This window comes from Glutamicibacter sp. BW80 (assembly GCF_002332385.1).
Lineage (GTDB): Bacteria > Actinomycetota > Actinomycetes > Actinomycetales > Micrococcaceae > Glutamicibacter.
In genome coordinates, this window is record NZ_NRGV01000060.1 from 1 (window position 1) to 56,589 (window position 56,589).

Consider the following 56,589-nt stretch of genomic DNA (forward strand, 5'->3'; position numbering starts at 1 on the left):
ACCAGGCTTTTTCCTGAGGAAAGCACCAGTTCCACCGCTTCTGCACGGAATTCCGGGGTGAATTTCTGACGTTTGGACATGAACTCATTCTCCTACATACGCGTGTCTCACAACATCATGACAGCTCAGTGCGCTTTGCGGTAAGTGAAGAGTCGGACGCAGGTTGATCGTACTTGCGTGAGATCTAGTTGCTCTTGGGTGCCCAGCAGCTGAAGGTCTACGAGGTCCCGGGCTCGGTCACTTCCAGGAGCGGTAGATGCATGGATTTTCTGGGCGATTTGATGATCTGCTGGCATTACCGGCACAGGAGCTGGGGATGGTAAGCCGAGAGAAGTGAACATGTCGATAAGGTTCTCAGCAAGAACCAGTACGGGGTGTTCCGCGTCGCCGATTTCATTGTGGCCCAGTTCAAAGGGGACGGTGCACCATGCTTTTCCCTTGTAGTCGAGCTTGACGTCGAAGCGTTTCATTACGTAGGAAGCCGGGACTCCTGCGGGTTTCAGTTGCTTCTTTTCAACAAGACGTCCGGTGAAGCCCTCCCATCCTTCTAGGAGGCGATCTGCGAAATCATCGCGGAACTTTGCCAGTCCACTGGCCCGTGCGGCGTCGAGGTCACGCGTGAATCGTGTTCCAGTGCCATATCGCAATGCCATAGCACTTCCACCTTTTACGGATCCTCCGGGGAGCATTTGCCCGACAATGACCAGTGCCATGGAGGTGCGTCGCCGGGTGACTAAGCTTTCCTCGCCTTCTAAGTTTCTAATGCGCTGGTTGAGCGCTGTGAGATTTGCGGGTGGGGTTGGATACTTCATACGGAAAGTTCCTTACGTACCTGGCGCCATTCTGCAGAGGTGAGAAGTCCTTCGGCGCGGGCCCTGATCGCGGCGTCTCGTAGTCGTGATGCGGGTACTTGTCCGCGGCATTCAATGAGGGCTTCGGCAACCCGTTGCGCCGGAATCCCCTGATAGTGAGTCACTTTTGTGTCTACTGAAGCTCGAACGAGATTTATATAGCTAGGCATAGCTCGACGTACGCGATGGGTTGTACCAACTGTGATTTTTCGAGGGTTCACATCCGCCAGCCCTAGGAGGGCAAGGACAGTTTCTCCTCGCAGGTGGGAATCGGCGCCCGCTCGTAAGGTAGCTTCCGCGAACTGATCGTGGTCAGTTGGTGGAATGTCGGTGACCCGGTAAAGGCGGTACCCGGTGTGTTCCAAACCGCCTCGGGCGGCAAGTTTTGGCAGCTCCACCGCCGGCACGCCAGCGTCGGTGGCGCCGGTGACAGTGACGTAGCCATAGTTGTCGTAGGCGATCTCTCGCAAGATGTCTCTATAGCTTTGCTTCATGTCAATATTATACCGTCAACAGTATAAAATTGACACCACTATAAGCGGGCAACGTCCCTGTGCTGAATTGCCGAAGGCCATGACGAAAGGACTCCTCAACCCAGCGAATCCTGCCGTATGCGCTCAATGATGCTCGCGGTAGGTCTATTCGCGACTGGAATGTTCAGTTAATTGCATTGTTCCGTAACTACCGGAATGCATCTATTTACTGAACATCGGACGGGTGCGGTAGTTCATCACACAGGATGCCAACGACGAAGCCCGGTCTTGAGGAACCCCGGGTAGTTCCACTGCTGATCAAACGACGCGGAAACCAGAACGCAGCGCGCGTCTCGTACCTATATATGCGTATATACGGCAAAAGGCCGGGCAGCTGTTCATTATGAACAGCTACCCGGCCTCCCGGTGGCTGGATGTTGCTAGCTGGCCGAGGTGGCCAGCGAAACCCCGCGCAACCGGTCCATCTGCGGATCGTACAGCGGATCATCGACCACGGTGGCGGCGATCGGCTTGCCGAAGTACTCGATCGCCACCGCGTCTCCGGTCTGCACCGTCTTCGGCAGCCAGGCGTAGGCGATGGGCTTGCGCACCGTGTAGCCAAAGGTGGCGCTGGTGACATAGCCGGCCGGTTCCCCGTTCACGTACACCGGTTCCTTGCCCAGGACCACGGACACGCCATCATCGATGGTCAGGCAGCGCAGCCGCTTGGTGGCCGCGGCGGCGCGGTCCGCCAGGGCGGCCTTGCCCACGAAGTCCACGGTCTTGGTGGCCTTGACCGCGAAGCCCAGCCCTGCCTGTTCCGGCTCGTGCTCGCTGGTCATGTCGGTGCCGAAGGAGCGGAAGCCCTTCTCCAGCCGCATGGAGTTGAACGCTTCGCGTCCACCGGCGATGATGCCGTGCTCCTGGCCGGCCTCGAAAAGCACATCCCAGAGCTTGGCGCTGACATCCGCCGAGGCGTAGAGCTCCCAGCCGAATTCGCCCACATAGGACAGGCGCATTGCGGTCACCGGAATGCCGGCGATGGAGATCTGCTTGGTGCGGAAGTACTTGAGCCCCTCATTGCTCATATCGTCTTCGCTGACCTTGGCCATCACCTCTGGGGCCAGCGGGCCCCAGAGCCCGATGCAGGAAGTTCCGGCGGTAATATCGCGGACGGACACCCACTGGCCCGGGTTCGCCTCGTTGAACTTGCGGGCCTCGCGGTCCAGATAGGCGACATCCACATTCGAGTTGATGCCGGCCTGGTAGAGCTCGTCGGAGATGCGGGCCACGGTGATATCGCTGGTGATGCCGCCGGCGGCGTCCAGCAGCAGGGTGTAGCTGACCATGCCAGGTGCGCGCAGCATATTCGCTGTGGTCAGGCCCTGGAGCATCTGCCCGGCGCCCGGGCCGGCGACTTCCACGCGCTTGAGCGGGGTCATGTCGAACATCGCCACGGCGGTGCGGGTCTTCCAGGCTTCCACCGCGGCAATCGGCGAGTGGAACATGTCCGACCAGTCATCGCGCGCCGGGGCGGCCCATTCGGCGGGCAGCTGCTCGAGCAGGGAGGCATTGGCCTCGTACCAATGCGGGCGCTCCCAGCCGGTGCCTTCCAGGAAGAAGGCTCCCAGTTCCTGCTGCCGGGAGAAGAACGGGCTGGTGCGCACATTGCGCGGCTTCAGCCGCGGCTCCAGCGGGTGGCGGATATCGTAGATCTCCACGAAGTTCTGCTGCGAGGTTTCGCTGACGTACTCCTTGGTGGTTTGCATGTCCTCGAAGCGGTTCAGGTCGCAGTCGCTCAGATCGGTCTTCGAGGTGCCGGTGGTGATCAGTTCGGCTACGGCCTTGGCGATGCCCGGCGCGTGGGTGACCCACACGGCCTCGGCCACGAAGAAGCCGTCGACCTCCTTGGACTGGCCCACCAGCGAACCGCCGTCCGGGGTGAAGGAGAAGATCCCGTTGAAGCCGCGCTGGATCTGGGTATTGCGCAGATCCGGCAGCAGTTCCTTGGTCGCTTCCCATTCGGCGGCGAAGTCCTCGGGGGTGAAGTCCAGCGAGGATGGCATCCGCTCGGAGGTGATTTCCTCGGGCTTGTAGGTCCGCAGGGTGTCCAGGTCCACGGGCATCGGGCGGTGCGCGTAGGAGCCGATGCCGATGCTCTCTCCCCACTCACGGTAATAGAGGTCGCGATCCTGGTAGCGCAGGATCGGCCGGCTGGCGCCGGCCGGCAGTTCGTTGATGCCCGCGAGGCTCGGTGCAGGGGTGGTCCAGGCGAACTGGTGTCCCAAAGGCAGCAGCGGGATCTCGGTGCCCACCATCTTTCCGATATTCGGGCCCCAGAAACCCGCGCAGGAAACCACGATATCTGCCTCGAAGCGGTCCTCGCCGCAGATGACCGCGGTGACCTTGCCGCCGGATTGCTCGATATCGGTGACCACGGTGCGGTCGCGGAATTCCACGCCCGCGGCCTTGGCGCGTTCCATCACCAGTTGGGTTCCCTTGGCGGCCAGAGCCAATCCATCGTTCGGCGTGTAGAGGCCGCCGAGGACCAGCTCGGGGTTGAGCATCGGGAACTTCTTCAGGCAATCCTCCGCGTCGACCACGTGGGCCTCCACCTCATAGGAGCGGTTCCACCCGGCGCGGCGATGCAGATCTGCCAAGCGCGCCTCGGTGGTGGCGATCTCCAGTCCGCCCACGCGCAGGTAGGATCCACGGCCGTCGGCGCCCACCAGCGAGTCGAGCTTCTCGATGGTGTACTGCGCGAATTCGGTCATGGATTTCGAGCCGTTGGACGAGAAGACCAGGCCCGGGGCGTGGGAGGTGGAGCCGCCGGGGATATCCAGCGGGCCCTGTTCGATAACCAGGGTATTGGTGTGGCCCAGTTGGACAAGTTCGTCCGCCAGGTTAGCGCCGACGATTCCGGCTCCGATGATGACGACCCGAGGTGAAGTTTGAGACATGGGGGACTCCTTATGTACTGATGGTGTGGTGGAGCAACTGCTGGCGGTACTGGGGGATCGGGCCGCGACGGCTAGGCATCGATGACCAGATCGGTTTGCGCGGTGGAGCAGCAGGGCAAGAACTTGCCGGCGGTGATCTCCCGGGCGCGAATTCCGCCCTGGTGGTTCATGTCCACGTCCCCTTCGAGCTTGACGACCTTGCAGGAGCCGCACATGCCTTCCTGGCAGTTGGCCCCGATGCGCACTCCGGCGCGTTGGGCTACCCCCAGGATGCGCTCATCCGAGTTGATCTTGACGTTGATCGCGGTCCGCAGGAAGGTCATGGTCAGCTCGCCTTCGCCCACGGTGGGGAAGGAGGAGGCGGCAGGCGGCTCTTCTTCGGTGACCAGCGGTTCGGCCGGCGGCAGCGGAACATCGGAGTCGACCACGACCAGCTTTTGGCCGACGGCCTCGAGGGTGCCCGTTTCGTCATAGTCCGGCTCGTACATGCTCAGCTCCGGCGGCTGGCTCTCGTAGAACTCCTCCACCGATTCGGCGACTTCTTCCGCGATGCCCTCTGCCAGTGCGATTTCTGCCTGGTATTCGAGCAGCGTCTTGCGGTCTCCGGAGAAGAATTCCATGAACACCGAGGTGTCATCCACGCCGACTTCGCGCAGCAGCTTGGTGGCCGAGTTCAGGTAGCCTTCCGGACCGCAGGCGAACACCTTGCGCCCGTTGGCATCCGGGGCCACCGCCTCGATCATTTCAGCGGTGAGCCGTCCGGAGTATCCGTCCCAATCTGCGGGTTTTTCGCGATTTCCGAGCGAGTAGGAGACCCTGATGCGCGGATCGACCTGCTTGATGTATTCCAGCTCGCGCCAGAAGGGGAAGTCTCCGGGCACGGTGCCGTGGCAGAGCACCACCACATCGGCCTGGCCGGGCAGCGAGTGGATGGTGCGCACCATGGAGATGATCGGAGTGACTCCGGCCCCGGCGCCCAGGAACAGGAAGCGGGCGCGGCGGTCGGAATCGCCCAGGTGGAAGGCCCCGACCGGGCCGAGCATGTCCAGCACCATGCCCGGACGCAGGTTCTCATGCGCCCAGGTGGATACCAGTCCCTTGGGGTCGCGCTTGATGCTGACATTGAAGGTCCAGGGCACGGTGGGCGCGCTGGAAATCGAATAGCTGCGGTCCACCGTCTCCTGGTCTTCGCCATGCACCGGGAAAGCGATGTTCAGGTACTGCCCGGCGCGGAACGCCAGCGGTGCGCCATCGAGGCGGCGGAAGACGAAGGTCATCAGCCCGCCGGCTTCCTCGATGGTCTGCACGCATTCGGCCAGGAATTCCTGGGGATGCCAGGGGCCCAGTGCGCGGGCTGCGCTCGCCGGGCCTTCTTGGCTGCTGAGCACCCTGTTCCAGGGCATTTCCAGCCCGCGCAGGCGCTGGGCGCTGCTCAGGAGCTTGGCGGTACCGGTCATGCCAGGTGCTCCAAAACGCGCTGTGTGTACCAGTTGATGAATGCTTCGACCTGGTATTCGCTCTTCATGTACGGGCCGGGTTCGTAGGCGGGGCTGCTGGCTCCGGACTGGCAGAGCTCGACAAAGGCCTTGTCCTGCAGATTCGTCTGCTTCCAGGTGTGGGTGAGCGTCTCCAGATCGTAGTCGTCGCCCTCCACCGCATCGTCGGCCACGAGCCAGGTGGTGCGCACCAGGGTCTGATGCTCGTTAATAGGGAACGCGGCGAAGGTGATCACGTGGTCGGACTGGAAGTGGAACCAGCTATTGGGCTGCAGGTGCATGGAGCAGCGGCCCAAGCGGAAGTCGCGCAGCTCGCCGAGCAGCTTCTTCGAGAGCCGGTGCCCGTCGGCGGAGAAGGACTCTCCGTCGCCATCCAGGGATTCACGGGAAATGCGGATCCCCGCGACGCGGGTGTCCAGCTCCTCGACGACTTCGTACGGGATCCCGTAGCGGCGGCAGCGTTCTTCCAACCCTGCCTGGGCTTTCTGGTTGCGTTCCCAGACTTCTTCGAGATGCGTAGGGACGGTCTCGTCGGTCAGGCCCCAGGTGGGGAACAGCGAGCAGGCTAGTTCCGGGTGGCCATCGCAGTGGTAGCACTCGCGGTTGTTCTCCATCACCAGCTTCCAGTTGCCCTCTTCGATGATGTTCTGCTGGTAGGCGACCTTGGCGCGGGAAATATCATGCGGGGCCAGGTAGGGTTCGAAAATTTCGGCGACCTGGTCGAAATCCTCAGGTGGCTCCTTGGCCAAGGACACAAAGATCAGCCCGGCGTGGATCCGGCCGTGGGCGCGCTTGAGCGCAAAGCAATTCTTGTCAAAGGTTCCCTCGCCCGGAGCCGAGGCGTGGATCAGGTTGCCCTCGGGGGAGTAGGTCCATGAGTGATAGCCGCACACCAGGTTGCCGGTGCTGCCCGAGGCTTCGGTCAGCACGCGGGCACCGCGGTGGCGGCACACATTGTGCAGCACGTTGACGCCTCCGTCATCGGTGCGCAAGACGATCAGCGAATGCGGCCCGTAGTCGAGGGTGACGTAGTCTCCGGCCTCCGGGATTTCGGCAACGCTGGCGGCAAAGAGCCAGTGGGTTCCGAAGATTGCCTGCATTTCGACCTTGAATACCGCAGGATCCGTATACAACGGTGCCTCAAGCGAGTAGCCCTTGCGCCGATTCTGAAAGAGTTCGGTAATCTCGGCGAGCTGTTCATCGCTTACCGTTGAGGCGAGCTTGCCACGCGTAGAGTGCGGAGTGCTTACCGAAGCGGTCATATTTTACTCCTAGAAGCCGGACGCCTGCAGGCGCCCATGAATGTGAAAATGGGGAAGATTCATTGTGAGTCGAATCACCATATGAGTCGAGACTAGAAACAATCGGCCAACAAGAAAAGCGCAAGAAAGTGAATGAAATCGTGCAGAATGGGTGCATGATTGATCCTCGACTCATTACCCTTCGAGTCTTCTCCTCGGCGGGCACCATTGCACGGACCGCCGAACTCACCGGATACTCGCCATCGGCGGTCTCCGCACAGCTTCGTGAGCTGCAGCGCTCCCTGGGAATCAAGCTGATGATCAAGGATGGGCGCGGGGTGCGGTTGACCGTCGCGGGCCGGCACTTTGTGGCGGGACTCGACGACATTGTGACGCAATGGGAGCTGCTGCGGTCCTCGGCGCTGTCGGCCGAAGGGCAGGTTCAGGGCGATTTCGGGCTGGGCGGTTTTTCGACGGCGGCAGCGCAGCTGCTGGCCCCGCTGGCATCGACCCTGCGCAGAACGCGGCCGCATGTCGAGGTGCGGCTCATGGAGGCCCAGCCGCAGCGCTGCCTGGATCTATTGCTGGCCGAGCGGATCGACCTCGCCGTGATCGTGGCCTCGCAAACACCTGGATCAAGTGGCGGCAACGCCAAGTTCGAGCAGACGGTGCTGCTCGATGACCCGCTCGATGTGGTGCTGCCCGCGGAGCATCGGCTGGCGATGAATAAATCGGTGTCGCTCTCAGAGCTCGCCGAGGATCCTTGGATCTCGGACTCGGAGCAATCGGTCTATCGAGCCCTGTTCGTTGCCGCCTTCACCTCGCTGGGGGTCACCCCGCATATTGCCCACGAGGCGGTCGAGTGGGAAACGATGATCGCCTTCATCGGGGCGGGACTGGGAGTGGGATTGATGCCGCGCTTGGCGGCCTTGGGCAGTGCGGAGAATGTGGTGCGCCGCCGAATCTCCGGAGCAATCAAGCCATCGCGGCGAATCGTCGCGGTGACGCGCAAGGGCAGTAAGGGGGCGCCGCTCATCGAGGAATCTTTGACGGTTCTGCAGAGCACCGCAAAGAGCATTATTTCCCAGCGATTGACCGAGGAATTGGACGGGTAGCCCCTCCCTCTGGCATCGGCGGGAGCGCGAGTCAAGTTTCGGTTTCCTATTGACATAGATCACACTCATGAGCAGACTTGGCCTAATTCCAATTAGTATCCAACTGATATTTCAAGGGAAAGGTCCACCATGGGCAACTTGGCAGTAAGCTACGCCGGCGCAGGCAAGGTCGAACTCATCGATTCGCCGTATCCGGAATTTGAATTGAAGGACGGCCCGGGAGCCCACCCGGCAAACATTGGCCGCCAGGTCCACCACGGCGTCATCCTGCGTACCATCGCCACCAATATCTGCGGCTCCGACCAGCATATGGTCCGTGGCCGCACCACTGCCCCGGAGGGTCTTGTGCTGGGCCACGAGATCACCGGAGAAGTGATCGAAGTCGGTCGCGACGTGGAGTTCCTCAAGGTGGGGGACGTCGTTTCGGTGCCCTTCAACATCTCCTGCGGCCGCTGCCGCAACTGCAAGGTCGGACAGACCGGCATCTGCTTGAACGTCAACCCGGACCGTCCGGGTTCCGCCTACGGCTACGTGGACATGGGCGGATGGGTCGGCGGGCAAGCCGAATACGTGCTGGTTCCGTACGCAGACTGGAACGCGCTGAAATTCCCGGACCGCGACCAGGCCATGGAGAAGATCCTTGACCTGACAATGCTTTCGGACATCTTCCCCACCGGGTACCACGGCGCCATTGGCGCCGGAGTGACGGTCGGATCGACCGTGTATGTCGCCGGCGCCGGCCCCGTGGGCCTGGCGGCGGCCACCTCGGCGCAATTGCTCGGCGCGGCAACCGTCATCGTTGCGGATCTCAACGCCGACCGGCTAGCCCAAGCGCGCAGCTTCGGATGCGAGACGGTGGACGTCTCGCTCGGCGATCCGGGCGAGCAGATCGCACAGATCCTGGGCACGCCCGAGGTCGACTGCGGCATCGACGCCGTCGGCTTCGAGGCGCGCGGCCACGGGCACGACGCCGGGAAGGAGCAGCCGGCCACCGTGCTGAACTCGCTCATGGAGATCACCCGGGCCGGCGGCAGCCTCGGCATCCCCGGGTTGTATGTCACCGGAGATCCCGGAGCCAGCGACGAGGCGGCCAAGCAGGGTTCGCTATCCATGCGCTTCGGGCTAGGTTTTGCCAAGTCCCATACCTTCGTCACCGGCCAGTGCCCGGCGATGAAGTACAACCGAGGGCTGATGCAGGCGATTCTTTCGGACAAGGTCTCGATCGCCAAAAACGTCAACGCAACCGCCATTCCGTTGACCGACGCACCCAAGGGATATGCGGCCTTCGACGAGGGCGCGGCGCAGAAGTTCGTGCTCGACCCGCACGGCCTGATCGGCGCCTAGCTCGCGGAGCGCAGCGCGGGGACGCAAGGTTTACTCCTTCGGCCCCGCGTTTGTGCCGTAGCCGGTGCATTATTCGGCGACCGCCGTGCCCCTGCCAGTTCATCGAGCACGGCGGTCGCCGCCTTTAACCTGACCGAGCAACGACTTTGTTGCGCCCGTTTTCCGGTTGCGGGCAGGCCAAGCCGCGGAGCCATTGCGGAAGGCCGTCATGTTCCACCATCAAAGGAAAATCTATGAATCGCAGTGATCAACCAGTTCAAGATCTAGTCAGCGAGCTGCATTCGGCTCGCCGGCGCAGGCCGAGAAAATACCCGTCAGGCGGGACCGACTATTGGGTTTTCGGAATTGCCGGCGCCCTGGCGCTGGCGTTCATCGCTTGGGGGTTCGCCTCGCCGACCGGTCTGGGAAACACCGCGGGCAAGGCCTTGGACTGGGTGATCACGAATACCGGTTGGATGTTCGTGATTGCGGCTACCGTCTTCACCATATTCGTGCTGGTCGTGGCGGCCAAGAACTTCGGCCGCATCCCGCTGGGTAAAGATGGCGAGAAGCCGCAATTCAGCACCATCTCCTGGATTTCCATGATGTTTGCCACCGGAATGGGCATCGGACTGGTGTTCTACGGTGTGGGTGAACCGTTGTTCTTCTACATGTCCCCTCCGCCGGGAACGGTTGAGGGGCAGAGCGCCGCGGCCGTCGGCACCGCCATGGGCACCACGCTGTTCCACTGGACGCTCTTCCCCTGGGCCATGTATGCGATTGTCGGCTTGGGCATGGCCTACGGAAGCTTCCGCTTGGGGCGGCCGCAGCTGTTCTCCGCGATGTTCAGCTCAATTTTTGGTGAGCGGGTGGTCAACGGCTGGGGCGGCAAGACGATTAACATCTTGGCCATCCTGGCGACGCTTTTCGGGTCGGCTTGCTCATTGGGACTCGGTGCGCTGCAAATCGGCGGCGGAATACAGTCTGCCGGGCTCCTGCCCACCGTGGGCTCCGGAGTTCTGGTCCTGATCATCGCGGTTCTCACCGCCTTGTTCGTCGGTTCGGCGGTTTCCGGCATTGAGCGCGGAATTCAATGGCTTTCGAATATCAACATGATTCTTGCGGTCATCCTCGCGGCTATCGTGTTCATCGGTGGGCCAACGTTGTTCATCTTGAACGTGATTCCAAACGCGGTGGGATCCTTTATCAGCGATCTGCCTGAAATGGCTTCGCGAACGGCTTCTTCCGGCGACGGAACCATGGCCACCTGGTTGTCATCCTGGACTATCTTCTACTGGGCCTGGTGGGTTTCATGGACCCCGTTTGTCGGTCTTTTCATTGCCCGCATCTCGCGTGGCCGCAGCATCCGCCAATTTGTCACCGGAGTGCTGCTGGTGCCGTCTACGGTGACGTTGATCTGGTTCGCCATCTTCGGCGGCGGTGCGATCGGCCTGCAGGAGCGGGCGGAACGTTCCGGAGACATGGGCCAAGCAATGGCGCAGATGGTGGATGGGGTGCCGAATATCAACTTCAATTCGGTGCTTTTCGATCTGCTTGGAAGTTTGCCCTTCCCCGCATGGTTTGGAACAGTGCTCATCGCGTTGACGGTGGTATTGATCGCGATCTTCTTCGTCACCGGAGCCGACTCGGCCTCCATCGTCATGGGCGCGCTGAGCGAACGCGGTGCCGAGGAGCCGTCCAAGAAGTCGGTGATTTTCTGGGGTGTTTCGGTTGGTGCGGTGGCCGCGGTCATGCTGCTGGCCGGAGGAGACCACCCGGCTGCGGCATTGAACGGATTGAAGAACATCACCATCGTCTCGGCGCTGCCGTTCGTGCTGGTGATGCTGCTGCTCTGCGTGGCGATTTGGAGAGATCTGAGCAAGGATCCCCTGGTGCTCCGGGGCAGAGTTGCGCTTGAAGTCCTCGAACAAGCCGTGGACGATGGGATAGATCGGCACGACGGAGAGCAGTTCTGCCTGATGACCACCGAGCAGACGATCGTCACGGTCCAGAATGCGCCCCTGAACGGTGAAGCGAAGGACGTTTTTGCAGATTTGGACGAGGAATACGTTGCGGAGTTGGGCTCCCCGAATGGCCTGCCCGATTCCCTGGGCCCCGACGGGGATCTGGAAACCGAAAAGGCAGCCAAATAAGCCAAGCGCCTTGTGCACTAGGCCTGGCGGGCCGAGCAATCCGTCGCCTAGCTCGGTCCGTCAGGGTGCGCGACGCAAGGCCTGCTCAAAGTGCGTGACATGCGCCGAGACCAACCGCGCCGCCAGCTCGTCTTCGCCCTCGAGGATTGCACGCAGCAAGGCCGAATGCTCGGTGATGTGCTCGGCGATCGGCGGCATTTGGTCAATCACCAGGCACCAGATCCGCGTCACCAGATTATCCAAGCGGACGAGGGTCTCCTCAAGATGCTTGTTGGCGCTGGCCTTGTAGATGAGCCGGTGGATTTGCACATCGAGCAGCAACAGCGAACGCTGATCGACGCTCCCGTCCAGGGCATCGATCGTGTCCAGGTAGTTGGTGATCTCGGCCCTGATTCCGGCATCTTTATTGGCCGCCGCATTTCGGGCAGCCAGGGGTTCGAGACTCTGGCGGATTTCGGAAATATGGTTCAGCTCGTGGAAGTCAACGGCCGTGGCAAAGGTGCCGCGGCGCGGGTAGGAAACCACCAGGTGATCCGTTTCCAGCCGTTTCAGGGCTTCCCGGATCGGAGTGCGCCCCACGCCGAGTTCTTCGGCTAGTTGCGGCTCATGAATTGGGTGGGTGGGAGCAATTTCGAGCAGTACCAGGCGATCGCGAAGTACGCCATAGGCATGATCGGCCATCGATTGGGTACCTGTATCGGTGCCTGCGGTCTTAGGGGGCATCAAATTGTCGCTCTCTTCACTGGTCATATATCAGTTGCCAATAATCAAAGGGTATCGCTCGAGTGCCAATCGGTCACTTCCTCAGAGCTGCGAAAGAGTCGTTGCGGACCAAGCGCCAGCGGTTCACTCACCGGCGCGGCTCCAGTACGAAGTTCAGGCCTTGGCGCACTTGCGCGGCAGGCGGCCCTGAAAGCCAAGAAGGTGCGCCCGTTTGCCTGGGGGGAACGTGGATCCGTAGGGTTGCGAAATCGCTTGATGCAGCGGTTTTCCGGGCAATGAAAAATCCCCTAAGAAACTTATTGACGCTGTGACGCAGCGAACATAGACTTGTGATCAGTTATTGATATATCAGAGATTGGAATCAGGGTTTGATCTGTCGATTGCCGAAGTTGAGATGCAGAAATCAACTTCCGATTTCGGAACGGACTTTGGGCCCGTGCGGGATACTGGCATTGGATTCACCCCTAATCTAAAATCATTGCTCACAGCAGCGATACCCTGCTAGGGAGGGGTGCGGATCTTCTGGCATTGGTGAGCCAATGCAAGAAGGAGGGCGTGGTTGGTCAACAACGACAGATCGCAGGCGTAGACCACATCGATTCCCCACGAAATGTACGAGGCGTGACGGGACACTGTCATCTCGGTGAACCTAAGGAGCGGCAAAATGACCGAACTGAACAATAAATATGTCTTGACCCTCACCTGCGCAGAGCGCCCGGGGATTGTCCATGCCGTGACCGGTCTGCTGCTGAAGCACCATGGGGACATCCGGGAGCTGAAGCAGCATGATGACCAGCGTTCTGGGACGTTGTTCATGCGCATTGAGTTCGAAGTGTCCCAAACTTCCAATGTCGCTGCCGAAATCGCCGAATTGGAGTCGAGCTTGACCGAACTGGCAACAGAGCACGAAGCCACCTGGGGCCTGCGGGCCTCGGGCAAGAAGAAGCGCGTGGTGATCATGGTGTCAAAGTTCGGGCACTGCCTGCATGACCTGCTGTTCCGCGCGCGCATGGGGGAACTGCCGGTCGAGATCGCAGCGGTCGTCTCAAACCACCCGGATCACCGCCAGCAGGTGGAGTGGAATGGCATACCGTTCTTCCACGTTCCGGTCACCGCCGAGACCAAGCCGGAGGCAGAGGCCCGGCTCATGGAGCTCGTTGACCGTTTTGATGTGGACTTGGTGGTGCTCGCCAGGTACATGCAGGTCCTCTCCGATGATCTCACCCGGCAGCTCACCGGACGCGCGATCAACATCCACCATTCATTCCTCCCGTCCTTCAAGGGTGCCAAGCCTTATCACCAGGCCTTTGAGCGCGGCGTAAAGACCGTGGGTGCGACGGCGCACTACGTGAACAGCGAATTGGATGAGGGGCCGATCATCGCCCAGCAGGTCCAGAACGTTGACCACAGCTACGGGCCGGAAGATCTTGTCGCGGCCGGTCGGGATACCGAATGCAAGGCGCTGTCGGACGCGGTGCGCTGGCACTGCGAAGACCGGATTTTCCTCAACGGCTCACGCACCGTGGTGCTGCGCTAGGTTTTTCCCGCAAGCTGGCCTGCAGGTGCGCAGAGTTCCGCGTGGCGAGCCCAAGGCCGCATGGCGTTGAAGGGTGCTCGTGGATCGTTCGTGATGAATGGTCTGCGAGCATTCTGCTTTGTCTCGGGTCCCGTCAGCGGCGTTGGGTCTGCCGGTAGACGCTCAGGCTCAGCGACAAAATCGTCAGCGTGCGCGCATCATTCAGATCCGTTTCAAGCAGTGATTCCAGCAGTGCCAGGCGCTGGTAGAACACCGAACGCGACAGCCGGCAGCGAGTTGCTGCCTGTGAGCGGTTGGTCGGCGAGGATAGGTAGGCTTCCAGCACGCGAAGGCACTCATCGCGCCGGTTGGTTTCCAAGGCCAAAATGGGTGCCAGCACTTGCTGCGGCAGACGTTGCACTGCCGGTTCGTAGCGCAATTCATGGGTGAGCAGAGCCAGCGGGTAGCCGGCGGCCAGGACCACCGAAGAGCTTGGAGCCAGGCGCAGTTCACAGCCCTCGGTAGCCTGCTCGATCGAGGTCCTGATCTGCGCGAGCTCTGCAACTATTTCTCCCAGATAAATGGGGCCTTCGAAGGCAGGGGATTGCACTGCTTGCACCATCGCTCGCTGGAAGTCGTCTTGGAAGTGGTTGGTTGCGGTCGAAACGATGCCAAATAGTTTGGGCGTTGGTGAATGAAGCGCTCCAATGACTAGATTCATCCCGTTTCCGGCATGCTGCTCAATTTCCTTCACCGCGCTTTTCGGGTCTTGTCCCGAGGCGAGCCGAACGGCGAAGCCGCGCAGGGCCCGTTGCCGGACCGGGAATCCGGCAGCCTCAAATTTTCCGGTCAACAGCTTCAAATTGATTTCCCGGCTATTGAGCAGATCATCGAGCAGCTCGCAGGCCGTATCGAACTTCCACAGCGCCGGACCTCGTGTGCGCAATAGTTCGGTCCCCAAAGCGATGGCAGCCATGGTGAGCACATGCAGCGAGCCGGCCAGGTGCGACGCGGAGCCCGGTGTGATCAAGGAGCCAAAATTCTTACCGTGGATTTGCACCGGAATCACCTGGCGCTCGGTATTTCCCATGAACTGGCAAATACTTCAACGGCAAGGACGCCTTCATGCTCATCAGCAACGCCCGCCTCTGGGCTGGGTCGTCCCGCAACACCCTTGTAGAAGTCGGCAAGTGCGTCGCGCTCTGCTGGTAGAGGACTAGGCCCAGTGCTGCGATCGACGGCTTGAACCGCAGTGACTGCTGTGTCGGCCATTGAAGTGTGCAACCACCGTATTTGAAGAGCGGGAAAGCTCTTCTGGCAATCTGCAATGCGGAGTAGGATTGAATCCTACTGAAAGTGAGGCTGCGATGCGTACTACCAAGCAATTGAGCATCACCTTGCCTGGAACAATGGCCCAAGCGCTCAAGGCTCGAGTAGCTTCGGGCGCATATGCCAGCGAGAGCGAAGTAATCCGTGATGGGCTGCGTGCCCTTTTTGCACGAGAAAGTGCCATCGAGGCATGGTTGCAAGATGAGGTAGCCGCTTCGTACGACGAGTTGCGGGCAGACCCCTCCAAGGCAGTCAGCGCTGCTGACTTGCGTGCCCACCTGGCGCAAGTTCACGGGGAACGCGGACGCGAAAACGACTCTTGAGCTACGAAGTGGTCTATTCGCCGCGCGCAAGGAAACAGCTAATGGACCTCTACTCCTGGATTGCCGAGCAGTCGGGAATTCCCGAGCGGGCTGAAGGATTTGTTTCCTCGATTATCGCGTTCTGCGATGGGCTGGCGCAGTTCCCGTTGATTGGTGTGGCTCGCGATGACCTGAGGCCGGGTCTGCGGACCATAGGTTTTCGCCGCCGCGTGGTAATAGCGTTTGCGATCCTCGGAGAGTCAGTCGAAATCCACGGAGTCTACTATGGCGGGCGCAACTACGAAGGCAGCATGATTAGCGAAGCCTAAAACCGTCCGGCGAACAGCGTGGGGCCCTTCCCTGACTGCGGAGAGGGTGCCAATCTTGTACGTCGTTGTGGCGCTCTCGCGGTACTGTCGAGCTAGCAGGCACTTGTCGAAGTTAAAGGAAAGCTCCATGCTCATCAGCAACGCCCGCCCCTGGGCAGGTTCGCCCAGCGATATCCTCATCGAAATGGGCAAGATCGCTTCGATCACCGCCCACGACCCGCAACGGATACTGCAAGCGGCGGACGTCGATGGCCGCGGGCGCATCCTGATCCCGTCCTTCTCCGACGTGCATGTGCACCTGGATTCAACGCGCATCGGTCTGCCCTTCCGCGAGCACACCGGCCGCCCGGGAGTGTGGGGCATGATGAGCAACGACCGCGAGAACTGGCGGGATGCCGAAATCAACTTGCCCGAGCGCGTCGCGGGAACCCTGGAACGGATGATCGCCCGCGGCACCACCCGGGTGCGTTCCTTCGCCCAGGTGGACGTGGATACCAAGCTGGAGAAGTACGAGGCCGTGGTGGCCGCGAAAGAGAAGTTCTCCAACGAGGCCGAGGTACAGATCATGGTCTTCCCGCAGGCCGGGATCCTGCGCGAGCCGGGCACCGAAAACTACCTTGAGGACGCGCTGCGGGCCGGCGCGGATGCCATGGGCGGCATCGATCCCTGCGCACTGGATCGCGACCCCGTCCGCCACCTTGATGTGGTTTTCGGGCTGGCCGAAAAATACCAGGTCGATATCGATGTGCACCTGCACGAGCCCGGGGCGCTCGCTGTCTTCTCGGCCGAGCTGATTGCCGAACGGACGCGGGCGCTGGGGATGGAAGGCAAGGTGAATATTTCCCACGCCTACGAGCTGGGCGGGGTCAGCCCGGCAACCAGCCGCCGACTCATCGAGACCTTCGCGGAACTGGATATCTCGCTGACCTCCGTCGCGCCGAGCACGTCCAACCACCTGCCTCTGGTGGATCTGGTTGACGCCGGAGTGCGTTTCGGCTTGGGAGAAGATGGGCAGCGCGATTACTGGAGCCCCTACGGCGACTGCGATCTGCTGGAGCGGACCTGGCAGTTGGCCTTCGTCAACGGATATCGCCAAGATGAGCTGATTGGCCATGCGCTCGCCGTGGCCACCATGGGCGGGGCCTCGATCATGGACCGCTCCGTGTCCCGCTTGGCCTCGGTGGCGGACCGGCCAGGCCTAGCCGTCGGCGACCGGGCAGATTTGGTGCTGGTGGATGGCGAAACCATAACTTCCACCGTGATGGACCGCGGTATTGACCGCACCGTCATCCATGGCGGGACCGTGGTGGCCGAGAGCTTGAAGGTGCTGTCGGTGGAGCAAAGCTTTTAGCGGATCATCGCCTGCCGGAAATAGCCGATGGTGAATAGATTGGCCCTCAGCTTAAATTGTTGATGTATCAACTAAAGTGATATTGCATTGAAGGACCAGGCCAGGTAACTGGCCCGAATCGTCGCTGGAAATGGAGTGCAACATGCAAAGGTTTGAAGGAAAATCAGTAATCGTCACCGGTGCCGGCTCTGGACTGGGTCGCGCAACTGCATTGCAATTGGCCAACGAAGGCGCCAAACTGACCCTCGTTGACCTGAACGAAAAGGGCCTGCAGGGAACCGAAGCCGAGATCCGCGCGGCGGCCCCGCAAGCAGAAGTCCAGCTGGCCATCGCAAATGTGGCCAATGAAGATGAAGTCATTGCCTACGTTTCCCAGGCCAAGGCAGCTTATGGAAGCATCGACGGGTTCTTCAACAACGCCGGAATCGAAGGCAAACAGAATCTGACCGAGGAATTCGGTGCAGAAGAATTCAACAAGGTCGTCGCGATCAACCTCAACGGCGTGTTCTTCGGCATGCAGCACGTGCTGAAAGTGATGCGCGAGCAGGGTTCTGGCGCCATCGTGAACACCGCCTCCGTTGGTGGCATCCGCGGCGTAGGCAACCAGTCCGGCTACGCAGCCTCCAAGCACGGCGTGGTGGGCCTGACTCGCAATTCGGCCATCGAGTACGGCCAGTACGGAGTGCAGATCAACGCGATTGCGCCGGGCGCCATCATGACCCCCATGGTCGAGGGCTCGCTGAAGCAGATCGATCCGGAGAACTGGGAAGCGGTGGGCCAGGCCTTCGTCGATCCCAACCCGATGAAGCGCTTCGGCAAGCCTGAAGAGGTCGCCAAGCTGGTCGCGTTCCTGCTTTCCGGGGACTCGGGCTTCATTAACGCTGCGGTCATCCCAATTGATGGCGGACAGTCCTACAAGTACTAGGAATTTTCCGGTAGCACGCCAACGGCAGCGGCGGGGAAACCTTCGGATTCCCCGCCGCTGCCGTGGTTTTGTCCTGTGCTGGGGTGGCTTACTTCGCAACCAGCGCGGCAAAGGTTGTCGCGGCAACCTCGGTAACCGCACGCTCCCAGTCACCGATCAGGCCCAACATGTTCTGCCCGTCGCCACGACGTGCATCCACCTGAGCAGACAGGGTGGCGAGTACCGCGGTGCGCAGCTCGGTATTCAGATTGACCTTGCCCACCCCAAAGGCGATGGACCGCGAGAGGTCCTCCGCGGCGATTCCCGACGCACCGTGCAGGACCAGCGGAACCGTGGATTCGGCATGGATGGCCTTCAGCACGTCCCAGTGGATCTTCGGCTCGCCCTTGTAGCGTCCGTGGACATTGCCGATGGCCACCGCAAGCAGGTCCGCGCCGCTGGCTTCCAGGAACTGAGCTACCTGCTCTGGATCGGTCAGCTGCGAGGCGCTCTGCTCGAAGGCCTTGTCCTCGTTGCCGGGCAGCGCGCCGAGTTCTGCTTCCAGCACGATGCCCGGGCCGATCAGCGAGCGCACCTGCTGCACGAAGGCGATATTCTCCTCCAGCGTGCCGGCCGAACCGTCGGCGAGCACCGCGGTGGCGCCGGCGCGCACCGCGCGGGCAATCAGCTGCGCGTCGTTGGCGTGATCCAGCTGCACCGCCACCGGCACCGCGGCCTGTTCGCCCAGGGTGCGCAGCGCGCAGATCAGGCGCAGCCCGGAGGTGCTGGACGCGGTTTTCGGCGCGACATTCAGGATGACCGCGCGCTGCTGCGTTTCGGCTTCGGCCACCACGGCCAGTGCGGTGGTGAAGTCGTAGCAGGTGAAAGCCGGGACGGCGTGGCCTGCGGCCATGGCCTCGGCGACCAGCTGGTTCATGGGGATGAGCATGGATTAGACTCCTGCGGCGGTGACGATGGCGTAGACAAGGGAGGTGAGCGCGAATCCGGCGACACCCAGCACGGTGGTCAGCACGGTCCAGGTGCGCAGCCCGTCGGCGACGGACAGGCCCAGGAAGCGGGTGACGATCCAGAAGCCCGAGTCGTTCACGTGGCTCAGCCCGAAGGCGCCGAAGCCGACGGCCGCCAGGATCAGCGCGGTCTGCACCGCGGAGAAGCCGCCCGCCTCGACGGCGGTGGCCAGCAGGCCGGTGGTGGTGATGATCGCGACCGTGGCCGAACCCTGCGAGGCACGCAGGATGGCCGCCAGTACGAAGGCCATGACGATGATCGGCAGGCCCGCGGAGGACAGTGATTCGGCCAGCACGGTGCCGATGCCCGACTCGGTGAGCACCTTGCCGAACACGCCGCCGGCGCCGGTCACCAGGATCACGATGGCGGCCGGGGCCAGCGCCGAGTCCATGACCTTTCCGGTTTGCTCGCTGGACCAGCCGCTGCGTATTCCGAGCAGGTAGTAGGCAACCAGCACGGTGGTCAGCAGCGCAATGGCCGGGGATCCGACGAAGCCGAGGACATTTGCCGCGGTGGATTCAGCGGTGACCAGCGTGCCGCCCACGGTGCCGAGCATGATCATCACGATGGGCAGGAGAATCATGGAGATGACCATGGACGAGGTCGGGGCCTTGGTTTTGGTCAGGGTGTCGCCCGCATCGGTGCTCTTGCCGAAGGAGGCGAACTGTTCCGCGGTTTCCGGGAGCATGGGAATCTCGCGGCGGTTGATGCGCTTGGCCACGAAGTAGCTCAGCACGCCCAGCGGGGCGCAGAAGGCCAGGCCCAGGATGGTGGCCCAACCGACGTCGGCGCCGAGGATTTCGGCGCCTCCCACGACACCCGGGTGCGGCGGGACCACCACGTGGATGGCCAGCATGATCGCGCCGACCGGCAACCCGATCTTCACCGGGGAAACATTCAGCGCCTTGGCGAAGCCGTAGATGATCGGCACCAGCACGATGAATCCGACGTCGAAGAAGACCGGGATGGCCAGCAGGAACGCCGCGGTGGTCAGTGCGGCGATGACGCGGCGCGGGCCGAAGAGCTTGGTGAACCGGGAGGACAGGACCTGGGCTCCGCCGGAGATCTCGATGACCTTGCCGAGCATCGCGCCGAGGCCCACCAGCACCGCCACGCTGCCCAGGGTGCCGCCCATGCCCTCGGTGATCAGCCCGGCCACATCCTGCAGCGGGATCCCCGCGGCCAGGGCCACCAGGATGCTGACCAGCAGCAGGGCGATGAATGCTGGCATCTTGAATTTGATGACACCGACCAGCAGCAGGGCAACGCCGGCTACCGCGATCAGTAAGAGCAGAAGTGGGCTCATGAAAATTTCGTCTCCTTTGACGGGAATGCTCAGGGGCAGCTGCGTGCAGCCGACTTTACTTGGCGGACTTCGGGGCGAGGACCTTGATCACGGCCGAATCATCTGCGGCCGCCAGCTCGTGGGCCTCGCCCAGCAGGTAGAGCTGTTCGGCAGCCGAAGCCACCGGAGTGGGCAGGTGCAGCGCGCGGGCCGCGGAAGTCACGATGCCCATGTCCTTCACGAAGATATCCAGCCGGGAAAGCACCTCGGCGCCCTGATCGGCGTAGGCCTGGAGCATGCGCGGGCCGCGGTTGCCGAGCATGAAGGAGTTCGCCGCTCCGGCCTGCAATGCCTGCAGGGTGGTTTCCTGGTCCAGGCCCAGCTTCTCGGCCAGTGCCAGCGCTTCGGCGGCGGCGGCGATGTGCACGCCGCAGAGCAGCTGGTTCACGGTTTTCAGTGCCTGGCCGTCGCCGGGCTTGTCGCCCACGATGCTCAGGGTCGAGGCCAGCAGCTCGAGCACCGGGCGGACCTTGGTTAGCTCCGCCGGCTTAGCGCCGACCACGATCAGCAGATCTCCTTCGCCGGCGCGCACCGGGCCGCCGGAGAGCGGCGCATCCACCAGGCCGACGCCCAGCTCGTCCAGGCGGGCCGCGGTGGCGGGGACCGCATCCAGCCCGACGGTGGAGGTCAGGATGACCACCGCTCCGGGCTTCAGCGACTGGGCCACGCCCGTTTCGCCGAACAGCACGGAGTCCAGCTGCTCGCCGTTGCGCACGGCCAGCAGCAGCGCGTCGGCGCCGGAGACCGTCTCGCGGGCGTTTTCGAAGGTGCTGATTCCGGCCTTGCGGGCCAGTTCCATGCGCTCGGCCGAGATGTCGAAGCCGTGCACGGTCAGTTCGGTGGCCAGACGGGTGGCCATCGGAAGGCCCATGGCGCCTAGGCCGAGGACTGCAACAGTGGTGGTGCTCATTGGTGTCTCCAAATCTTGGGGGTGGTGCTAGAAGGTGATGCTCAGGGTGCGGGTGACCTTGGTCAGCGAGCTGTCATCTCCGACATTTCCGGCGAAGACGATGTAGGGGATGCCAGCTGCCGGGCCGTCCACCGATTCCCAGAGCGAGACGATGCCCGGCAGCATCGGTCCGCGTACGATCGCGTGGCGGATCTCCAGGCCGTGGGCGGCGACATCCGAGGAGGTGATCCCGCCCTTGGCGATGACGAAGCGCGGGGGAGTGCTGTGCAGGATCCGGTTGACCACGCTGACCACCGCGGCGCTCACGGTGCGCGCGATCTCCAGGGATTCGGCCGCGTCGGCGGTCTTCACCAGTGTCCGCGAGGTGTGCACGATGACGTCCTGGGTAGCCAGGGCGGTGCCGATCTCGGCGGCCTTGGCCGCGAGGTAGCTTTCGCTCTGCTCCGAGAGGATGGTGGGCACCTCCAGTTCGATCACGGCGGCGTTCGCATGCTGTGCGGTCAGATCCGCCAGCTGGCGGGTGGTCACGCCCACGTGGGAGCCGACGACGATCAGCCCGCCCGCGGTGCGCATCCCGGCGTCATTCCCGGCAAAGATCTCTTCGGCGGTCAGCGGCTGGCGCACGTCCTGGCCGATGCGGGCGCGGACGAAGGGCGGGCCAACGCGGTAGAGCACCCGGGTGCCGGCCGCCTCGGCCAGTTCCAGGCCTGCGGCCAGCGCGCGCAGGTCATTTTCGGTGACGATATCGGCGGTGGCCACCTGCGCGTTTTTCGTCTGTGCCAGCTTGTCCGCGATGCCCTGGGCGCCGGAGCGGATGGTGTCCAGATCCAAGACCAGGACCTCCTCGGCCGCCACGCGGCCGCCGGTCTTTTCGGCCACGTAGTCGGGCAGGTAGCTGGTGCTGAAGCCGAAGGTGGCATCCTTGGCGAATTCGGTGGCGCTGACTTTCGCCAGCTCTCCATCGCCGGTGCGCATATAGTGCTCGCCGCCTACGGTGAGCCGTCCGGCGTCGCCGAAGGCCGGGACCATCAGCACCGCGTCCACCGCGTTCTGGGCATCGATGCCCCGGAGCGTGGCGGTGATGGTGTCGGTTTCCAGCGGGAAGTGGCCGCGCAGGGTTGAATCACTGCGGCTGACAAAGGCCAGGATGATACCCGCCTCCGCCGCGGCCTGCGAGGCGGCAGCCACGATCTGCTCATTGCGTTCGGCGGCATCCGCCGCGTCGAGGGAACGGGTATTGGTCAGCACATAGACGGCCAGCGCGCGCCCGCCGTCCAGCTGCAGGCCGAAGGCCCAACGGAAGTCCGCGACGTCCCAGCTGGTGAGCACCGGCAGGTTGCTGACCGATTGGGTGCCCGTCGGGTCATCGTCGAGCACCACTGGGACGCGGCCGGTGGCGCGTGCCGCGGCGGCGATCTCAGCAGGTTCGATTTCGCGTTCCGGGAGGTATCCGGCGAGCAATTCGGACTCGAGCATGAACAAGGACTCCTTCGTCTTTGGGCGACCGACTGACTTCATTGGTAAGATGTCAGACATCTGTCATGAGGAATAGTGTTCCACGGAATTCCGCACACCGCAACAGCCGCGGGCACATAGACTGGACAGGTCTGCAAAGGGGCATCGGGCCTCAAGGATGGAGGAACCGTGTCTCGAAAGTCACTGGTCACGCAGGTCGCGGATGGCGTGCTGGATCGGATCATCGGCGGCGAATTAGCCGTTGACGAGCTCATTCCCGGCGAACTGGAGCTCTGCGCGGCGCTCGACGTCAGCCGCATGACCGTGCGCGAAGCGATCAAGATCCTCGCGGCGCAGAACATTATCCGGGTTGAGCGTGGCCGCGGCACCTATGTGAATCCCGTGGGCATGTGGAGCTCGCTGGAAGCGGTGCTCCGGGCAACCACCGAGGGCGTCGGGGCCGCCGCGGCCGCCGTGCAGCTCATTGAACTGCGCCGAATGCTGGAGACCGGAGCCTGCGAGCTGGCGGCCGGCAAGATCAGCGACGCTCAGCTGGCCCGGCTCGATGAACTGGTTGCCGAGATGAAAGCCGCCCACCAGGAAGGCGGCCTGGACCGATTCGTGGAAGCGGACCTCGAATTCCATGACCAGATCCTGCGCGCCTCGGGCAACGTCTTCGTCGCGGCCCTTTTCGAGCCGCTGGGCCGGGTGCTGGCCTCCCGCCGCCGGGAAACCAGCGCCTTTCCGCAGATCCAGGCCCATGCCATCGCGGAACACGAAAAGATCCGCACGGCGCTGGGGCAGCGCGACAGTGCCCGCGCCCGCGAAGCCATGGATGGCCATATGCGCCAGACCCTCGAAGATCTCAATACCTTCGTCCTCCGCCAGCAGGCAGGGAAGGACTAGCCCCCGGGTCCAAATCACTCCGACGGGCGAAACCGTTAATGCCGCAGACATTCAATGCTCTGCTGCGGGGGAGAGTCAACGCGCGTTTCTGCCGATGAATCAATCCACGATTCTCGTAAGAGACCTACTCGGCGGAGGGTTTTTTGCGTTGCTGCTTGGTTTCCGAGCGGCGCGACTTCGTAGCCAGGCGGCGGCGCTGCGATCCCTTGGTCGGCTTCGTTGCGCGTCGTCGGGGGCCGTCGGGAGCCAGCGCCGTACCGACCAGATCGGCGATTTTCTGCTTGGCGATCTCGCGGTTGCGCAGCTGGGAGCGCTGCTCGGAGGCACTGACGGTGAGGACCCCCGTTATGAGCCGAGAATCCAAGCGGTCCAGCAAACGTTCACGCTGGTAGTCGCTGAGCACCCGTGAACCAGCTACGGACCAGGACAGTTCGACGCGGCTATCGGAGGTATTGACATGTTGCCCGCCGGGACCGGAGGAACGCGAGAAGCGCCAACTGAGCTCCGACTCCGGAATGCTCAGTGCGCGCGTGATCTCTATATCCATAGATCAAGCTTCCCATGGGAAGCGAAAGCAGAATCTCTTGGGTTCAAGGCATCCAAACGGGCGTACATTTAAATTGGAGGGTTATCCGTTTTCGATTGGTCGAGGAGATGTTCAGCCATGAGTGCTGAAATGAAGTACAAGATGCCTTTCAACTACGTTCAAGTTGTCATCGCCGGATTTAGCGCCGTGGTCACGAGCGTCTTTGTGTTTTTCATCAGCGGGGTGGCCGGCGGTTCGATGCGTTTCACCGGGGGCATTTTCCCGAACGTTGATTTCTTCGGTATTGTCCGCTTCATCGCGCTGCCATTTCTCATTCTGGGATTCCTGACCTTCCTGATTGGGCGTGCCCGTCCGGGGTTCTGCAAGTTCGCCCAATGGGCCGGCGCCGCGGTGATGGTGGTTTTCATCATCAATCCGATCCTGTTCGCGGCCGATCTGGCCAGCGGTATCGGGTTCTCGCTGATTCTGCTGGTCGTTGCTGCCTCGTGGTACATGGCGGTGGACAATTCGAACAAGGTGGTCAGAAAGTCCAAGCTTGAGCGGCTGCAGGCGAAACAGCTTCGCGTGGCCTGACGGGACGGATGTAGGCTGAGATATGAATCATCGGTAGCCCGGCGTCAGTTGGGCAATGAAGGGAAATTCATGTCGATCGTCGTCATCAATGCGTTGAAGGTACCAAGCGAAGCCGGTCCGGAGCTGGAGAAGCGTTTCGCCGCTCGCAAGCACTCGGTGGATGGTTCACCGGGTTTCGAGGGATTCAAACTTCTGCGCCCGGTGTCCGGCGAGGACCGCTACTTCGTGTTCACCCAGTGGGCTACGCGCGAAGATTTTGAGAACTGGCGCGAGACGCGTGCGGATGCCGCGCACTCCGGTTCGGAGAAGAAGCCTGTCGCATCCGGCGCGGATCTGATGGAATTCGAGATCGTCGAGCTCTGACGCCCAGCGATAACTGCCGGAGGCCTAGCGCCGTCAACGATGGGTCGACCCGCGCAGCGTCTATGAGTCGGTGACGGAGAACTGCACGCGTTGCCAGCCGCTGGCCCCATTTGGCACCGGATCCGCGCGCTCGCTGGTCTGCATTTCTCCGGCGGCATCGTAGGCGCGCACGGTGACCGAGTGGTTGCCCGGGGTTCCGCCCTTCCAGACATAACGCCATTGGCGCCAGGTATCCAGCGTGGCTTCTACGGCAAGTTCGGCTTCCTGCCAGGGCTCGTCGTCAATCTTGACCTCGACCTTCGAGATGCCGGTCGTCTGCGCCCACGCGGTGCCTCCCATCACGACCTCTCCGGGCGGGAGCTGAGTGAAGGAGCGCGGCACGTCCACGCGGGAAGACATCTTGATTGGTCCGCGATCCGACCAGCCGCGGGTGGTCCAGTAGGCTTCCTTGTCGGCAAAACGGGTGACCTCCAGATCCACCACCCACTTGGTCGCCGAGACGTAGCCGTAGAGGCCCGGGACAACCATGCGCACCGGGAAGCCATGCTCCAGCGGCAAGGGCTCATCATTCATGCCGACGGCCAACAGGGCCATGCGGTCATCGGTGAGCACCTCAATTGGCGTCGAAGCGCTGAAGCCATCGCTGGATGTCGAGAGCACCATATCCGCGCCGGCTTGCGGGCCGGCGCGTTCGATGAGGTTGCGCAGCGGATAGCCCAGCCATTTGGCATTGCCCACGAGATCTCCGCCGACCGGGTTCGAGACGCAGGTCAGCGTGAGGTAGCTTTCCACCAGATCCTGGCCCAAGAGCTCGTCAAAGCTCATGGTGAATTCGTTCTCGACCATGCCGTGCACACGCAGCGACCACTCGGCGGGGTCGAGCCGCGGGACCGACAGCGCGGTGTCGATGCGGTAGAAATCCTCGTTGGGCGTGACGAACTTCGGCATTCCTGCAAGGTCGACCTGCGCTCCAGCCGGAACCTTGCCGGCTTTCACCTTGGCCGCCGGCAAACCGAGCGCCAGGCGGGCCGCCTCGGCGGCATTTCGCGTTGCGGATATCGAGGCGCCGACACCCGCGACAACCAGCGCCCCCAGCAAGGAGAGCGAGGAAGCCAGCAGGAACTTCCGCCGGGAGGGGCCGGGGCTGGTTTCCTCCTCGGACGCCGGGGCGAAGCTCGTGGTGGCCAGCCCGGTCAGCCATTTCAGTGTTCCGAGACCCAGCAGCGTACCGACCACCACCGGGACCAGATCCATGGGGCCGGTTGCCGAACGCGTGATGACGGCAGCGCCGATCACCGCAGCCAGGACGAGAATGGCCGCCGCCGCTGCGGCAAAGCTTCGCCGAGCGAGCAGTCCCACCAGCGCCGCGAGTATCGTGGCGACAATTCCGATGGAGATGAACAGGGCGAGCTTGTCGTTGGTCCCGAAGGTCGCAATGGCGAAATCCTTCAGCCACGGCGGGGTGAAGTCGATGAAGGTCGAGCCTAGCGCTACTCCCGGCGCAGAGGAGGTGGCGAAAAATACCGACACCAATTGGGCGACCGCAAAAAGCACCGCTGCGGATACCAAACCCGCAAATCCATAGGCTAAAAGCCCGGACCTTTTCTGTCCTCTTGAATCGTCCATCTCAGACCACCTCAAACGTTGTCATGCCCATGCCCCCACTAGGGTAGGGGGCCGCCTACTGGGTATTCGGAACTGTAGCGCATATGGATTGGCGGATGCGGAAGTTTTTGGAAATTAATTGCTCTGCCGCATTTTCATCTCGCTGTAGGCTTCCAGCGCTTGTTCGCGTGATTCCTTGAGGTCGACCAGTGGTTCCGCGGCCAGCGGCGCGTACCGGGCCACATAGGATCCGCGCGGATCAAATTTCTTGGCTTGCAGTTCGGGATTGAAGACCCGGAAGTACGGGCTGGCATCGGCTCCGCTGCCGGCGACCCACTGCCAGTTTGCGCTATTGCAGGCCACATCCGCGTCGACGAGCGTATCCCAGAACCACTGCTCGCCGACTTTCCAATGGACCGCCAAGTTTTTGACCAGCAGGCTGGCGGTGACCATTCGAACGCGATTGTGCATCCAGCCGGTGCGCCAGAGCTGCGCCATCCCGGCATCCACGAGCCCGAAGCCGGTTTGGCCGCGCTGCCAGCGGGCAACTTTTTCTGCCACCTCGTCGCCGTCTGCGGGCCAGGCCCAAGCGAAATCGTCGAATTCGGACCGCAGGTTTTCGGTGGGAAGCTGCGGGTGGTGGTAGTAGAGATGCCAGCAGAAGTCCCGCCAGGCCACTTGGCGGCGCATGGCAGCCGCTCCCTGAGCGGCACCGGGGGAGTGCACGGCATATTTGCTGAGCTCATCCCAAACCTGGTGGGCGCTGAGATGGCCCCAGCGCAGCGCCGGGGACAGGGCGGAAGTTCCATCGAGGTCCGGGCGGTCGTGATGCTCGGCGTAGTCCTGCGCTATCGAGGAGAGGGTCTCGGCCAAGCGTTCCTGGGCAGCTGGTTCCCCTGGGGTCCAAGTCGCGGCAAGCCCCTCCGACCAATCCGGGGTTGTTGGCAGCAGTTTCCAATTTTTCAGCGATTCGCTGGGCGGGAGCGGAAAGTCCGGGCGCTGCTGCGGCGCCGGCGCGGGCAACGGCGGGCGTAGTTCGTGAGCGCGCAGCGAATTGTAGAAGGGTGTGAAGACCTTGTATCCGGTCCCGTTCTGGGTCAGCAGTTCCCATGGCTCATGCAGCAGTGCGGCGGCGTAGCTGTGCACGGTGATCCCGTCGCCGCGCAATTGGAGCTTGAGTTGTGCGTCCACCGCGCGTTCGGCTTCGCCATAGCGCCTATTCCAGTGCACCGCGTCCAGGTTGCCGTCTTGGCTCAGTTCGGCGAGGATCCTGGCCGCGGGGCCTCGGCGCAAGATCAGCGGGATGCCAAGGTCATCCAGTGAATCGCGCAGGCTGAGCAGTGCCTGATGCAGCCACCAGCGCGCGGCGCCGCCGAGCGGACGGATGCCGGGGGATTGCTCATCGAGGATGTAGAGGGCAACAGTGTCTCCTGCGTCCCGCGCCGCGTGAAGCGCCGGATGGTCCACGGTGCGTAAATCATCGCGGAACAAGACCAGTTGAAGTGCCTGTTGCGGTTGGCTCATGGATTCTTCCTCATGAACAAAGCTTAGTGTATATCTAGCTAGGCTAACTAAATAACGCCGATGGAGGTCAACCGCACTGTCATCTCTAGCCGGCGAGCACCATCACCGGATCGGTGGTCGGGGCTTGTGAGCCACCTGCAGGTTCAACCGTCAAGGCTATGGCCGTGCCCTCGGGCATGACGGGGAATTGCGCGGTCCAATTGCCATGGGGCATCACGTCGGCGGGAACCGGGGACTCGCCGGCGGCTATGGTCCACAACTGGTAATCGTGCTGATCGTCGATTGCTGGCAGATCCTGTCCCAGGACAACCGACCCTGTCGAGGAGGCCAGCAGCATCATCTTGCCCTGCCCTTCTGCCATTTCCGAGCTGATGACCTTCACCTGCTGGCCGTCGAGGATGGAAAGCAATTCGTTGCGCTGGGTCTCGGCGGTGGTGGCCCGCTCGTGCTGGTTCACCGCAATGGTTGTCGGCACCGCGATCAGCACCACTGCCGCCGCCGCGGCGGCGAGCCAGCCGAAACGAGGGGCGCGGCGCTGCTTCTGCTCGCGCCGCTCGCTGAGCGAAATCGGTGCCTGGTCGGCTTGGGCCGGCAACGCGGCGAAGATCTTGTCGCGCAACTCCGCCGGCGGCTCGACCGAGGCCGCCTGGTCGATCTGCGCGATCGTTTCGCGGTAGCCGCGAAGCCAGTTGGCGGCTTCCTGGTTGGAACTGGCCAGTTCCTCGGCCTGTTGGCGTTCTTCGGGGGAGTCGAGGGCTTCCAGCGCCAACCCGGTCAGCAGCTCATGCTCGTGGGCGCTCAATGAGCCGTCAGTTTCCTTGTAATTCATTTAGGCCACCTCCAAACATGTTTTCAAGCGCTGCAGGGCGCTGCGGATTCTTGATTTCACCGTAGCCAGCGGCATCTCCCGGCTTTCGGCCACCTGGGCGTAGGTCCGCCCGCCGTAGTAGGTGTCCAAAACCGTCTGCTTTTCCTTAACGGTCAAGGTGTCCAAGCAATGGCGCACCCGCTGCGAATCGACCTGTTCCATGAGGAACTCATCGATTTCGGGGACTTCCCGCTCGACGGTGAAGCTGCGGTCCTCGCGCTGGGTTCGCGCTTCCTCGGAACGAATCCGGTCGATCGCCCGGCGGCGGGCGATCGTCGAAGCCCAGGCATAGATGGTGCCGGAACCTGCGCGATAGCCTTGGGCGTTGTTCCAAATCTCGAGCATGACCTCTTGGGTCACCTCCGAGGCTTGGGCCGAATTGCGTATCAGCCGCACCGAGATTCCATAGACGATCGGAGACAGCTCTGCGTACAGCGAATCGAACGCCTGATGCTCGCCGTCGGCGACCCGCTGGCAAACATCGGTCCAATACTCGGCGGAACGGTCGCCAACCGGAGGCCTTGTGCCAGCCGCGCTCCGTGGTGATTCCATGGAGTCGAGCCTAGCACCGGGACTCGCATACAGGCGTACCAAATTACCTCTGTTCGTAGTTCATGCCCCGGACGGCCATCCCGAGTTCTGCCCATTAAACGTCTAGTGGCCGGTGTTTGAAGAGTGAACCACCAAACACCGACCAGCTAAACGCCTGGAGAATTGCTGCTACCGGCCGAGGTTACTTCTTTGCCGGTGGCATCAGCACTTCGTCGACCAGGTAGACGGTCGCATTGGCGGTCTGCACGCCACCGCAGATGACCGAAGCACCATTGACTTCGAGCTCGTCGCCGCTGCCGGTGACCTCGAGATCCTGGCCTGCAACGGTGGTGTAGGAGCCCGAAAGATCCGAAGGAACAATCTGGCCGGGGACCACATGGTAGGTCAAGATGCCGCTGAGCGTATCTGCGTCCTCAACTACCGCGTTGAGGTCCTTTTCCGGGATTGCTGCGAAAGCGTCGTCAACCGGGGCGAAGACCGTGAACTCGTCACCATTGAGGGTGTCCACGAGATCTACATCAGGGTTCAACTCTCCCGACACGGCGGCGGTCAGGGTCTTCAGCAGCGGGTTGTTCGAGGCTGCCACCGCTACCGGGTCCTTGGCCATGCCTGCGACCGATCCGTCGCCGCTTGGAACTGCCTCGGCGTAGGCGGCGCAACCGGAACCAACGAGATTCGCTGCGGGATCCATTTCCGCGTCACCCATGGCAGATTCGCTGGCCATGGCCGAGCTGCTTGGTGCGGCCATGGAGCTGGAGGCCGAAGGCTCGGCGGTTTCTGATCCGGTCGAGCAGGCGGTGAGCCCCATCGCGGCCACTGCCATCAATCCGAGAGCGCCGGCGAAATTGCGATTCATGCGTTTCATGTCTATCTCCTTGCCTTACGACGACTACTCTCGCCGTACTTCCCCGACCCTGTCGGTGCGGGCTGTCATGAAGCATTCGGAGCCGGATGGGGAAAGGATTGAAAATTCTCGAAAAATATTAAAACTCGGGATTTCGGCCTGGATTAGCGCTCGCCATGAGTGCGCGAAAGCGGCTGGCACCACCCTTGGTCTTGGACCTAGTGCTTTGTCCGGGATGAGAGCTGCCGCTGGGTCATGGCTCTGCTGGCTTGCGTGGACCGTTCGCTGGCATCAATAGGCAGTTCAGCCCGTTGGCATCTAGTCCCGTGGGTGGAGCCACTAATGCCGAGATCTCCCTTTGCCGGGCGAGGCGAAGCCGACTATCTGGCTTGTACCGTAGATATGGTGGCGACACCTAGCAAAGTACGCATGAACGAAGGAAAAGAATGAAAATTTCCCAGAACACGAAGACGAAACGAATCTCGAAAATTCTCGGGGCATGTTCATTGCTTGTTGTCTTGGGTCTATCGGCCACCGCCTGCGGCATGGTTGAGTCCTTCGGCAGACAGACCGCGGATGCCTGGAGCGTCACCTACGAAGTGTCGGTGACCGGGGGAACCGTCAATGGCATTGATGACGTGAAGTACCTGGAGGCACCGACTCGAGGCGAAGTTTCCAGTGAGACCGCGGTTGGCGAGGTGGCGACAACAAATGATCCGGCAAAAAAGCGGAGCGCCACATGGCAGGAAACGGTCATGGTGACGGCCGAAGAAGAAGCCGGAGTCTCAGCCGCCCCACGTGCCGGAGCCACAGCCACCTGCCGAGTCCTGCTCGATGGCGTCAAGGAAATCGCGGCGGTCACCGGGGAGCCCGGAAAGCCGGTGGAATGTGCGGTTAGCACGCCGGCCTTCGCCAAAAAATAGCAGGACCGCACCAGCCATTGGCACCGATCCGCCGAAGATGGCCGCCGCCCGAAGATCCCAGCCGCAGGGCGCGCAAGTCGTGCAGTTCTAGAATAGGAAGAGACCAAGGTCAACTACTTCCAAAACGTTGCACTGGCGCCATATCGCACACGAAACCTGAAAGTAGGACCCGGACGATGAATGAACCCTCGGGAGCCGGTGAAACGGACCAAAGCGCCGGCCCCGCAACGCGTGGTTCGGACCGGTCCGGGCAAGGCCGCGGACGGTTGGCTGCGCCTTCGGCTCTTGGGCTCATCTCCCATGGGCTGCGCCTGGGGCATGCGCACACTCTGCGGTATCTCGCCGTCATCGTCACCCTGCAGCTGGTCAACGCACTGGCCGTGATCCCCGGGGTCAAGGCGCTGTTTTCCCTGGCGTTGGAATCCTGCGGGCTGACGAACCTCACCGATCGCAATTTGCCGGTGATGCTTGCGGACCCGAGCGCCGTCTTATTGCTCCTTTTGATCGCCGTCCTGGTGCTGCTTGCGATGGGCCTGCAGTTCTCTGCCCTCATCGTCATGGTCAATCGACAGCAAGCCGGCCTGCCGCCAACCATGCGCGGCATAGCCAGCGAGACCTGCAGCGCCTTGGGCCGCTTTGCCCGGTACCCCTCGCCGCTGCTCATGGCCTACCTATTCGTGGTGCTTCCGCTCGGTGGGCTCGGCCTGTCTTCCGTGCTCATCCAAGGCATCGATATCCCGCCGTTCATCACCCGGGAGTACCTGAAGACACCACTGAGCGGCAGCTTGTACGCCGCCATCATCGGCGCAGTGATCTACCTCAATCTGCGCCTGATGCTGACGCTGCCAATGTTCGTGGTGGGCCGGCGACGGCCCTATCGTGCGATCGTCGAGAGCCTGCGTGCCACCCGGCGGACTTTCTGGCGCTCCGCGGCGCTGCTGGGTGTTCCGGTGCTGGCTTCCGCCCTGTTGATGTCATTTATCGTCGAGTTCCTGGTGTGGGGCTCGGCCGCCGCTGGCGGATTCCTGGAGCCCGAAGGGGCGGCCTGGGCCGCTTCGCTCGGCATCGGTGTTGGCCAGGGCCTGGGATTCCTGGTCATTGGCGCGACGACCGTGGTGATCATCCAGGTGCTCGTGGCAGCTACCCGGTCCCGGCTCGGGCTGCCAGATAATTTGGCCAGCTTGCGGGAACCGGCGCCCGCCATTGGGTCAAGGCTGCTCCGTGCGATGGGAGCCGCGGCTGCCTGCGCACTGGTGCTGGCCGGAAGCGTGAATGCGGCCCCGGTTATGGCCGGCACCTTTTCGCGTGCCGCCGACACCGCCATTCTGGCGCACCGTGGATTCTCCGGCGGCGGAGTGGAAAACACCATCGGCGGGTTGGAAGCCGCCGCAAAGCTGCAGCCGGACTACGTCGAGGCAGATTTCCAGGAGACCAAAGACGGCCACTTCGTGGCCAGCCACGATACCAATCTGCTGGTTGTCGCCGGACGCAACGAGAACATCTATGACATGAGCGTTGCCGAGGTCACCGCCGTGACCCAATCCGTGGGAGGGTTCACCGGCAAGATTCCCACCATGACCGAGTACCTGAACCGGGCGGAGGAACTGGAGATCCCGCTGCTGGTTGAACTCAAGGTGACCGGGCATGAGTCCGCCGGCTACCTGGATCGTTTCCTCGCCGAGGTGGATGCAACGGGGAGTGCCGAGGCGAATATCTATCACTCGCTGGATCCAGAAGCCGTGCGCGAGATCAAGCAGCGCCGCCCGGAGCTGCAGGTGGGGCTGACGATTGCCATGAGCATCGGAGCCATACCCGACGTCGCAGCCGACTTCATCGTCGTGGAACAGGCCTCCTTCAATCCAGCGGTGCTGCGCGCGGCTCAAGCCGAAGGCAAACCGGTCTTTGTCTGGACGGTTAATGACGAGGCGACCATTCGCGAACTATTGAGCCTCGGAGTGGACGGCATCGTGACCGACAGCGTAGATATTGCCTTGCACGACAGGGAACTGGTCTCCAGCAGCCCGCGCTCCGCCTACCGGGTGGGGGTAGCCCTGGCCCACCTGGATCTGTTCCGGTAGCCAGAACCCCCACCGGGCCAACCCGGGTGGGCCTGCCCGGCCAACGGCGTATCAGACGCGGATCGCGTCGACGATGCGTACACGGGCGGCCACCAGGGCGGGCAGGACGCCGGTCAACGCGCCGACGGCAATGGACACGCCCATGCCCAGCAGCGCGGCCTGCACCGGGAACCCGGGCATCTCATCCAGCCCGGTGGCCATCACGGCATTGATCAGCTTCGGGTTTGAGACCAGGGCCACGGAGATCAGCACCCCGAGCCCGCCGGCCACGGCGGTGGCCACCACGCTTTCCATCATCACCGAGAAGAACACCCGACCGGTGGTGGCGCCGAAGCTGCGCCGGATCCCGACCTCGCGGATCCGCTGCTTCATCGTCACCATGGCCACGTTGAGCAGGCTCAGCGAACCCAGCAGCAAAATGATGCCGGCGATCGAGCTGACCACCAGGGCGAACTGCTTCAGGGACTCGTCGTTGCCCCAGGCCAAATAGTCCTGGCGCTGGGAATCGACGACGTAGCCGGGAAGTTCCGCCTGCATCTGCCGGGCGAAATGACTGGCCAGTTCCTCGGAGCCCTCGATGGGCACCCACATGGCATAGCTGACATCGCTGAGCGGGGCGGCGGCCGCGAACCAGTGCTCGTAGGTCTCGGGCAGCATCCACATTTGCCCCATCGATCCGTAGCCCCGTGTGGAGGTGGCGCCGATGACGGTGACCGAAACGTCGCCGCCGAGGCCGCGCAGCTCGATGGTCGCCGGCAGCGTGCCCTCTTCCATGCCCAGCGCGCTGAGCGTGGTCTTGTCCACGACCACCGCGGGGGAGAGGTTCTGCGCGTCGGCGTCCTCCAGCCAGCGTCCGTGCTGGGCGAAGATCCGGTGCATCGGGCCATAGTCCGGGTCGACCACCTGCATCTCGGTATCCACCGACAGGCCCTGGCGGACCGCCTGCGTCCCGAAGGTGCGGCCGATCAGCGAGGTGTACTCGATCTTGAAGCGCTCGCTGGTTTTCTCGAAGGCCGCGGTGATCTCAGCGGAGCTCTGCGGCGGTCCTTGGCTGGCGGGGTCCATGGCGTAGGTGCTGATCATCGCCGGACGCCCGTTGCGCTCGAGCTGTTCGGTCATCAGCTGCTGGGCCATTTGCGCTCCGGCCACCGCGGTGGTCAGCGAGGCCACCGCGATGGTCACCCCGATCAGCGAGAGCAGCACCCGCAGCCGGTGGATGCGCAGCTCCTGCCAGGCCTCGAGCAAGGCGGCGATGAATCCGGTGAAGATGCGGGCCAGGGTGTTCATCGCGCGGCCTCCTGGCTCAGCGGATGCAGCCGTCCGCCGTCGAGGCTCAAGCGCTCGCGGGCCAGCGCCGCAACATTGGAATCGTGGGTGATGGTGATCAGCGCGGCGCCGGATTCGACGGTGGCCGCATCCAATAGCTCCATCACCGCGCGGCCGGTGGCCACGTCCAGCGCGCCGGTGGGCTCATCGGCGAGCACCACGCGCGGGCGGCGGACCAGGGCGCGGGCGATGGCCACGCGCTGCTGCTCGCCGCCGGACAGGGTCTGCGGCATGGAATCGAGCCGGGCGCCAAGCCCCACCCGGTCCAGCGACTCGGCGGCCAGCCTGCGGCGTTGCCAGAAGTCGCGGCCGCTGGAGTACATCAGCGGCGCCATCACATTCTCCAGCGCGGTGCGTCCGGGCAGCAGGTTGAACTGCTGGAAGACAAAACCCAGGTCCCGGCCGCGGGCCGCGGCCGCCTGCCGGGCGCTGAGCTTCGTGGCGTCCTTTCCCCGCCAGGCCAGGGCGCCGGAGGTCGGCCGGTCCAGCAGTCCGAGGATGTTCAGCAGCGTGGACTTCCCGGTGCCCGAGCGCCCGACGATGGCGATATGGTCGCCCTCGGTGACGGTCAGGTCGATACCGGACAAAATGCGCAGTTCGCTGTCATCGGGCAGCCGGACGCTGCGGGTGACGTTCTCAAGCTTCAGCAGCTGAGCAGAACTCATCAGGGGTACATCTCCATTCCCGGGCCTTCAGCCGGCTCGGGAGCGGAGCCCGGAACGTAGCGCAGCACCTCGGCTCCGGCCTCCAGTCCGGAAGCCACCTCGACGACCTTGCCGTCGGTGACCCCTAGCTGCACCTCGGTGCGGATCTCCTTGCCGTTCTCGTCGAGCAGCCACACGGCGCCGCTGCCGACCAGCCCGCGGACCGCGGTGACCGGTACGGTCAGCACCTCTTCGGCGGTTCCGGCCTCGATGTCCATGGCCATGGACAGCCCATCGAAAACGACGGTGTCCGCCGGAACGTCACAGGAAATTTCGCTGCCCGAGGCACTGGAGCCCTGCCCTTCGGCGGATATCGAGCCCATCCCCGGGTCCAGCTCCTGCTCCGGTGAATCGGCGTCCACCGTGGCCGAGGCGGTATCGCCCACGCTCAGATCCTTGCAGGTGAAGGGCTCGGGCCCGCCCTCGATGGTGATCGTGGCTTCGAGAGTTCCATCCATGAGCCGGTAGCGGTCCAGCGGGCTGATCGCCCCGACCGCCTTGAAGTTCTGCGGTTGCACCTTGGCCAGGTCGGCGCCCTTGGTGACCTCGTCGTCGAGCTCGATGGCAAATTTGCCGACCTTGCCGGTGGCCGGGGCGTACACGTCGTGGTAAGTCACCACGGGCTCGGCGGCCTGCACCGGTTCCTCCCCGGCGGAGGATTCTTGATCGGACTCGGTGGTCTCGGCGGCTTCGGGTTGGGTTTCGGCGCGGATCTGGAAGATCCGGTCGCCCTTGCTCACGTGGTCACCGGGTTTCACGAAGGCCCAGTTCACTACGCCGTCGAGCGGGGCGTTCAGCGGCTGCGCCGCATCGAGCTTGATGCTCCCGGAAATCGACAGGGTGTTCTCCACGGTGCCCGTTTCCACCATGATTGTTTCGGCCGGCACCTCGCCGGTGGGATATAGCTGGTCCTCGGCGGCCGAGCTGCTGCCGGTGAAGGCGAGCTTGACCAGGCTGACGGCGACGAGGGCGCCGATCAGCAGCCAGGCGGAAGGAAGGATGAAGCGGCGGAATACGCGGCGTTGGCTCATGCAGTTACTCTGTTCACCATTCAATGAATAGCAAAGCGTCCAGCAAATACCAAGCTTATTTGGGCAATAATCCCATCTTTAACCGAAAATGTTGGTTTTTTACCGTACAGGTCAGCTACGACCTGCTTCTGGAGTAAAAGTTCTGTGCCGAGCTGCTCCTGGTCTCGCTGATGCTGGTGGCCGCCGTCTTCGAATTGGATGCGGCCCTTGGCATGTTCGCCGCCGGGATCCTGGCCAACGCGGTGCTCAAGGAGGTGAAGGCCGAGTATGCCGCCGAGGTGATGGACAAGGTGGAAATCGTGGGATTCAGCTTTCTGATCTCGGTATTCTCCGTGACCAGCGGCGTGAATTTCAACCTCGCGCCGCTCAGAACGCTGAGGCCCGCGGCCGCCCGCGGGATTCTCTCCGAGGTGACCGCTTCCGTGAGGGTCACCGGCGCGCTGACGGTCTTGATCTTTCCAGCGGCCGCCAAGCGGCTGGGGCGCTGACCGGGTGATTTGCCCAGGACCTTCAAGACTTCGAGCAATCGCGCACCGCACGCGTACCCGATTCGACGTAAGGTAGTTGCACCAGCGCGAAGTAATGAGTTTCGAGCATTGAGCAGTATGATGCTTGACTTGTGTTTTTAGCCTGTCCAACATTCAGCCAAGATTTGAGGAGCACCCGTGCGCCCCAGCCTCCCCCGCCGGTCGGCATCTGCCCGTTCACCCAAGCTCATAGTCGCCGCAAGCCTGGCTGCGACACTATTGCTGGCCGGATGCGGGTCGGACTACCCGTTGGGCGAAGCGCAGCGGAATGCCGCGGAGGGCAATACCTCGAATCTTGAAGGCACGCTGACCGGAGGCGGATCCACGGCGCAGAACTCCGCCATGAATGCCTGGACCACCGAATTCGCCACGCTGCACCCCAAGGTCCAGGTGCAGTACGCCTCGGTGGGCTCCGGCGCCGGGCGCGCCGGGCTGTTGGCCGGCGGCACCGAATTCGCCGGATCCGATGCGTACCTCAAGGAAGAAGAGATCCAGCGCTCGATCGAAACCTGCGGCCCGCAGGGCGCGATCAACATCCCCGCCTACATCTCCCCGATCACCATCGCCTTCAACCTGCCCGGGATCAGCGAGCTGAATATGGACGCAGAGACCATCGCCAGGATCTTCTCCGGCGAGATCCGCTCCTGGCAGGATCCCGCCATCACCGCGCTGAATCCGGGGGTGGAACTGCCCGATGTTCCGCTCACCGGGGTGGCCCGTGCCGATGACTCGGGAACCACCGAGAACTTCACGGAGTACCTGCACAGCGTTGCCCCCGAAGCCTGGGCCCATGAGCCCGATGGCGGCTGGCCGGATGCGACCGGCCTGGAAAAGGCCCAGGGCAACGCCGGCGTGGTGACCACGGTGACCCGTGCGGTGGGCGCGGTGACCTATGCCGATGACTCCCTGGTCGATGAGAACCTGGGCAAGGTGAAGCTGAAGGTCGGCGGCGAATTCGTGGCCGTCAGCGGCGAGGCCGCGGCCCTGGCCGTAGCCGAATCCGAACGCGCCGAAGGCCGCAAGGAGCACGACATCGCGCTGGAGCTGGACCGGAAAACCACCGCCGAGGGCGCCTACCCGCTGGTGCTGGTCTCCTATCTGCTGTTCTGCAGCAGCTATGCTGATGCGCAGACCGTGGAACTGGCCAAGACCTTCGGCCAATACGTGGTCAGCGACGAGGGCCAGAAGGTGTCCGCCGACTCGGCCAAGAGTGCCCCGATGCCCGAGCAGCTGGCCGAAGAAGCCCGCACCGCCATCGACTCGATCACCGCCGGCTCCTAGCCGCGGCGGCCTCGCTTACCCCGGGGCCGGCAGCGCGCGGGAATCGGCAACGCCGGGCCGGTGATCCTGCGGTGCCGTGCCGCCGGCACACGAGCGGACTGGAGCCGTTCCACCCCGAAGCACGCTGGCTTCCCGGGCGCCAGCGTGCTGTTGCAGCCCTTGTAGGACTATAAATACAAGCCTAATATCGGGGCTAGGGAGTCGTTCCAAGTCCGGCGCCGAGCGCCCGGATATGTGCAGGAAAATGCTCCCAGACACTCGCTATATCGAGGAGGAGCAATGACTGCAGCAGCTTCCGCATCGGGGCGTATGACGCCGGAGCAGAAAAGGGTCGCCGGTGCGACAATGGTGGGAACCACCGTGGAGTGGTACGACTACTTCATCTATGCCAATGCCGCGGCGCTGGTGTTGGCTCCGCAGTTCTTCACGCCGGCCGAAGGGTCGCTCGGTTCGATCATCGCCTTCGCCACCGTCGGCATCAGCTTCCTCTTCCGCCCCTTGGGGGCCGTGGTCATGGGCCGGGTTGGCGACCGCTATGGCCGCCGCGCGGTGCTGATCACCACGCTGATCATGATGGGCGTGGGCACCACGCTCGTTGGCCTGCTGCCAACCTACGCAACCATTGGCGTCTGGGCCCCGATTCTCTTGATCTTCCTGCGCATCGTCCAGGGCTTCTCCGCCGGCGGCGAGTGGGGCGGGGCCGCGCTCATGGCAGTGGAGCACGCCCCGGACAATGCCCGCGGAAAGTTCGGCGCCTTCCCGCAGCTTGGCGTTCCGGCGGGCATGCTGCTGGCCTCGGCGGTCAGCGCGATTATCGCCGCGGTGCTCTCCGCGGAGCAGTTCATGGCCTGGGGCTGGCGCATTCCCTTCCTGCTCAGCTTCGTGCTGATCCTCATCGGCCACTACATCCGCGTGAAAGTCCAGGAGTCCCCGGTCTTCCACGAGCTGGAGAAGACCAAGCAGACCGAGACCGCCCCGCTGTCCACGCTGTTTCGCAAGCACCCGAAGAAGGTCATCCAGGCGACCCTGGTGTTCATGGGCAACAACACCGCAGGCTACATGCTCACCGGCGGTTTCATTCTCGGCTATGCGACAAACAAGCTGGAACTGAACGCCGGAGACATCCTCAATATCATCACCATCGGTTCGGTGGCCTGGCTGATTTCCACCTGGTTCGGCGGCGTGCTTTCGGACAAAATCGGGCGCAAGAAGATGTTCATCATCGGCTGGGTGCTGTTGCTTGCCTGGCTCTTCCCGCTGTTCTTGCTCATCGAAACCGCGAACCTGGCTTGGGTCACCGTGTCCTTGGTGGTCTTCGGCGCCTTCATGGGCTTCTCCTACGGGCCGCTGCCGGCGCTCTACGCCGAGCTCTTCCCGGCGCGCATTCGACTTAGCGGCGCCTCGATCAGCTATGCGCTGGGTTCGGTGGTCGGCGGCGCGTTCGCGCCGACCATTGCCGCCGCGCTGGTGGGCAAGTTCGATACCACCGTGGCGGTATCCACGTACCTGTTCATTTGGGTGGCCACCTCGCTGCTCGCGACCCTGACGCTGAAGGACCGCACCGGAGCGGACCTGTATCCCCAGGATGGGGACACCGAGAACGTTGATCTTGGAAAGCGGAATGAGACCGGCCCGGAAAACCTCTGAGCTGAAAGCGGTCCCTATTCTCGGGTGAAAGTATCCGCGGCCGCGCCGTCGGTGGCCGGATCTTCCAGATCCGCTCCGCCGATGGCTTGCTCTTGCCACTGGGTCGCGCGCCAATTTCCGGGGGAGCCCTCGAGGATGATGGCCCCGGTGTTGGATACCGAATGCTCCGCGGAGAACGCGGCGTCCAGGTTCTCGCACCGGGCTGCGGCCCAGACGCGGATGATGGCCCCATGGGTGAAGAGCGCCGCGGTCTGCACACCGGAGGCTGCCGCCTCGGCCACGGCTTCATCGAAGCGTGCCAATTCGGATGCGCCGTCCGGACCGCCGCCGGGCATCGGGGTTTCCAGCTGTCCGTCGGCCCATCCGAGGGCGACGGACAGGTAGGTCTGGACGGACTGCGGGTCGTTGGCCATCTCCAGCGCGCCGGCGGAGATCTCACGCAATCCGCTGCGCACGGCGACCTCCAGTCCCAGGGCGTCGGCCAGCGGAGCCGCAGTTTGCTGGGTGCGCACCAGGTTCGAGGCGTAAATGGCCTCGATGCCGGTTTCGCCAAGCAGGGCCACCAGGGCTTCGGCCTGCTGCTGCCCGAGCTCGGTCAGCGGCGCTCCCGGTTCCGCCGTGTCGAGGTGGTGCCCGACGTTCGAAGGTGTTTGTCCGTGGCGAATGAGGAAAAGGCGCATGGGATCATTGTGCCCATTGCGGCGATGCCTTGGGTAGTGCGCCACGCGTTGAAGGCTCTTGGGCGTCATAGCGGCGGTGCTCATTTATGGCGGCGGCTGGTGGGTATCCTAGGCGTGCTGGATCGAGTTCAGCGGCGAGTTCTTGGGCAGCAGAACCATGACCATCGCCAAGCCCAGCGTCCCGAAGAACGCGCTCACCCACCAGGTGGAATTCCATCCGCCGGTGAGGACCACCAGCCAGGCGACGAGCATCGGCCCGGTGAAGTTTCCGATATTGAATATCTGTTGCATGAGGCCCATGGCGGCCGGGGCCGAGCCGCCCTCCGGTGCCAGATCAACCGCCAAGCGCGTCATCGTGGCCGGAACGGCGGCACCGCAGAGCGAGAACAGCCCCACGCAGAGCACCTGAACGAGCACCAGCGATGCCGGGTAGTCGATCGCGAAGGTCAATAGGGCCATCACGGCCATGACCGCAAAGGAGGCCAGCAGCATTTTCTTGCCGGCGATTCCGCGGTGCAGCAGCAGCCCGGTGATAATCGCTCCGAGCGCGTTCAGCCCGCCGACTACCGCCGAGAATAACCCGCCGAGGATTGGCGACAGTCCGTCTTCACGGAAAATGGTGGGCAAGAATCCGACGATTGCCATCCACTGCACGGTGTAGCAGCCGAAGATGATGCCGCTGATCCAGATGCGGCCGGAAGCTGCGGTCACCACGATTTTCCTCAAGGCTTCCTTGGCGCTGGTGCCTCCGCCCGGGGCAGAGGCGGAGACGAACTTGAGAATCAGCAGGATCGGGAGCACGGTCAGCACCGCAAGAATGAACCACCAGCTCTGCCAGGAGATGAAGCGCAGGGCAACCGCTGTGCCTAAGACGCCGAAGAAGGTGGCGATACCCATGAAGGCGGCCCACCAGCCCACCGCCAAATTCATGCGTTGCAGCGGCGCATGGGCGCGCACCAGGCCGGGGCCCATCACGCTGCACATGATCACCCCGGCCCCCTCGATAATTCGCGTGCCCAGCAGCATCCCGGCGTTGGGGGAGAAGGAGCCCATTGCCGAGCCGAGAATGAGCAGGAGCAGGCCGAGGATCATGATTTTTCGCTGAGAATAGATTTCGGCGAGTAGCGACATGGCCAAGCCGCCGAGCATGCCGGCGACCTGGACCACCCCCAGCAGCACGCCGGAGAGGATCAACGAGATATGCAGCTCCTCTTGCAGCACCGGAAGCGCCGAAGGGAGCTTCCAGATATGCAAGGCCGCCATAATGCCCGCAAAGACCGTTGTTATCCAGGCCGCATCCGTGCGCTGATGCGCGATAGCCGGGGTGGGTCCTGTCGCCATGCCACGTCCTTCCACGCTGGATCACGCGCAAAAAGTTCCGTGATCCGAGACATACGCATGGATTCTTTCATGCTCCGCCGCATCAGGCGCCTTTGTAACGCTTGATGTTGCACCGTGCACGGCCAGGCGGGGCCGGATTGCGCCATTACGCGCCTGCCTGGTGGCCGTCGGGAGTGTGCGGCGGCCTGTGGTGAGCCAAATGAATTCGTCATTGACCGGCAACCTGGGATATTGACAATCATCGATGTATTGCCGAAGATTAGATATCGATAGTCATCGATGTCTAGCGACGTACGTGTTGATGGTTAAGCGAGATGGACCATGCTCTTCCAGAGCTGACGAGTTTGCCGTGGGTGTTTTTTATGCCGCCGGTGTCAAAAACGCCTTGGATAAATCACCGATCTTCACAAAGTTGCTGCGTAGCGATGAGTTGCCAGCTGAGAAAAAGGAATAGGGCAGTTCACATGACTTGGACACCGAACGACACCGATCCCACCAAGGACACCCACGTATTGGGCCGGATGTCCGAGCATTTAGCCGAACGCTACGCGGGCACGTTCACTCCCGAGATGATAGAACGCTATGTCTTCGAGTCGTATGCCACCTTGGGGCGTACCGCACGTGTGCGGACCTACCTGGCGGCCATTGCCACCCGCTTCGCCGATGACAGACTGCGCGCGCTCGCTCAATCCATGGGCAGCATTGCCAAGGACAATCCACAGGTATTATTCGTTTGCGTGCAAAATGCCGGGCGTTCGCAGATGGCCGCCGCATTGCTCGCGGAAGTATCCGGCGGGCGGGTGGAGGTCCGCTCCGCGGGCTCGTTGCCCGCCGGAGAGATTCAGCCATTGGCGGTGGAGCTGCTCAAGGAACACAATATTAGCTTGGAAGATGCGTTCCCCAAGCCGCTCACCGATGACGTGGTGCGAGCCGCCGACTATGTCATCACGATGGGGTGCGGTGACACCTGTCCCATCTATCCAGGCAAGCAATACCTGGACTGGGACGTCGCCGATCCGCAGGATATGACGCTTGACGAGGCGAGGGGAATCTACGCCGACATTGAGCATCGCGTGACCGAGCTCTGGGAACGCATCCAATCCTCCTAAGCAGCCGGACCGTCGCGGCCGCGTCGCGCTATGCTCCCGAAATGCCTGCCGGTGCAGGTTCCGCGGTCTTGGCCTCGGCACGGGCCGGCTTTTGCAGTGCGCGCCGCATCCCGGCCACGGCCACCGCGCATACCGAGGTCAGCACCAGGGCAATCGCCGGGGTGAGCGTGGTCCACGGGGCGCGCTCCACGTAGCCGATGCCTTCGGCGAGCAGCAGGCCCCACTCCGGCATGGGCGGCTGCGCGCCGAGACCCAGGAAGCCGAGCGCGGCAAGCGCTAGGGCAACGCCCGGAAGGCGCAGCATGCCGTGGCGCAGCAGCGCCGGAAGCGTTGCGGGAAGAATATGCCGGGTGAAGATCTCGAAGCGTGACATCCCGGCCAGCGGAAGCCAGCGGATGTGGCCCATGGCCCGCGCCTCGTCGATCAGCGAGGCGGCATGCGCGGTCAGCGGCGGCCAGGTAACCCACAGCACCGCAAGCGCGGCTCCGCCGACGGAGGGGCCCATCAGCGCCGCAATGATCACCCCGGCAAGAATCGGCGGCGTGGCATTGGCGATTTCTGCCGGGCCGCGGGAGATGTCGCCGAGCACCGCCAGCAGCAGGCCGATGATGATGGCGCACAAGACGATCAATACCGCGGGGGTGATCGTCCCGAGCGTTCCGTGGGCAACCCGCGCAAGCAGATCGCGTCCGCTGGAATCCGCGCCGAAGGGCAAGGAGAGGCTCGGCGCGGCCAGCCGCTGGTGCTCGATCGCATAGGGGTCCCGGGGCAGGCCGAAGGCGAGGATCGCCAGCAGCGCGGAGCAGGTAATTATTGCGGTGAAGCGTGCGATCCGCCCATCGCCGCGCGCCTCGGGCGCCGGAGGCAGTGAGCCCGGTGGAAGCGGTCCGCCGCGCAACCAGCGCCTGGCCAACGCGGTGAGGGTGCCGATGAGCACCGCGGCCCCCGCCATGAGCAGCACCCCGGCCTGCAGGGCCGGGATGTCCTGGGCATTGGCCGAACCGAGCAGATAGCGGCCGAGTCCGGGAATCGCGAATACCTGTTCCACGGCCACCGCGCCGCCGAGCAGGCCGATGAACACCAGACCCAGCTGATCGATGGTTGTCGCGGCCGCCCGGCGCAGCACCCCGGACAGGATGACCGGGGCGCCGGCTCCGGCCAGACGCCAGACGTTCACCCAGGGTTCCTCGCCGGCCCCGGAGATCGCATCCGCGAGCAAGCGTCCGAGCAGGCCTCCCGCGGGGATGCCAAGGGCAAGGGCCGGGAGGATGGCGGTCTCGAGGCCGGTCCAGCCGTAGGGCGGCAGCCAGCGCAGCTGCACCGAGACGATGACCAGCAGGATGCTTGCCAGCAGGAATTCGGGCAGTGCGGTCAGCGCGACGCCGACCGGCCCGGAACCGCGGTGCTCCAGGCCGCGCAGCGCACGCACCGCGGCCGGGGCGATCAGGCAGCTGGTGACGAGCAGCGCAACGATGATGGCGAAGGCGGTGAGCGTGGCGGAGACGGATACCGCCTGCCACACGCCCGGACCGATTTCGGCCCCGCTGACCCAGGAATTGCCCAGATCCCCGCGCAGCACCGCGGACCACCAGCGCAGGCTGGAGGCCAGCGGGCCGCCATCGAGCCCCAGCTGCTCACGGATTGCCGCCAGGGCTTCGGGCGTGGGCTCCAGTTCTGCGTAGCGCGCCCGCAGCACCGCGGCGGCCGGGTCGGTACGCGAGAGCCAAGGCAGGGCGCCGGCAATCAACAGCAGCACCACGCCGCTGAGCAGGCGTGAGACCAGGGAAAGCAGCTTGTTTTGCCGCCCGCCGGGACGTCTGTTTTTCATCGGGCAGTTGCCTTACTCGGCGCCGAGCCGGGTGGTGGCGGTGATCAGCTGGCGTTCGCGCGGATCCCGTGAGGCATCCTGAAGGTCTGGAACTTCGCCCTGGATGACACGTTCGTGCAGCAGTGGAATTGCGGCATCGGTGCCCAGAATCCTGGCTTCGGCCAGCATGATCTGGTGCGGGCGTTCTTTGCCGGCTTCGGTTTCCGCGGCGGTCTCAATCCCCTGGTCAACTTCCGGGGCGCAGAGCTGGGAGATGGCGAAGCCGCCCTCGCAGCTGAAGTCCGAGGCGAAGTAGGCCACCGGGTCCCCGGAGTCCAGCACCGTGGCCCGGGAGAGGATGAAGGCGTCGAATTTTCCGTCCAGGGCATCGGCTTCGATGTACTGGTATTCGCGCACATCCTGGCTCACCTCGAACCCTGCGGCTTCCAGCTGCGCTTCGAGCAGCACCGCCACCTCGGGAAGCTCCGCCCGGTCGGTGAAGGTGCCCAAGCTGATCTCCACACCCTTCACCTTGGCCGGTTCGGCCCGGCCGGCCAGCCGCTGCTGGTAGTCGGCGTCTTGGCGGTAGTTCGCTGCGTAGGGCAGGGCCGGGCCCAGCAGGCCGTCGGCGATATCTGCCCGGTTCTCATAGACCGAGCCGATAATGGCGGCGCGGTCGATGGCCTCGCGTGCCGCGGCGCGGACGGCCGGATCCTTGAATGGTCCTTGCTCGGTATTCAGGTAGAGCGTGTTGGTGCGCGGCATTGGCACTTCGGTGAGCAGTTCCTGGTCCACCGAAGCGGCCTGCCCGGCCGGGATTGCCTCCACCACATCGGCTTCCCCGGTGCGCAGCGCCGCGGCGCGGGCGGTGCCGTCGGGGACGAATTTCACGTCGATGCCCGGGGCTTCGGCCGGCTCGCCCCAGTAGCCGTCGAAGCGGTCCAGGGTGGCGCCCGAGACGCCGTCTACGGCCACAAGCTGGAAGGGTCCGGTGCCCGTGCCGAGCGGGTTCACCCCGGATTCCGTGTAGGCGGCCGCGTCGAAGATGGCCAGCTGCGGGCTGGAAAGGCGCTGGGGCAGCAGCGGATCGGGGTCCGCGGTGGTGATGCGCACGCCCCGCTCGCCGCGCGGCTCTACGGTGAGCTCGGTGCCGTTGAGGATGCGCGGCACCGGGGTGGAATCGATGGCGCGGCGCAGCGAGTTCACCACCGAGTCCGCGGTCAGCGGCTGCCCGTTGTGGAAGCTGACACCTTCACGAATGCTGAAATTCCAGATCAGCTCGCCTTCGCGGGTCCACTCGGTGGCCAGCCCAGCGGTGGCGTCCCCGGCATCATCCAAGTTGACCAGGGTTTCCGCGGCGGACCAGCGGGAGAGCTTGAAAGCATCGTCGCTCAGCGGGCTGAGTCCGGAGCGCGGCGGCTGCATATGCGCGACGGAGATGCGGTCCGCGGAGGCTTCTCCGGGGCTGGCGGTGGAAAAGCACCCGGTGAGCGTGAGCGCGCCAACCAGGGGGAAGAGGAGCAGTGCGAGGGTTCTGGAACTTGGTCGAATCATAGGTTGTCTATTCCTTGGCTAATTGAAGAGAATTTGGTCCGGTGCACTGATGCGCACCGTGCGCGTACACCGCGCGGCAAGCTGGGGGTCATGGGTTACCAGAAGCAACGCCACTCCCGAAAGTGCGATGGTTGCCAGCAGGTCGGCGGATACCGCACGCGCAGTCTGCGGATCCAGGGCGCTGGTCGGTTCGTCGGCCACGAGCACCGAAGGGCGCACGGCCAAGGCCCGGGCAAGGGCTGCGCGTTGCGCCTGGCCGCCGGAAAGCTGGCTCGGGCGCCGATCGAGCAGCATCGGGTCGAAATGCGCGAGCTCGGTGGCCCGTACGATCAGCTGGTCGGCGGATTCACCTGGCAAGAGCCGCTCGATGGCATTTGTCATTGACTGCCGAATCGTCCAGCGCGGCACCAGAGCGGCCGCCGGATCCTGCGGGACTCCCTGCACCAGCCGGCGTCGCTGCGCGCAGACCAGCTTGTGCGGTGCGGCCCATTCGTGGCCCTGGACGTTGATCCGGCCGGAGGATGGGGCGCGCAGCCCGAGGACAATCTCGGCGAGCGTGGTTTTCCCGGCTCCCGAGGCGCCCACCACGGCGATCGATTCACCGGCCGAAATGTCAAAGGTCGTCGGGGCGAGCACCTGCCGCTCCTTGGTGCCACGCCCGTGCGTGGCGCTCACCTGGGCTACTTCCAGTAAGGCCCGGCTCATGTCCGTGCTCGTTTCTTGGCGGGTCCGGCCGACGTGATGACCTTGCCGGATTCCAGCGCCAGCCGGCGCGTGGCCAGCACCTCGGCTACGGCCGGATCGTGGGTGACCACCACGAGGGCCTGCCGAGCGGTGATGACGCGGTCCAGCAAGGCCAGGGTCTGGTCACGCGATTCGTGGTCCAGGGCGCTGGTCGGTTCGTCGGCGAGAATCAGCGGGGCTTCGCTGAGCACTGCCAGGGCGACCGCGGCGCGCTGCGCCTGCCCGCCCGATAGTTCCGCGGGCCTGCGCTGGCTCAGCGCCGGGTCACTCAGCCCTACGGCGGTCAGTGCCTCGTGGACCTGGCGGACGCTCTTGCCGGTGACCTTGCGCAGCTGCCGGGCTAGCGGGAGCAGCGGGTGCAGGGCATCGAGCCCGCGTTGCGGGATGAGCCCGATGCGGGTGAAATCCACCGTGCGGGTGCCGGTGAAAGCCAGGCCTGCGGCCCACCGTCCGGTGAGCGTGGCCAGCAGCAGGGACTTGCCGCTGCCCGAGGGCCCGGTGATGACAAGGCGTTCGCCGGGGAACAGCGCAAGCTCATCGATTTCAAGCAGGGTTTGCTGCTGCCGGACGGCCGTGACACGAGCATTTTTCAAGCAGATCAGTGGGCTCGCTGGCGCAGCGAGCCCGGTGTTGGGCTGCTGCCCCAGCGCGTGGCCAGTTGTGGCGCGCTGAGCGAGGGTGCTCTTAACAGTCATAATGAGAATGATTATCACTTAGATTAGACTATTGGCGCAAATCCTGCGGTTGCGCGGCGAGCAGCGGTGCCTGCGGAGGGAATGCAGGATGGGGGCCGGACCGTTCGGCGAGGCATAGTTTCTGCAGGTATTCGTTGAATTTGGCGGTGGGCAGAGTGGTGGGAAATCAAAATCGAAACTTATACTTGCGTATTGCTAGCTAGTTCCGATCTTCCATGTTTAGACTTGCCAAACTGGGTAGCGGTGGAGGTCACACCGCATTCATTTTGCCAAGCACTTGTCAGCAGGATTTGTCACCGCCCGAATGCGAGTAATGATCATGGATAGTGTAGGAACTCTGAGTCCTTTCAACTCACCTACGGTGAAACTGGACAGGCTTTTTGACGCGCCTCGCATTGAGGTTTTTGCAAAACTGGATTTGCTGCAGCTCTCCGGGAGCACCAAGGAGCGCACCGCCGGAAGCCTGATCGATGCCTTCATGCGATCGGGCCAGTTGCAGGCCGGCGGCATGGTCGTCGAGTCGACATCCGGAAATCTGGGCATCGCCTTATCCAGGCAGTGCGTGGTGCGCGGGATCAAATTCGTGGCTGTGGTCGACGAGAACGCCAATAAGTCGGCGTTGGAAATCATGCGCGCCTACGGTGCCGAGGTTGATCTGGTGCTCGACCCGCCGGACGGGAACAGGCTCGCCGCCCGCCGCGCCCGGGTAGCACAACTGCTCGCCGACAATCCGGGCGCGGTGACTACCAACCAGTATGGTTCACCGCATAATCCCGAGGCGCATTACTCAACCACCATGCCCGAAATCATGGAAGCGCTGGATGGGCGTCTGGACATGCTCTTCGTCGCCACAAGCACCACTGGCACACTTCTGGGCTGCCAGAAGTACGTGCGTGAGCATGGTTTGTCCACCGAGCTGGTGGCTGTGGATGCGCTGGGTTCGGTGCTCTTCGGCGGCGACTCCGGCAACCGGCGGCTACCCGGACTCGGGGCTGGTATTGTTCCGGCGTTGGCCCTGCAATCCGAACCGGATCGAGTGTGCCGAATCGAGGAGATCGAGATGGTCCGCGGTTGCCGGTGGCTCGCCCGGCGCGAAGGGATTCTGGCCGGAGCGTCAACCGGGGCGATTGTCTCCGCCGTGGATCAGCTGCTCCCGGAGATTCCGGATGGTTCACGCATTGCCTTCCTGATCCATGACTCCGGGGTGCCCTACCTGCAGAGCGTCTACAACGATGACTGGGTCCGCGAGAATCTAGGTGAGGAACCGGATCTGGATAACTCGCAGTCATTGGAAGACTCTCCGGCCCGATGACCCGCATTGCCATGATTGGCGGCGGACCGAAGTGCTTGTTCGCCCTGCTCGAACTCAACGATGCACTGAATAAATGTCAGGAAAATGCAGTTCAGGTTGATGTCTATGATCCGTATCCGCCGGGGGCCGGCAGGGTCTGGAACGCCGGCCAGCCGCGTGAGCTGCGGCTGAACGTCAACTCCCGCATCATCGACGCCTCGTCCAGTTTGTGCCCGCAGAGCTTTGATCAGTGGTGGGCCTTAGGAGGCGAAAATGCTGAAGGGGAGAACCCCTACCCCGCCAGAGCCTTGGTCGGGGCGTACCTGAGCGAGCAATTCGAACGGCTCGCCGAATACGGGCGCCTGAACCTGGCACACCGGCCTTCGGTAGTCACCGGCGCCGTGCGCCATGGGATGCAGTGGGAAGTCTCCACCGAGCAAGGAGCCGAACTCTATGACGAGGTGGTGCTCGCGACCGGGCACGGACTGGCCGGATACCGTTCGGAAGGCATGCTTGGCGGGGCACTCAGCGCAGCGCAGCTGACGGTTGAAAGTGAAGCCGATTCAATAGGCAAGGTGCCGCCGGGAAGCAACGTTCTCATTCGCGGTGCGGCATTAACTGCCTATGACGTGGTTCTGACCCTGACCGAGGGGAGGGGCGGACGCTGGGAACAGGTAACGAGCAAGAGGTTCGCCGAGGTGCGCTATCTTCCCGGTGGGCAAGAACCTGCGCGCATCATCATGACTTCGCGAACCAATATCCCGATGAGCCCCAAACCGCAGCGCATCCCAGCAAGCCTGCGCGAGGTACTGGATGACTTTCGAACGCAAATTCGCCATTGGGGAGCGGCGAACGCAGCACCAAGTACCAAAGCCAATGATCAATACGCAGCTGATCTGGAAGGGCTGTGGCAGATCCTGCTGGCTTGCGCCCTGCGGTGCACGCAGCGTAGCGGCATCCGTGCCTCCGCCACGGAGCTGTTCAACACCGTACTTGCCGGGCACTCCGAAGCGATGGCTGCACTCAACTCGCCCGCCGAAAAGCTGCGTGCGAGCCTCCGAGCCAACCGCGGCGAGGATTCGGCCACCCACGAATGGATCTGGGCCATTGTCTGGTCAGGGCTCTATGCGCAACTGGTGCAGTCGCTGTCCAGAATCCAGTGGGGTGCCGCGAACCGCGTGCGGTTCAACCGCCTGGCAACGAATCTCGAACGCATGGCTTTCGGTCCTCCCGAACCCACCGCACAGAAGCTGCTGGCACTGTTTGATGCGGGAATACTCCGCCAAGAACCAGCTGCCGATGCCGCAACTGCGGATGCGATAACGATCGACGCGGTGACCGCACCAGCAGGGGCGCTCAGCGGCCCGGCACCGGAGGGACGCCCGGCTCATTCCTTGTTCGGCAGCTTGCTCGCGAACCAAGAAATCCAGATCCGCCGCGCAGAACGCGGGCTGCTGACGGACGCCGACGGTACCTGCTTGAACGCCCGAGGGGATCGGAGCGAATCGCTGGCTGCCCTGGGCAGGCCCACCGAAGACCCCACCCTGGGCCATGACACCTTGAACCGCGCCCTGCACCCGGAATACCGGGCTTGGGCTCAGAGAGTAGCAACGAAAATTACCTCCGCAAGCCAGAAAGTAGCTCCTTGATGCCACCACTGATGCACGGAACCGCTCCGCTCACCGCTCGTCTGGAACCTTGGATGGAGCGGCTCCTGACCGACCCGGGGCTATGCCAAGAATTGATTGAAGAACATGGCTCGCCATTGAACCTCCACGATTTCTCGGCGATGAGCCGGAATATCGGGGAGCTGCGACAAACAGCGGAGGAACACGGGACCGATTTCCAGATCTATTTGGCGCGCAAGGCCAACAAGACGATCGGCGCCATCGACCAGGCCGCGGCGGAGGGTTGCGGCGTCGATGTGGCGAGTTTCCGCGAACTCGACCAGTGCCTGAAACGTGGAGTTCCGGCAGACCGGCTGATCGTCACGGCTGCGGTCAAGTCATCGGAACTGCTCACCTTGGCGGTGGACAACGACGTGGTGCTGAGCTTGGATAATGTTGACGAGGCGCTGGATCTGCTGGATATTGCGGCGGAGTCCGGCCGCCGAGTACGGGTCGCGCTGCGCCTCGCCTCCACAAACCCAAAGATTGCTCCCACACGTTTCGGGCTCCGTGCGGAGCAGTGGCTCGACTTTCTCGAGTCTGCGGACCGAACCACGGGCTTGGAGGTGTGTGGCATCCATTTCCATCTCAATGGGTACAGCGCTCAGCAGCGGGCATTGGTCCTGGCCGAATCGTTGCGGCTCATTGATGCGTTGCGGGATTTGGGCCATGCCCCGGAATTCGTGGACATGGGTGGCGGGATCCCGATGTCCTATCTGGATGATGCCGCGCAATGGACCGGTTTTTGGGAGGATCTTGCCGCCTTGCCCGCTGGGGATGAGTCCTTGACGTGGAAATCCGATCGGCTGGGCGCCAACGGAACCGAGCCAAGCGGCTCGGTATATCCCTACCACCAGAAATTGATCCGCGGAGAATGGCTGAAGCAAATTCTTGCAAGCGACTCCGAGGGAGCGGGTGAGTCCGTCGCGCAAATGCTCAAAGAACGCGGCATACAGCTGCGCTGCGAACCCGGCCGGACGCTGCTGGACGGTTGCGGGATGACGCTTGCAGAGGTGGCCTTCGTCAAGACGCGCAGCGATGGACTCCCGTTGGTGGGTCTGCATATGAACAGAACCCAGTGCCGCTCAACGTCGGCGGACTTCCTCGTCGATCCTTTGCTCCTCCAAACAGGCACACCACGAAGCGAGCGCGTCGCGCTTAGCGCGTTTTTGGTGGGGGCCTACTGCATCGAGGAAGAGCTGATTTTGCGGCGTCGTTTCGAATTTCCGCAAGGTGTGGCCGCAGGAGACCTCGTGGCTTTTCCCAATACCGGCGGATATTTGATGCACATCATCGAGAGCGGATCCCATCAGCTGCCCTTGGCGCGCAATCTTTGCTGGGATGCCGGGGAATGGGCTCAGGATTCAGTCGATAAGCAGAGTATCGAGATGGAATTGGCGTGAAATTCTGTTAATTCGTCTCGACATTGGGGTATCGCGTGACCGCCACAGATAGCCGCTGACACATGTCGACGGAGAGCAGGACCAGCGCTCAGAGTCAGGTTCTGTCGATCTTCGCACTTTCTGTTCGACGTCTTGACTGAGAGGGACAAAATGACTGGCCCCTGATTCAAGGACAAACTTGGCTGGGTTCCCGAAAAGTAGTCCAGTGACTTTGTGAGTAATCGTATCCGGCATTGGACACAGGGGAAATCACAGAAACAATGGCACGCAGGCACACCCCAGACCAGGTCATCGTTGAAGTCCGTAAAGGACAAAAGTTGCTCAACGAAGGCCACCCGATGATCAAAGTCATCAGGGAACTGCAGATCACCGAAGCCACCTGGTACCGCTGGCTCAACCAGTACGGATCGAAAGAAAAAGCCGAAGCCGGCAAACGCACCCAAGAGCTGGAAAAGGAAAACGCCCGCCTAAAAAATGCTGTTAGCCGATTAGCTGCTCGCCAACGACATCCTGACCGAGGTGGCTATGGGAAAATTCTAAGCCCCGAACCACGCCGCCTGCTAGACGAATCAGGAATTAGGATTGCTTAGCCCAGCTGGGTGTCCAAGGCATCTCGGATGTCCCCGCAAACCGAGTTGAGCAAGGAAACCACATGGGGACTTAGCAAGCTCTGCGCGCGAGAGATCGGAGCGCTCAAAGATAAGGCCAGCGTCCGGTGCTGCTCGAATATTCCGATGTATCCACCTATTGCGGCGAGTTCCGGTTCGGTCCGGCCGATGTTAATTGCATATTTCCTGGCCCGTACCTGCGCAAGTTCGGACAGCAACTGCGCGAGGCCGTCTTCGTCCAGCTCGTTCCCGTAGCTCCGGGTTGCCCGGCGGCGGTAGAGCTGGACGATGGCCGCATCGGAGAGGGCCGACAGTGCGGCCAGCCCGGCGGCGGAGGTGCCGGCAGCCAGCACCGTTCCCGACCGGTCGCCGATCCGCACCAGCTGTGGGCCCTCGACGCTGTGCAGGAAGTGGACGTTGACGCCCACCCGCTCCACCAAGTTCACGGTCTCACCCGATTCGGCGGCCAAGGCATCGAGGTGCGGGCGTACCGCGGCCACCAGTTTGCGCACCGGATTCGGAGACGCATCCAGGCGCAGGCTGGGGCCGGCGCAATAGCGCCGCTGCTCATCCTGCAACGCGAATCCCCGGTAGACGAGGGTCGCCATGAGCCGGTGGGCGGTGGAAGGCGCCACACCGAGCTCCTTGGCCGCGTCGACGACGCGCACCCACTCGCGCTCCTGGAGCAGAACCAGCAGCTTCAGGGCGTTTTCGACCGACTCGATGGCATGGGTTGGTCTCTTGACGATCCGATTACTTTTCTGCACAACAGAATTCTACGGGCTAGCGAGTTTCGTTGATCCGCGACCGCGTCAAGGTCAGACAAGTGCCGGTGAGCGCATGATGCCGGCGAAGAAGCTGGCCAGCTCAGAGTGTGCGTCCAGCGGCAGCACGTGGGCGACGTACTGGTCGGGGCGGACTACCACGATGGCGCCGCGCTCGCGGTCGATGCCGCGCGCTTCGAAGATGTCGTTCGCCGTGTCCGCGGTGAAGACTTTCTCGTAGTCGATGAGCCCCAACGGCGCCTTGCGCGGAAGCAGGAACGCGGGCACCTCTCCCGGTTCCACCTCGCGGTGGCCCTGCTGGAGCACCGCGCGCACGTCGAAGACCGCGTCGTCGTCGGACCCGGCGGGGGTGAAGGAGCGCACCGGTGAGGAGGGGTCCTCGGCAAGGAAGGCGCACAGCGCCGCCAGACGGGAATCGGCTGCGTCGGAACGTGCGGCGTCGGCGAACGCGTAGATTCGCCAGCGGCCGTCGGCCAGGGCCTGATGCCCGAGCTGAAGCGGCTTCGCGTCGGCGAGCCGGATCACCGGTGAGGAGTGGAAACGCTCGCCGACCGGGAAGCCGGAAGCCAAGTGCTCGTGGGTGTTCGGTCCGGTGATCATGCTCGGGGAGTAGTCGGTGGCGAATCCGGCAGTGAATCGGCCACCCTGGGTGAAGATGCCCTGGCGTTCGGCGGCGTCCATGCCGCCGGCCTTAGGGTTGGCCGGGTCCTTGGGTTTGGCCGCCATGGCGGTGGACCATTTGAGATCGAAGTCGATCAACTCCTGGGCAATGACCTGGCGCTCGGCCGAGTAGGTGTCCAGCAGGGACTCGGGGCTGCGTCCCTGCAGCACGGCTGCCAACTTCCAGCCCAGGTTGAAGCCGTCCTGCATGGAGACGTTCATGCCCTGGCCTGCCTTGGCGCTGTGCGTGTGGCAGGCGTCCCCGGCGATGAACACGCGCGGGGTGCGGGTGCCGCGGTCTTCGGGAAGCACGTCGTCGAAGCGATCGGCAATGCGCTGGCCCACCTCGTACACGCTCCACCAGGCGATGTCCTTCACGTCCAGCGTGTAGGGGTGCAGGATCTTCTGTGCTGCCTCGATGACCGAGTCGGAGGTGAAGCGCCCGCGGGCCTCGCAGTCGCCCGGGTCGATGTCGCCGAGGTCCACGTAGAGGCGCACCAGGTAGCCGCCCTCGCGCGGAATCAGCAGGATGGATCCGCCGGATGCCGACTGGATGGCCGCCTTCAGGCGGATGTCGGGGAAGTCGGTGACAGCCAGCATATCCATGACGCCCCAGGCGTGGTTGCGGGCATCGCCTTGCATCTTGATGCCCAGCGAACGGCGGGTGTTCGAGCGGGCGCCCTCGCAGCCCACGGCGAACTTGGCGCGGACGGTGATGTCGTTGCCGGGTTCCTCGCCCGTGCGTCGCAACGTCGCGGTGACGGGGTAGTCGCCGGCCTCGGCGACGGTTACATCGATGAGTTCCAGGCCGTAGTCGGGGACCAGCCGGGAAGGGGAGTTGGCCATGTGCTCGAGCAGCAGGTCCTGCATGCGGGCCTGGTTCACGATCACGTGGGGGGTACTCGGACAGGCCGTCGGCGACGTCCTGGATCCGGCCGGTGCGTGCGATGCCGTCGGCGGAGTCCGGGCCCCAGAAGCTGGTCTCATTGACCCAGTAGGCCTCACGCATCAGGCGCTCGGCCAGCCCGAAGCCGTTGAACATCTCCACGGTGCGGCAGGCGACGCCGTCTGCGTGTCCCAGCTCGAGGGCCGCCTCGCGGCGCTCGATGACCAGCGTGGAGATCTCGGGGAACTCGGCCAGTTGCGCGGCAAGGACCGACCCGGCGGGGCCGGTGCCGGCGACGAGTACGTCAACCTGTTTGGGGAGTGTTCCCGCGGTCCGGCGTCCGGGGGCCGCGGGGCGGATGTCGGGGTCGCCCGGGCGGTAGCCATCCTGGTAGAACTGCATGGTGCTCCTTGCTCTGCTGCGCCTTGGGCGCCGTGATCTGTCTTGCTTAACGTAGGGCTGGTTGTTTCAAATTCACCAACAAATTCTGCACAAAGGAATGCTGGTAGTTCGTTGTGCCTGCCTCCAGAACCGGTGACGGCAGCCAAATTGCCCAGCCTCCGTAGAGCAGCTGAGCAAGATTCCTACTCTGGCAGTGGTGGAGTAATTGCTGGCGGAAGCCTTGCTGCGATTCCACCTTCGGTGACCCGAGCGCCGCCGCTCTAAGTAGATGCGAAGAGAAACACGAGGTGGCAATCTTTGAGATGATCAGCTTCTGACCCATGGAGCTGAGACCGGGCAACAGGTGCGCTATGCAGCTACCACCTGCTTTCTGCCACCCGAGCGGAGCTACTGCTGCGCTTGGGGCGGGGTGAAGAGGCCCAGCTGGAATACGGTATTTCGGGACGGAATGAACCGCGGACCAGTAGCTCGGTGGACAATACGCTGAAGCCCATGGCAGCGCTCATTTCCTATACGACTTTTGACAGCATTGATGCTTTCGCCCAATCGGTATTCTGGGGTCAAGTTCTCGGTTTTCAACAAGCCCCGGATGATCCGAACGTTGCCGGGGGACGAAGAGCGCATGATCTTCTCCGCCGACGGTACGCAGCGCTTGCTGTTCATTCAGGTGCCCGATGCCAAACAGGTCAAAAACCGTGTGCATCTTGATCTGAAACCTACCAATGGCACCCGCGACGAGGAGCTAGCCCGGTTGCTGGCTCTGGGAGTGGAAGAAGTTGATGATCTGCGTAATCCGGATGGAACCGGGTGGGTGATTCTTGCCGATCCGGAGGGCAACGAATTCTGCATCCTA

At 63.2% G+C, this 56,589-nt stretch carries 49 protein-coding genes and 2 pseudogenes (1 of these 51 only partly in view); 22 read left to right on the forward strand and 29 right to left on the reverse strand.

The window, feature by feature from the left end:
- From CIK76_RS19995 to CIK76_RS16250, 6 genes are all read right to left on the reverse strand, one after another.
- Window positions 1-80 (reverse strand): transposase (locus CIK76_RS19995; protein WP_343252146.1); only part of this gene is annotated, 80 nt, incomplete at its 3' end.
- A 45-nt stretch (window positions 81-125) separates the two neighbouring features.
- Window positions 126-812: a nucleotidyl transferase AbiEii/AbiGii toxin family protein gene (locus tag CIK76_RS16230; RefSeq protein WP_096288334.1), complete on the reverse strand. Its 687-nt coding sequence runs from the start codon at window positions 810-812 to the stop codon at window positions 126-128.
- Window positions 809-1,345: a hypothetical protein gene (locus tag CIK76_RS16235; protein ID WP_096288336.1), complete on the reverse strand. Its 537-nt coding sequence runs from the start codon at window positions 1,343-1,345 to the stop codon at window positions 809-811. Before CIK76_RS16235 ends, CIK76_RS16230 begins: the two co-directional genes overlap by 4 nt.
- A 419-nt stretch (window positions 1,346-1,764) precedes the next feature.
- Entirely contained in the window at window positions 1,765-4,284 is a 2,520-nt protein-coding gene (locus CIK76_RS16240; protein ID WP_096288338.1) for an FAD-dependent oxidoreductase, read from the reverse strand.
- A 71-nt stretch (window positions 4,285-4,355) separates the two neighbouring features.
- Window positions 4,356-5,741 (reverse strand): iron-sulfur cluster-binding domain-containing protein, encoded by a 1,386-nt coding sequence (locus CIK76_RS16245; protein ID WP_096288340.1) that lies wholly within the window; start codon window positions 5,739-5,741, stop codon window positions 4,356-4,358.
- Window positions 5,738-7,042 (reverse strand): aromatic ring-hydroxylating dioxygenase subunit alpha, encoded by a 1,305-nt coding sequence (locus tag CIK76_RS16250; RefSeq protein WP_096288342.1) that lies wholly within the window; start codon window positions 7,040-7,042, stop codon window positions 5,738-5,740. Before CIK76_RS16250 ends, CIK76_RS16245 begins: the two co-directional genes overlap by 4 nt.
- Window positions 7,043-7,197: 155 nt before the next feature.
- On the opposite strand from CIK76_RS16250, the gene CIK76_RS16255 reads away from it, so the two are divergent.
- From CIK76_RS16255 to CIK76_RS16265, 3 genes are all read left to right on the forward strand, one after another.
- Window positions 7,198-8,136 (forward strand): LysR family transcriptional regulator, encoded by a 939-nt coding sequence (locus CIK76_RS16255; protein ID WP_096288456.1) that lies wholly within the window; start codon window positions 7,198-7,200, stop codon window positions 8,134-8,136.
- A gap of 129 nt (window positions 8,137-8,265) precedes the next feature.
- On the forward strand, window positions 8,266-9,480 hold the full coding sequence (gene fdhA / locus CIK76_RS16260) for a formaldehyde dehydrogenase, glutathione-independent (RefSeq protein ID WP_096288344.1): 1,215 nt from the start codon (window positions 8,266-8,268) through the stop codon (window positions 9,478-9,480).
- Window positions 9,481-9,713: 233 nt separating this feature from the next.
- On the forward strand, window positions 9,714-11,612 hold the full coding sequence (locus CIK76_RS16265; RefSeq protein WP_096288346.1) for a BCCT family transporter: 1,899 nt from the start codon (window positions 9,714-9,716) through the stop codon (window positions 11,610-11,612).
- Window positions 11,613-11,672: 60 nt separating this feature from the next.
- On the opposite strand, the gene CIK76_RS16270 is transcribed toward CIK76_RS16265, so the two are convergent.
- Complete coding sequence (locus tag CIK76_RS16270; protein WP_255248522.1) at window positions 11,673-12,293, reverse strand: GntR family transcriptional regulator; 621 nt, start codon at window positions 12,291-12,293, stop codon at window positions 11,673-11,675.
- Between the two features lie 706 nt (window positions 12,294-12,999).
- Between CIK76_RS16270 and purU the strand changes: the two genes are divergently transcribed.
- Entirely contained in the window at window positions 13,000-13,872 is an 873-nt protein-coding gene (purU, locus tag CIK76_RS16275; RefSeq protein ID WP_096255420.1) for a formyltetrahydrofolate deformylase, read from the forward strand.
- Window positions 13,873-14,005: 133 nt separating this feature from the next.
- Here the strand turns inward: purU and CIK76_RS16280 are convergent, their stop codons facing one another.
- The gene (locus tag CIK76_RS16280; RefSeq protein ID WP_096288348.1) at window positions 14,006-14,941 is read right to left on the reverse strand and encodes a helix-turn-helix domain-containing protein; all 936 of its coding nucleotides are present in this window, start codon (window positions 14,939-14,941) and stop codon (window positions 14,006-14,008) included.
- A 277-nt stretch (window positions 14,942-15,218) separates the two neighbouring features.
- Here CIK76_RS16280 and CIK76_RS16285 point away from each other — a divergent pair, with 277 nt between their 5' ends.
- The 4 genes from CIK76_RS16285 (at window position 15,219) to CIK76_RS16300 (ending at window position 18,087) form a co-directional block, all read left to right on the forward strand.
- The gene (locus CIK76_RS16285) at window positions 15,219-15,503 is read left to right on the forward strand and encodes a type II toxin-antitoxin system ParD family antitoxin (RefSeq protein ID WP_096288350.1); all 285 of its coding nucleotides are present in this window, start codon (window positions 15,219-15,221) and stop codon (window positions 15,501-15,503) included.
- A gap of 8 nt (window positions 15,504-15,511) precedes the next feature.
- Window positions 15,512-15,811, forward strand: a complete 300-nt coding sequence (locus CIK76_RS16290) for a type II toxin-antitoxin system RelE/ParE family toxin (protein WP_255248523.1) — start codon at window positions 15,512-15,514, stop codon at window positions 15,809-15,811.
- A 127-nt stretch (window positions 15,812-15,938) separates the two neighbouring features.
- A complete protein-coding gene (locus tag CIK76_RS16295) occupies window positions 15,939-17,162 on the forward strand; it encodes an amidohydrolase family protein (protein ID WP_096288354.1) in 1,224 nt (407 codons plus the stop codon).
- Between the two features lie 142 nt (window positions 17,163-17,304).
- A complete protein-coding gene (locus tag CIK76_RS16300) occupies window positions 17,305-18,087 on the forward strand; it encodes an SDR family oxidoreductase (protein ID WP_096288356.1) in 783 nt (260 codons plus the stop codon).
- A gap of 88 nt (window positions 18,088-18,175) precedes the next feature.
- Here CIK76_RS16300 and CIK76_RS16305 read toward each other — a convergent pair whose 3' ends face one another.
- Genes CIK76_RS16305 through CIK76_RS16320 form a run of 4 tightly spaced genes read right to left on the reverse strand, consistent with a single transcriptional unit; the run spans window position 18,176 to window position 22,826 of the window.
- A complete protein-coding gene (locus CIK76_RS16305) occupies window positions 18,176-19,015 on the reverse strand; it encodes a class II fructose-bisphosphate aldolase (RefSeq protein WP_096288358.1) in 840 nt (279 codons plus the stop codon).
- Between the two features lie 3 nt (window positions 19,016-19,018).
- Complete coding sequence (locus CIK76_RS16310) at window positions 19,019-20,401, reverse strand: GntP family transporter (protein WP_096288360.1); 1,383 nt, start codon at window positions 20,399-20,401, stop codon at window positions 19,019-19,021.
- Between the two features lie 55 nt (window positions 20,402-20,456).
- Window positions 20,457-21,350, reverse strand: a complete 894-nt coding sequence (locus CIK76_RS16315) for an NAD(P)-dependent oxidoreductase (RefSeq protein ID WP_096288363.1) — start codon at window positions 21,348-21,350, stop codon at window positions 20,457-20,459.
- A 27-nt stretch (window positions 21,351-21,377) separates the two neighbouring features.
- A complete protein-coding gene (locus CIK76_RS16320) occupies window positions 21,378-22,826 on the reverse strand; it encodes a four-carbon acid sugar kinase family protein (protein WP_096288365.1) in 1,449 nt (482 codons plus the stop codon).
- 168 nt (window positions 22,827-22,994) lie between these two features.
- On the opposite strand from CIK76_RS16320, the gene CIK76_RS16325 reads away from it, so the two are divergent.
- Window positions 22,995-23,711, forward strand: a complete 717-nt coding sequence (locus CIK76_RS16325; protein WP_096288367.1) for a FadR/GntR family transcriptional regulator — start codon at window positions 22,995-22,997, stop codon at window positions 23,709-23,711.
- Between the two features lie 124 nt (window positions 23,712-23,835).
- Here the strand turns inward: CIK76_RS16325 and arfB are convergent, their stop codons facing one another.
- Window positions 23,836-24,258 (reverse strand): alternative ribosome rescue aminoacyl-tRNA hydrolase ArfB, encoded by a 423-nt coding sequence (arfB, locus tag CIK76_RS16330; RefSeq protein ID WP_096288369.1) that lies wholly within the window; start codon window positions 24,256-24,258, stop codon window positions 23,836-23,838.
- A 117-nt stretch (window positions 24,259-24,375) separates the two neighbouring features.
- Between arfB and CIK76_RS16335 the strand changes: the two genes are divergently transcribed.
- Both CIK76_RS16335 and CIK76_RS16340 read left to right on the forward strand, forming a co-directional pair.
- Window positions 24,376-24,831 carry a DUF6069 family protein gene (locus CIK76_RS16335; protein WP_096288371.1) on the forward strand — a complete coding sequence of 152 codons (456 nt, stop codon included), beginning with the start codon at window positions 24,376-24,378 and terminating at the stop codon, window positions 24,829-24,831.
- Between the two features lie 69 nt (window positions 24,832-24,900).
- Window positions 24,901-25,194, forward strand: a complete 294-nt coding sequence (locus CIK76_RS16340) for an antibiotic biosynthesis monooxygenase (protein ID WP_096288373.1) — start codon at window positions 24,901-24,903, stop codon at window positions 25,192-25,194.
- Between the two features lie 60 nt (window positions 25,195-25,254).
- Here CIK76_RS16340 and CIK76_RS16345 read toward each other — a convergent pair whose 3' ends face one another.
- From CIK76_RS16345 to CIK76_RS16365, 5 genes are all read right to left on the reverse strand, one after another.
- A complete protein-coding gene (locus CIK76_RS16345; RefSeq protein ID WP_096288375.1) occupies window positions 25,255-26,820 on the reverse strand; it encodes a molybdopterin-dependent oxidoreductase in 1,566 nt (521 codons plus the stop codon).
- A 114-nt stretch (window positions 26,821-26,934) separates the two neighbouring features.
- Window positions 26,935-28,323 (reverse strand): deoxyribodipyrimidine photo-lyase, encoded by a 1,389-nt coding sequence (locus tag CIK76_RS16350; RefSeq protein ID WP_096288377.1) that lies wholly within the window; start codon window positions 28,321-28,323, stop codon window positions 26,935-26,937.
- An 85-nt stretch (window positions 28,324-28,408) separates the two neighbouring features.
- A complete protein-coding gene (locus tag CIK76_RS16355) occupies window positions 28,409-29,152 on the reverse strand; it encodes an anti-sigma factor (protein ID WP_096288379.1) in 744 nt (247 codons plus the stop codon).
- On the reverse strand, window positions 29,153-29,743 hold the full coding sequence (locus tag CIK76_RS16360) for a sigma-70 family RNA polymerase sigma factor (protein WP_096288381.1): 591 nt from the start codon (window positions 29,741-29,743) through the stop codon (window positions 29,153-29,155). It abuts the gene before it with no gap.
- A gap of 181 nt (window positions 29,744-29,924) precedes the next feature.
- Entirely contained in the window at window positions 29,925-30,608 is a 684-nt protein-coding gene (locus tag CIK76_RS16365; RefSeq protein WP_096288383.1) for a fasciclin domain-containing protein, read from the reverse strand.
- 425 nt (window positions 30,609-31,033) lie between these two features.
- On the opposite strand from CIK76_RS16365, the gene CIK76_RS16370 reads away from it, so the two are divergent.
- Together CIK76_RS16370 and CIK76_RS16375 are read left to right on the forward strand one after the other, a co-directional pair.
- Complete coding sequence (locus CIK76_RS16370; protein ID WP_096288385.1) at window positions 31,034-31,510, forward strand: hypothetical protein; 477 nt, start codon at window positions 31,034-31,036, stop codon at window positions 31,508-31,510.
- Between the two features lie 176 nt (window positions 31,511-31,686).
- Entirely contained in the window at window positions 31,687-33,588 is a 1,902-nt protein-coding gene (locus tag CIK76_RS16375) for a glycerophosphodiester phosphodiesterase (protein WP_096288387.1), read from the forward strand.
- 51 nt (window positions 33,589-33,639) lie between these two features.
- Here the strand turns inward: CIK76_RS16375 and CIK76_RS16380 are convergent, their stop codons facing one another.
- The 3 genes from CIK76_RS16380 to CIK76_RS16390 are packed head-to-tail and all read right to left on the reverse strand — an operon-like array spanning window position 33,640 to window position 36,649.
- A complete protein-coding gene (locus CIK76_RS16380; protein WP_096288389.1) occupies window positions 33,640-34,875 on the reverse strand; it encodes an ABC transporter permease in 1,236 nt (411 codons plus the stop codon).
- Window positions 34,872-35,579, reverse strand: coding sequence for an ABC transporter ATP-binding protein (locus tag CIK76_RS16385; RefSeq protein WP_096288391.1), 708 nt, complete (start codon window positions 35,577-35,579; stop codon window positions 34,872-34,874). The genes CIK76_RS16380 and CIK76_RS16385 overlap by 4 nt, the downstream gene beginning before the upstream one ends.
- A complete protein-coding gene (locus tag CIK76_RS16390; protein WP_096288393.1) occupies window positions 35,579-36,649 on the reverse strand; it encodes a hypothetical protein in 1,071 nt (356 codons plus the stop codon). The genes CIK76_RS16385 and CIK76_RS16390 overlap by 1 nt, the downstream gene beginning before the upstream one ends.
- A 170-nt stretch (window positions 36,650-36,819) precedes the next feature.
- Between CIK76_RS16390 and CIK76_RS16395 the strand changes: the two genes are divergently transcribed.
- The 3 genes from CIK76_RS16395 to CIK76_RS16405 all read left to right on the forward strand — a co-directional run bounded on the left by CIK76_RS16395 (window position 36,820) and on the right by CIK76_RS16405 (window position 40,104).
- The gene (locus CIK76_RS16395; RefSeq protein WP_096288395.1) at window positions 36,820-37,137 is read left to right on the forward strand and encodes a hypothetical protein; all 318 of its coding nucleotides are present in this window, start codon (window positions 36,820-36,822) and stop codon (window positions 37,135-37,137) included.
- Between the two features lie 177 nt (window positions 37,138-37,314).
- Window positions 37,315-38,457: a phosphate ABC transporter substrate-binding protein PstS gene (pstS, locus tag CIK76_RS16400; RefSeq protein ID WP_096288397.1), complete on the forward strand. Its 1,143-nt coding sequence runs from the start codon at window positions 37,315-37,317 to the stop codon at window positions 38,455-38,457.
- 279 nt (window positions 38,458-38,736) lie between these two features.
- Window positions 38,737-40,104: an MFS transporter gene (locus CIK76_RS16405; RefSeq protein WP_096288399.1), complete on the forward strand. Its 1,368-nt coding sequence runs from the start codon at window positions 38,737-38,739 to the stop codon at window positions 40,102-40,104.
- A 14-nt stretch (window positions 40,105-40,118) separates the two neighbouring features.
- Here CIK76_RS16405 and CIK76_RS16410 read toward each other — a convergent pair whose 3' ends face one another.
- Window positions 40,119-40,784, reverse strand: coding sequence for a histidine phosphatase family protein (locus CIK76_RS16410; RefSeq protein WP_096288464.1), 666 nt, complete (start codon window positions 40,782-40,784; stop codon window positions 40,119-40,121).
- Between the two features lie 108 nt (window positions 40,785-40,892).
- Window positions 40,893-42,125 (reverse strand): MFS transporter, encoded by a 1,233-nt coding sequence (locus CIK76_RS16415; RefSeq protein ID WP_096288401.1) that lies wholly within the window; start codon window positions 42,123-42,125, stop codon window positions 40,893-40,895.
- A gap of 464 nt (window positions 42,126-42,589) precedes the next feature.
- Here CIK76_RS16415 and CIK76_RS16420 point away from each other — a divergent pair, with 464 nt between their 5' ends.
- Entirely contained in the window at window positions 42,590-43,234 is a 645-nt protein-coding gene (locus CIK76_RS16420; protein ID WP_096288403.1) for an arsenate reductase ArsC, read from the forward strand.
- Window positions 43,235-43,262: 28 nt separating this feature from the next.
- Here the strand turns inward: CIK76_RS16420 and CIK76_RS16425 are convergent, their stop codons facing one another.
- From CIK76_RS16425 to CIK76_RS16440, 4 genes are read right to left on the reverse strand one after another with little or no spacing between them, the layout of a single operon-like run.
- Complete coding sequence (locus CIK76_RS16425; protein WP_096288405.1) at window positions 43,263-45,062, reverse strand: ABC transporter permease subunit; 1,800 nt, start codon at window positions 45,060-45,062, stop codon at window positions 43,263-43,265.
- A 12-nt stretch (window positions 45,063-45,074) separates the two neighbouring features.
- Window positions 45,075-46,595, reverse strand: a complete 1,521-nt coding sequence (locus tag CIK76_RS16430) for an ABC transporter substrate-binding protein (protein ID WP_096288407.1) — start codon at window positions 46,593-46,595, stop codon at window positions 45,075-45,077.
- An 18-nt stretch (window positions 46,596-46,613) separates the two neighbouring features.
- Window positions 46,614-47,300, reverse strand: a complete 687-nt coding sequence (locus CIK76_RS16435; protein ID WP_096288409.1) for an ATP-binding cassette domain-containing protein — start codon at window positions 47,298-47,300, stop codon at window positions 46,614-46,616.
- Window positions 47,297-48,034 (reverse strand): ATP-binding cassette domain-containing protein, encoded by a 738-nt coding sequence (locus tag CIK76_RS16440; RefSeq protein WP_096288466.1) that lies wholly within the window; start codon window positions 48,032-48,034, stop codon window positions 47,297-47,299. The genes CIK76_RS16435 and CIK76_RS16440 overlap by 4 nt, the downstream gene beginning before the upstream one ends.
- A 313-nt stretch (window positions 48,035-48,347) precedes the next feature.
- Between CIK76_RS16440 and CIK76_RS16445 the strand changes: the two genes are divergently transcribed.
- The 4 genes and pseudogenes from CIK76_RS16445 to CIK76_RS16460 form a co-directional block, all read left to right on the forward strand.
- The gene (locus tag CIK76_RS16445; protein WP_176484267.1) at window positions 48,348-49,346 is read left to right on the forward strand and encodes a pyridoxal-phosphate dependent enzyme; all 999 of its coding nucleotides are present in this window, start codon (window positions 48,348-48,350) and stop codon (window positions 49,344-49,346) included.
- Window positions 49,343-50,974 carry an FAD/NAD(P)-binding protein gene (locus CIK76_RS16450; RefSeq protein ID WP_096288413.1) on the forward strand — a complete coding sequence of 544 codons (1,632 nt, stop codon included), beginning with the start codon at window positions 49,343-49,345 and terminating at the stop codon, window positions 50,972-50,974. Before CIK76_RS16445 ends, CIK76_RS16450 begins: the two co-directional genes overlap by 4 nt.
- Window positions 50,974-52,395: an alanine racemase gene (locus CIK76_RS16455; RefSeq protein WP_217990421.1), complete on the forward strand. Its 1,422-nt coding sequence runs from the start codon at window positions 50,974-50,976 to the stop codon at window positions 52,393-52,395. Before CIK76_RS16450 ends, CIK76_RS16455 begins: the two co-directional genes overlap by 1 nt.
- Before the next feature lie 260 nt (window positions 52,396-52,655).
- A pseudogene (locus CIK76_RS16460) lies at window positions 52,656-52,952 on the forward strand (transposase); the annotation flags it as partial.
- Window positions 52,953-52,981: 29 nt separating this feature from the next.
- Here CIK76_RS16460 and CIK76_RS16465 read toward each other — a convergent pair.
- Both CIK76_RS16465 and CIK76_RS16470 read right to left on the reverse strand, forming a co-directional pair.
- Window positions 52,982-53,770, reverse strand: coding sequence for a helix-turn-helix domain-containing protein (locus CIK76_RS16465; protein ID WP_096288415.1), 789 nt, complete (start codon window positions 53,768-53,770; stop codon window positions 52,982-52,984).
- Window positions 53,771-53,821: 51 nt separating this feature from the next.
- A pseudogene (locus tag CIK76_RS16470) lies at window positions 53,822-55,736 on the reverse strand (FAD-binding monooxygenase).
- A 589-nt stretch (window positions 55,737-56,325) separates the two neighbouring features.
- Between CIK76_RS16470 and CIK76_RS16475 the strand changes: the two are divergent.
- Window positions 56,326-56,589 carry the 5' portion of a VOC family protein gene (locus CIK76_RS16475; RefSeq protein WP_343252145.1) on the forward strand. It continues 48 nt past the right edge of the window, so only the first 264 of its 312 coding nucleotides appear in the window; it begins with the start codon at window positions 56,326-56,328; the stop codon falls past the right edge of the window.

Bases quoted from the DNA above. Each gene is read 5' to 3' on its own strand.
- CIK76_RS16230 (WP_096288334.1), bottom strand. From the start codon at position 812: ATGAAGTATCCAACCCCACCCGCAAATCTCACAGCGCTCAACCAGCGC.
- CIK76_RS16235 (WP_096288336.1), bottom strand. From the start codon at position 1,345: ATGAAGCAAAGCTATAGAGACATCTTGCGAGAGATCGCCTACGACAAC.
- CIK76_RS16240 (WP_096288338.1), bottom strand. From the start codon at position 4,284: ATGTCTCAAACTTCACCTCGGGTCGTCATCATCGGAGCCGGAATCGTC.
- CIK76_RS16245 (WP_096288340.1), bottom strand. From the start codon at position 5,741: ATGACCGGTACCGCCAAGCTCCTGAGCAGCGCCCAGCGCCTGCGCGGG.
- CIK76_RS16250 (WP_096288342.1), bottom strand. From the start codon at position 7,042: ATGACCGCTTCGGTAAGCACTCCGCACTCTACGCGTGGCAAGCTCGCC.
- CIK76_RS16255 (WP_096288456.1), top strand. From the start codon at position 7,198: ATGATTGATCCTCGACTCATTACCCTTCGAGTCTTCTCCTCGGCGGGC.
- fdhA (WP_096288344.1), top strand. From the start codon at position 8,266: ATGGGCAACTTGGCAGTAAGCTACGCCGGCGCAGGCAAGGTCGAACTC.
- CIK76_RS16265 (WP_096288346.1), top strand. From the start codon at position 9,714: ATGAATCGCAGTGATCAACCAGTTCAAGATCTAGTCAGCGAGCTGCAT.
- CIK76_RS16270 (WP_255248522.1), bottom strand. From the start codon at position 12,293: ATGGCCGATCATGCCTATGGCGTACTTCGCGATCGCCTGGTACTGCTC.
- purU (WP_096255420.1), top strand. From the start codon at position 13,000: ATGACCGAACTGAACAATAAATATGTCTTGACCCTCACCTGCGCAGAG.
- CIK76_RS16280 (WP_096288348.1), bottom strand. From the start codon at position 14,941: ATGGGAAATACCGAGCGCCAGGTGATTCCGGTGCAAATCCACGGTAAG.
- CIK76_RS16285 (WP_096288350.1), top strand. From the start codon at position 15,219: ATGCGTACTACCAAGCAATTGAGCATCACCTTGCCTGGAACAATGGCC.
- CIK76_RS16295 (WP_096288354.1), top strand. From the start codon at position 15,939: ATGCTCATCAGCAACGCCCGCCCCTGGGCAGGTTCGCCCAGCGATATC.
- CIK76_RS16300 (WP_096288356.1), top strand. From the start codon at position 17,305: ATGCAAAGGTTTGAAGGAAAATCAGTAATCGTCACCGGTGCCGGCTCT.
- CIK76_RS16305 (WP_096288358.1), bottom strand. From the start codon at position 19,015: ATGCTCATCCCCATGAACCAGCTGGTCGCCGAGGCCATGGCCGCAGGC.
- CIK76_RS16310 (WP_096288360.1), bottom strand. From the start codon at position 20,401: ATGAGCCCACTTCTGCTCTTACTGATCGCGGTAGCCGGCGTTGCCCTG.
- CIK76_RS16315 (WP_096288363.1), bottom strand. From the start codon at position 21,350: ATGAGCACCACCACTGTTGCAGTCCTCGGCCTAGGCGCCATGGGCCTT.
- CIK76_RS16320 (WP_096288365.1), bottom strand. From the start codon at position 22,826: ATGCTCGAGTCCGAATTGCTCGCCGGATACCTCCCGGAACGCGAAATC.
- arfB (WP_096288369.1), bottom strand. From the start codon at position 24,258: ATGGATATAGAGATCACGCGCGCACTGAGCATTCCGGAGTCGGAGCTC.
- CIK76_RS16335 (WP_096288371.1), top strand. From the start codon at position 24,376: ATGAGTGCTGAAATGAAGTACAAGATGCCTTTCAACTACGTTCAAGTT.
- CIK76_RS16340 (WP_096288373.1), top strand. From the start codon at position 24,901: ATGTCGATCGTCGTCATCAATGCGTTGAAGGTACCAAGCGAAGCCGGT.
- CIK76_RS16345 (WP_096288375.1), bottom strand. From the start codon at position 26,820: ATGGACGATTCAAGAGGACAGAAAAGGTCCGGGCTTTTAGCCTATGGA.
- CIK76_RS16350 (WP_096288377.1), bottom strand. From the start codon at position 28,323: ATGAGCCAACCGCAACAGGCACTTCAACTGGTCTTGTTCCGCGATGAT.
- CIK76_RS16355 (WP_096288379.1), bottom strand. From the start codon at position 29,152: ATGAATTACAAGGAAACTGACGGCTCATTGAGCGCCCACGAGCATGAG.
- CIK76_RS16360 (WP_096288381.1), bottom strand. From the start codon at position 29,743: ATGGAATCACCACGGAGCGCGGCTGGCACAAGGCCTCCGGTTGGCGAC.
- CIK76_RS16365 (WP_096288383.1), bottom strand. From the start codon at position 30,608: ATGAAACGCATGAATCGCAATTTCGCCGGCGCTCTCGGATTGATGGCA.
- CIK76_RS16370 (WP_096288385.1), top strand. From the start codon at position 31,034: ATGAAAATTTCCCAGAACACGAAGACGAAACGAATCTCGAAAATTCTC.
- CIK76_RS16375 (WP_096288387.1), top strand. From the start codon at position 31,687: ATGAATGAACCCTCGGGAGCCGGTGAAACGGACCAAAGCGCCGGCCCC.
- CIK76_RS16380 (WP_096288389.1), bottom strand. From the start codon at position 34,875: ATGAACACCCTGGCCCGCATCTTCACCGGATTCATCGCCGCCTTGCTC.
- CIK76_RS16385 (WP_096288391.1), bottom strand. From the start codon at position 35,579: ATGAGTTCTGCTCAGCTGCTGAAGCTTGAGAACGTCACCCGCAGCGTC.
- CIK76_RS16390 (WP_096288393.1), bottom strand. From the start codon at position 36,649: ATGAGCCAACGCCGCGTATTCCGCCGCTTCATCCTTCCTTCCGCCTGG.
- CIK76_RS16395 (WP_096288395.1), top strand. From the start codon at position 36,820: ATGCTGGTGGCCGCCGTCTTCGAATTGGATGCGGCCCTTGGCATGTTC.
- CIK76_RS16405 (WP_096288399.1), top strand. From the start codon at position 38,737: ATGACTGCAGCAGCTTCCGCATCGGGGCGTATGACGCCGGAGCAGAAA.
- CIK76_RS16410 (WP_096288464.1), bottom strand. From the start codon at position 40,784: ATGCGCCTTTTCCTCATTCGCCACGGACAAACACCTTCGAACGTCGGG.
- CIK76_RS16415 (WP_096288401.1), bottom strand. From the start codon at position 42,125: ATGGCGACAGGACCCACCCCGGCTATCGCGCATCAGCGCACGGATGCG.
- CIK76_RS16420 (WP_096288403.1), top strand. From the start codon at position 42,590: ATGACTTGGACACCGAACGACACCGATCCCACCAAGGACACCCACGTA.
- CIK76_RS16425 (WP_096288405.1), bottom strand. From the start codon at position 45,062: ATGAAAAACAGACGTCCCGGCGGGCGGCAAAACAAGCTGCTTTCCCTG.
- CIK76_RS16430 (WP_096288407.1), bottom strand. From the start codon at position 46,595: ATGATTCGACCAAGTTCCAGAACCCTCGCACTGCTCCTCTTCCCCCTG.
- CIK76_RS16435 (WP_096288409.1), bottom strand. From the start codon at position 47,300: ATGAGCCGGGCCTTACTGGAAGTAGCCCAGGTGAGCGCCACGCACGGG.
- CIK76_RS16440 (WP_096288466.1), bottom strand. From the start codon at position 48,034: ATGACTGTTAAGAGCACCCTCGCTCAGCGCGCCACAACTGGCCACGCG.
- CIK76_RS16445 (WP_176484267.1), top strand. From the start codon at position 48,348: ATGATCATGGATAGTGTAGGAACTCTGAGTCCTTTCAACTCACCTACG.
- CIK76_RS16450 (WP_096288413.1), top strand. From the start codon at position 49,343: ATGACCCGCATTGCCATGATTGGCGGCGGACCGAAGTGCTTGTTCGCC.
- CIK76_RS16455 (WP_217990421.1), top strand. From the start codon at position 50,974: ATGCCACCACTGATGCACGGAACCGCTCCGCTCACCGCTCGTCTGGAA.